This window comes from Azospirillum sp. SYSU D00513, assembly GCF_017356015.1.
Taxonomy (GTDB): Bacteria; Pseudomonadota; Alphaproteobacteria; order Azospirillales; family Azospirillaceae; genus Azospirillum.
Genome location: NZ_JAFIQV010000007.1, coordinates 1 through 54,966, shown reverse-complemented (window position 1 = coordinate 54,966; position 54,966 = coordinate 1). Strand labels below are relative to the sequence as shown.

General features: G+C 68.9%; 54 protein-coding genes (1 of these 54 only partly in view). 30 read left to right on the top strand and 24 right to left on the bottom strand.

What is annotated here, in order from left to right:
* Window positions 1-448: the 5' end (the start) of an ROK family protein gene (locus JUB11_RS07270; RefSeq protein WP_207457801.1), read on the bottom strand. 476 nt of this gene lie to the left of the window's left edge; the window shows 448 of its 924 coding nt (coding positions 1-448); its start codon is at window positions 446-448; its stop codon lies beyond the left edge, outside the window.
* 209 nt (window positions 449-657) lie between these two features.
* On the opposite strand from JUB11_RS07270, the gene JUB11_RS07265 reads away from it, so the two are divergent.
* The 7 genes from JUB11_RS07265 to JUB11_RS07235 all read left to right on the top strand — a co-directional run bounded on the left by JUB11_RS07265 (window position 658) and on the right by JUB11_RS07235 (window position 7,655).
* A complete protein-coding gene (locus JUB11_RS07265; RefSeq protein ID WP_207457800.1) occupies window positions 658-1,443 on the top strand; it encodes a hypothetical protein in 786 nt (261 codons plus the stop codon).
* Between the two features lie 587 nt (window positions 1,444-2,030).
* Window positions 2,031-2,936: a branched-chain amino acid ABC transporter permease LivH gene (locus tag JUB11_RS07260; RefSeq protein WP_207457798.1), complete on the top strand. Its 906-nt coding sequence runs from the start codon at window positions 2,031-2,033 to the stop codon at window positions 2,934-2,936.
* A gap of 4 nt (window positions 2,937-2,940) precedes the next feature.
* Window positions 2,941-4,437, top strand: coding sequence for a high-affinity branched-chain amino acid ABC transporter permease LivM (gene livM / locus JUB11_RS07255; protein WP_207457795.1), 1,497 nt, complete (start codon window positions 2,941-2,943; stop codon window positions 4,435-4,437).
* A gap of 23 nt (window positions 4,438-4,460) precedes the next feature.
* A complete protein-coding gene (locus JUB11_RS33350) occupies window positions 4,461-5,342 on the top strand; it encodes an ATP-binding cassette domain-containing protein (RefSeq protein WP_207457987.1) in 882 nt (293 codons plus the stop codon).
* A 3-nt stretch (window positions 5,343-5,345) separates the two neighbouring features.
* Window positions 5,346-6,056 (top strand): ABC transporter ATP-binding protein, encoded by a 711-nt coding sequence (locus JUB11_RS07245; protein ID WP_207457793.1) that lies wholly within the window; start codon window positions 5,346-5,348, stop codon window positions 6,054-6,056.
* Window positions 6,056-6,400, top strand: coding sequence for a DUF6867 family protein (locus JUB11_RS07240; RefSeq protein ID WP_207457791.1), 345 nt, complete (start codon window positions 6,056-6,058; stop codon window positions 6,398-6,400). The genes JUB11_RS07245 and JUB11_RS07240 overlap by 1 nt, the downstream gene beginning before the upstream one ends.
* 157 nt (window positions 6,401-6,557) lie before the next feature.
* Entirely contained in the window at window positions 6,558-7,655 is a 1,098-nt protein-coding gene (locus tag JUB11_RS07235) for a branched-chain amino acid ABC transporter substrate-binding protein (protein WP_207457789.1), read from the top strand.
* A 151-nt stretch (window positions 7,656-7,806) separates the two neighbouring features.
* On the opposite strand, the gene JUB11_RS07230 is transcribed toward JUB11_RS07235, so the two are convergent.
* The gene (locus JUB11_RS07230) at window positions 7,807-8,058 is read right to left on the bottom strand and encodes a hypothetical protein (RefSeq protein WP_247886907.1); all 252 of its coding nucleotides are present in this window, start codon (window positions 8,056-8,058) and stop codon (window positions 7,807-7,809) included.
* Between the two features lie 305 nt (window positions 8,059-8,363).
* Between JUB11_RS07230 and JUB11_RS07225 the strand changes: the two genes are divergently transcribed.
* From JUB11_RS07225 to JUB11_RS07210, 4 genes are all read left to right on the top strand, one after another.
* A complete protein-coding gene (locus JUB11_RS07225) occupies window positions 8,364-8,573 on the top strand; it encodes a hypothetical protein (RefSeq protein ID WP_207457786.1) in 210 nt (69 codons plus the stop codon).
* A gap of 7 nt (window positions 8,574-8,580) precedes the next feature.
* Entirely contained in the window at window positions 8,581-9,309 is a 729-nt protein-coding gene (locus JUB11_RS07220; protein WP_247886906.1) for a TIGR04283 family arsenosugar biosynthesis glycosyltransferase, read from the top strand.
* 25 nt (window positions 9,310-9,334) lie between these two features.
* Window positions 9,335-9,973 (top strand): TIGR04282 family arsenosugar biosynthesis glycosyltransferase, encoded by a 639-nt coding sequence (locus JUB11_RS07215; protein WP_207457784.1) that lies wholly within the window; start codon window positions 9,335-9,337, stop codon window positions 9,971-9,973.
* Window positions 9,974-10,068: 95 nt separating this feature from the next.
* Window positions 10,069-10,713, top strand: coding sequence for a response regulator transcription factor (locus tag JUB11_RS07210; RefSeq protein WP_207457782.1), 645 nt, complete (start codon window positions 10,069-10,071; stop codon window positions 10,711-10,713).
* Here JUB11_RS07210 and JUB11_RS07205 read toward each other — a convergent pair.
* On the bottom strand, window positions 10,636-12,189 hold the full coding sequence (locus tag JUB11_RS07205; protein WP_211112451.1) for an ATP-binding protein: 1,554 nt from the start codon (window positions 12,187-12,189) through the stop codon (window positions 10,636-10,638). The two genes, JUB11_RS07210 and JUB11_RS07205, sit on opposite strands and share 78 nt — an antisense overlap.
* A 187-nt stretch (window positions 12,190-12,376) precedes the next feature.
* On the opposite strand from JUB11_RS07205, the gene JUB11_RS07200 reads away from it, so the two are divergent.
* Together JUB11_RS07200 and JUB11_RS07195 are read left to right on the top strand one after the other, a co-directional pair.
* Window positions 12,377-12,814, top strand: a complete 438-nt coding sequence (locus JUB11_RS07200) for a DUF4383 domain-containing protein (RefSeq protein WP_207457780.1) — start codon at window positions 12,377-12,379, stop codon at window positions 12,812-12,814.
* Window positions 12,815-12,938: 124 nt separating this feature from the next.
* Window positions 12,939-16,424, top strand: a complete 3,486-nt coding sequence (locus tag JUB11_RS07195) for a DEAD/DEAH box helicase (RefSeq protein ID WP_207457778.1) — start codon at window positions 12,939-12,941, stop codon at window positions 16,422-16,424.
* Here the strand turns inward: JUB11_RS07195 and JUB11_RS07190 are convergent.
* From JUB11_RS07190 to JUB11_RS07180, 3 genes are all read right to left on the bottom strand, one after another.
* Window positions 16,379-17,056 carry an RNA pseudouridine synthase gene (locus JUB11_RS07190; RefSeq protein ID WP_207457776.1) on the bottom strand — a complete coding sequence of 226 codons (678 nt, stop codon included), beginning with the start codon at window positions 17,054-17,056 and terminating at the stop codon, window positions 16,379-16,381. The genes JUB11_RS07195 and JUB11_RS07190 overlap by 46 nt on opposite strands.
* 205 nt (window positions 17,057-17,261) lie before the next feature.
* Window positions 17,262-18,896 (bottom strand): fumarate hydratase, encoded by a 1,635-nt coding sequence (locus tag JUB11_RS07185; protein WP_207457774.1) that lies wholly within the window; start codon window positions 18,894-18,896, stop codon window positions 17,262-17,264.
* A 203-nt stretch (window positions 18,897-19,099) separates the two neighbouring features.
* The gene (locus JUB11_RS07180; protein ID WP_207457772.1) at window positions 19,100-19,330 is read right to left on the bottom strand and encodes a DUF1127 domain-containing protein; all 231 of its coding nucleotides are present in this window, start codon (window positions 19,328-19,330) and stop codon (window positions 19,100-19,102) included.
* 545 nt (window positions 19,331-19,875) lie between these two features.
* On the opposite strand from JUB11_RS07180, the gene recG reads away from it, so the two are divergent.
* Window positions 19,876-21,957, top strand: a complete 2,082-nt coding sequence (gene recG / locus JUB11_RS07175) for an ATP-dependent DNA helicase RecG (RefSeq protein ID WP_207457770.1) — start codon at window positions 19,876-19,878, stop codon at window positions 21,955-21,957.
* On the opposite strand, the gene JUB11_RS07170 is transcribed toward recG, so the two are convergent.
* A complete protein-coding gene (locus JUB11_RS07170) occupies window positions 21,909-22,631 on the bottom strand; it encodes a DUF502 domain-containing protein (protein WP_348771378.1) in 723 nt (240 codons plus the stop codon). The genes recG and JUB11_RS07170 overlap by 49 nt on opposite strands.
* A 185-nt stretch (window positions 22,632-22,816) precedes the next feature.
* Between JUB11_RS07170 and JUB11_RS07165 the strand changes: the two genes are divergently transcribed.
* Window positions 22,817-23,845 carry a 3-oxoacyl-[acyl-carrier-protein] synthase III C-terminal domain-containing protein gene (locus JUB11_RS07165; protein WP_247886905.1) on the top strand — a complete coding sequence of 343 codons (1,029 nt, stop codon included), beginning with the start codon at window positions 22,817-22,819 and terminating at the stop codon, window positions 23,843-23,845.
* A 51-nt stretch (window positions 23,846-23,896) separates the two neighbouring features.
* Window positions 23,897-24,430, top strand: coding sequence for an isoprenylcysteine carboxylmethyltransferase family protein (locus JUB11_RS07160; RefSeq protein WP_207457983.1), 534 nt, complete (start codon window positions 23,897-23,899; stop codon window positions 24,428-24,430).
* Here JUB11_RS07160 and JUB11_RS07155 read toward each other — a convergent pair.
* Window positions 24,402-24,785 carry a hypothetical protein gene (locus JUB11_RS07155; RefSeq protein WP_207457766.1) on the bottom strand — a complete coding sequence of 128 codons (384 nt, stop codon included), beginning with the start codon at window positions 24,783-24,785 and terminating at the stop codon, window positions 24,402-24,404. The two genes, JUB11_RS07160 and JUB11_RS07155, sit on opposite strands and share 29 nt — an antisense overlap.
* 146 nt (window positions 24,786-24,931) lie before the next feature.
* Between JUB11_RS07155 and JUB11_RS07150 the strand changes: the two genes are divergently transcribed.
* Window positions 24,932-25,654 (top strand): Crp/Fnr family transcriptional regulator, encoded by a 723-nt coding sequence (locus JUB11_RS07150; RefSeq protein ID WP_207457764.1) that lies wholly within the window; start codon window positions 24,932-24,934, stop codon window positions 25,652-25,654.
* 6 nt (window positions 25,655-25,660) lie between these two features.
* Here JUB11_RS07150 and prmB read toward each other — a convergent pair whose 3' ends face one another.
* Window positions 25,661-26,593: a 50S ribosomal protein L3 N(5)-glutamine methyltransferase gene (prmB, locus tag JUB11_RS07145; protein ID WP_207457762.1), complete on the bottom strand. Its 933-nt coding sequence runs from the start codon at window positions 26,591-26,593 to the stop codon at window positions 25,661-25,663.
* 222 nt (window positions 26,594-26,815) lie between these two features.
* On the opposite strand from prmB, the gene JUB11_RS07140 reads away from it, so the two are divergent.
* Entirely contained in the window at window positions 26,816-27,832 is a 1,017-nt protein-coding gene (locus JUB11_RS07140; RefSeq protein ID WP_207457760.1) for an MBL fold metallo-hydrolase, read from the top strand.
* 41 nt (window positions 27,833-27,873) lie between these two features.
* On the opposite strand, the gene JUB11_RS07135 is transcribed toward JUB11_RS07140, so the two are convergent.
* A complete protein-coding gene (locus tag JUB11_RS07135) occupies window positions 27,874-28,899 on the bottom strand; it encodes an NAD(P)-dependent alcohol dehydrogenase (protein WP_207457758.1) in 1,026 nt (341 codons plus the stop codon).
* Window positions 28,900-28,980: 81 nt separating this feature from the next.
* On the opposite strand from JUB11_RS07135, the gene JUB11_RS07130 reads away from it, so the two are divergent.
* A complete protein-coding gene (locus JUB11_RS07130) occupies window positions 28,981-29,949 on the top strand; it encodes a LysR family transcriptional regulator (protein ID WP_207457756.1) in 969 nt (322 codons plus the stop codon).
* A 13-nt stretch (window positions 29,950-29,962) separates the two neighbouring features.
* Here JUB11_RS07130 and JUB11_RS07125 read toward each other — a convergent pair whose 3' ends face one another.
* Window positions 29,963-31,747: a PAS domain S-box protein gene (locus tag JUB11_RS07125; protein WP_207457754.1), complete on the bottom strand. Its 1,785-nt coding sequence runs from the start codon at window positions 31,745-31,747 to the stop codon at window positions 29,963-29,965.
* 267 nt (window positions 31,748-32,014) lie between these two features.
* On the opposite strand from JUB11_RS07125, the gene JUB11_RS07120 reads away from it, so the two are divergent.
* The 6 genes from JUB11_RS07120 (at window position 32,015) to JUB11_RS07095 (ending at window position 40,453) form a co-directional block, all read left to right on the top strand.
* A complete protein-coding gene (locus JUB11_RS07120; protein ID WP_207457751.1) occupies window positions 32,015-32,971 on the top strand; it encodes a radical SAM protein in 957 nt (318 codons plus the stop codon).
* Window positions 32,972-33,089: 118 nt separating this feature from the next.
* Window positions 33,090-33,413, top strand: a complete 324-nt coding sequence (locus tag JUB11_RS07115; RefSeq protein WP_247886904.1) for a succinate dehydrogenase assembly factor 2 — start codon at window positions 33,090-33,092, stop codon at window positions 33,411-33,413.
* Between the two features lie 7 nt (window positions 33,414-33,420).
* The gene (gene mfd, locus JUB11_RS07110) at window positions 33,421-37,044 is read left to right on the top strand and encodes a transcription-repair coupling factor (protein WP_207457749.1); all 3,624 of its coding nucleotides are present in this window, start codon (window positions 33,421-33,423) and stop codon (window positions 37,042-37,044) included.
* Window positions 37,045-37,047: 3 nt separating this feature from the next.
* The gene (locus JUB11_RS07105; RefSeq protein WP_207457747.1) at window positions 37,048-38,001 is read left to right on the top strand and encodes an ACT domain-containing protein; all 954 of its coding nucleotides are present in this window, start codon (window positions 37,048-37,050) and stop codon (window positions 37,999-38,001) included.
* 366 nt (window positions 38,002-38,367) lie between these two features.
* The gene (locus tag JUB11_RS07100; RefSeq protein ID WP_207457745.1) at window positions 38,368-39,597 is read left to right on the top strand and encodes an FkbM family methyltransferase; all 1,230 of its coding nucleotides are present in this window, start codon (window positions 38,368-38,370) and stop codon (window positions 39,595-39,597) included.
* A 13-nt stretch (window positions 39,598-39,610) separates the two neighbouring features.
* Window positions 39,611-40,453 carry a DMT family transporter gene (locus JUB11_RS07095; RefSeq protein ID WP_247886903.1) on the top strand — a complete coding sequence of 281 codons (843 nt, stop codon included), beginning with the start codon at window positions 39,611-39,613 and terminating at the stop codon, window positions 40,451-40,453.
* Between the two features lie 22 nt (window positions 40,454-40,475).
* Here JUB11_RS07095 and JUB11_RS07090 read toward each other — a convergent pair whose 3' ends face one another.
* Window positions 40,476-40,814, bottom strand: coding sequence for an acyl carrier protein (locus JUB11_RS07090; protein WP_207457740.1), 339 nt, complete (start codon window positions 40,812-40,814; stop codon window positions 40,476-40,478).
* A gap of 136 nt (window positions 40,815-40,950) precedes the next feature.
* Window positions 40,951-42,870, bottom strand: coding sequence for an AI-2E family transporter (locus JUB11_RS07085; protein ID WP_207457738.1), 1,920 nt, complete (start codon window positions 42,868-42,870; stop codon window positions 40,951-40,953).
* A gap of 124 nt (window positions 42,871-42,994) precedes the next feature.
* Here JUB11_RS07085 and JUB11_RS07080 point away from each other — a divergent pair, with 124 nt between their 5' ends.
* The 3 genes from JUB11_RS07080 to JUB11_RS07070 are packed head-to-tail and all read left to right on the top strand — an operon-like array spanning window position 42,995 to window position 43,872.
* On the top strand, window positions 42,995-43,171 hold the full coding sequence (locus tag JUB11_RS07080) for a hypothetical protein (RefSeq protein WP_207457736.1): 177 nt from the start codon (window positions 42,995-42,997) through the stop codon (window positions 43,169-43,171).
* Window positions 43,172-43,192: 21 nt separating this feature from the next.
* Entirely contained in the window at window positions 43,193-43,531 is a 339-nt protein-coding gene (locus JUB11_RS07075) for a DUF6516 family protein (protein WP_207457734.1), read from the top strand.
* Window positions 43,528-43,872 carry a MarR family transcriptional regulator gene (locus JUB11_RS07070; RefSeq protein ID WP_207457733.1) on the top strand — a complete coding sequence of 115 codons (345 nt, stop codon included), beginning with the start codon at window positions 43,528-43,530 and terminating at the stop codon, window positions 43,870-43,872. The genes JUB11_RS07075 and JUB11_RS07070 overlap by 4 nt, the downstream gene beginning before the upstream one ends.
* 29 nt (window positions 43,873-43,901) lie before the next feature.
* Here JUB11_RS07070 and arfB read toward each other — a convergent pair whose 3' ends face one another.
* Window positions 43,902-44,321, bottom strand: a complete 420-nt coding sequence (gene arfB / locus JUB11_RS07065) for an alternative ribosome rescue aminoacyl-tRNA hydrolase ArfB (protein WP_207457731.1) — start codon at window positions 44,319-44,321, stop codon at window positions 43,902-43,904.
* Entirely contained in the window at window positions 44,318-44,980 is a 663-nt protein-coding gene (locus tag JUB11_RS07060) for a DsbA family oxidoreductase (protein ID WP_207457729.1), read from the bottom strand. The genes arfB and JUB11_RS07060 overlap by 4 nt, the downstream gene beginning before the upstream one ends.
* A gap of 149 nt (window positions 44,981-45,129) precedes the next feature.
* On the opposite strand from JUB11_RS07060, the gene JUB11_RS07055 reads away from it, so the two are divergent.
* Window positions 45,130-45,579, top strand: coding sequence for a hypothetical protein (locus tag JUB11_RS07055; RefSeq protein WP_207457727.1), 450 nt, complete (start codon window positions 45,130-45,132; stop codon window positions 45,577-45,579).
* A 16-nt stretch (window positions 45,580-45,595) separates the two neighbouring features.
* On the opposite strand, the gene JUB11_RS07050 is transcribed toward JUB11_RS07055, so the two are convergent.
* The 8 genes from JUB11_RS07050 to JUB11_RS07015 all read right to left on the bottom strand — a co-directional run bounded on the left by JUB11_RS07050 (window position 45,596) and on the right by JUB11_RS07015 (window position 51,257).
* Window positions 45,596-45,748: a hypothetical protein gene (locus JUB11_RS07050; RefSeq protein WP_207457725.1), complete on the bottom strand. Its 153-nt coding sequence runs from the start codon at window positions 45,746-45,748 to the stop codon at window positions 45,596-45,598.
* A 56-nt stretch (window positions 45,749-45,804) separates the two neighbouring features.
* Window positions 45,805-46,146: an HNH endonuclease gene (locus JUB11_RS07045; RefSeq protein WP_207457723.1), complete on the bottom strand. Its 342-nt coding sequence runs from the start codon at window positions 46,144-46,146 to the stop codon at window positions 45,805-45,807.
* 22 nt (window positions 46,147-46,168) lie between these two features.
* On the bottom strand, window positions 46,169-47,518 hold the full coding sequence (gene rimO / locus JUB11_RS07040) for a 30S ribosomal protein S12 methylthiotransferase RimO (protein ID WP_207457721.1): 1,350 nt from the start codon (window positions 47,516-47,518) through the stop codon (window positions 46,169-46,171).
* Between the two features lie 117 nt (window positions 47,519-47,635).
* On the bottom strand, window positions 47,636-47,941 hold the full coding sequence (locus JUB11_RS07035) for a ribbon-helix-helix domain-containing protein (protein WP_348771377.1): 306 nt from the start codon (window positions 47,939-47,941) through the stop codon (window positions 47,636-47,638).
* 196 nt (window positions 47,942-48,137) lie between these two features.
* Window positions 48,138-48,857, bottom strand: a complete 720-nt coding sequence (locus tag JUB11_RS07030) for a Crp/Fnr family transcriptional regulator (RefSeq protein WP_207457716.1) — start codon at window positions 48,855-48,857, stop codon at window positions 48,138-48,140.
* A gap of 97 nt (window positions 48,858-48,954) precedes the next feature.
* Window positions 48,955-49,698: a TfuA-like protein gene (locus tag JUB11_RS07025; RefSeq protein ID WP_207457714.1), complete on the bottom strand. Its 744-nt coding sequence runs from the start codon at window positions 49,696-49,698 to the stop codon at window positions 48,955-48,957.
* Window positions 49,695-50,951: a YcaO-like family protein gene (locus tag JUB11_RS07020; RefSeq protein ID WP_207457712.1), complete on the bottom strand. Its 1,257-nt coding sequence runs from the start codon at window positions 50,949-50,951 to the stop codon at window positions 49,695-49,697. The genes JUB11_RS07025 and JUB11_RS07020 overlap by 4 nt, the downstream gene beginning before the upstream one ends.
* A gap of 111 nt (window positions 50,952-51,062) precedes the next feature.
* The gene (locus JUB11_RS07015) at window positions 51,063-51,257 is read right to left on the bottom strand and encodes a hypothetical protein (RefSeq protein WP_207457710.1); all 195 of its coding nucleotides are present in this window, start codon (window positions 51,255-51,257) and stop codon (window positions 51,063-51,065) included.
* A 143-nt stretch (window positions 51,258-51,400) separates the two neighbouring features.
* Here JUB11_RS07015 and JUB11_RS07010 point away from each other — a divergent pair, with 143 nt between their 5' ends.
* Entirely contained in the window at window positions 51,401-51,712 is a 312-nt protein-coding gene (locus tag JUB11_RS07010) for a ribbon-helix-helix domain-containing protein (protein WP_207457708.1), read from the top strand.
* A gap of 5 nt (window positions 51,713-51,717) precedes the next feature.
* Here the strand turns inward: JUB11_RS07010 and JUB11_RS07005 are convergent, their stop codons facing one another.
* Window positions 51,718-54,792 carry an adenylate/guanylate cyclase domain-containing protein gene (locus JUB11_RS07005; RefSeq protein WP_207457706.1) on the bottom strand — a complete coding sequence of 1,025 codons (3,075 nt, stop codon included), beginning with the start codon at window positions 54,790-54,792 and terminating at the stop codon, window positions 51,718-51,720.
* Between the last annotated feature and the right edge of the window lie 174 nt (window positions 54,793-54,966).

Sequence of the window (54,966 nt, the reverse complement as noted above, 5' to 3'; positions counted from 1 at the left end):
GTCCTGAGAGCGGTCGTCCATGGACCACGATCCCGGCGCCGCAGCCCGTGCCGAGGATGGCGGCGAACACAACGCCGCACCCGGCTCCGGAGCCGTCCGCCGCCTCCGACACGGCGAGGCAGTTGGCGTCGTTCTCGACGCGCAAGGGACGGCCGAGCAGCGCTTCGAGGTCGCGGTCGAGCGGCTTGCCGTTCAGCCAGGTCGAGTTGGCGTTCTTCACCAGACCGGTCGCCGGGGAGACGATGCCGGGGATGCCGATCCCCACGCTGGCCGCGCGGCCGCCGGCGGCACCGTCCAGGAAACCCACCAGCTCCGCGATGGTCCTCAGCGTCGCCTCGTAATCGCCCTGCGGGCTGGGCACGCGGCGCCGTGCGGCCTCCCTGCCCTCGGGATCGAGCAGGATGCCCTCCGTCTTGGTGCCGCCCAGATCGATGCCGATGCGAAACATGGCCGCGGATACCTCCTTGGATGCCGAATTCCGGAGATGCCCTCGGCATCGGAGCGCCGCCGGTGGCATTGGAAAGTCACGCTCTGAGACAAATAACACGCCGCCGGGGATAGCAGTTGACCGGTCATGGCGATCTTGTAGAAGTGGGTCGAACGAGGGGGGCTGCCCCCATTTTCCTAATCGTAGCGCCAACGGACTCGGAGCCTAAGATGATGCGCCAGCGTGCCGCCGACCGCACGTCCACCCCTGTCCTGCGCCGCGCCGCCGCCGCGGTTCTGGCCGTCCTGATCGCGGGCGCCGCCCTGCCGGCTGCCGCCGCCGAGCCGGCCAAGGCGGCCGCCAAGCCCGCCAAGGCCGCCGCGAAGCCGGCCGCCGCGAAGGGCTCCGCCGCCTGCTACAGCCCCGAGGAGCATGCCGCCGAGCAGTTGCTGCGCATGCACACGGAGATGATGGTGGTCGGGCTGAAGTGCCAGACCCTCATGCCGGACCGGAAGCCCTTCAGCCTCTACCAGGACTTCACGATCAAGCACCGGGCGCTGGTGTCCAATTCCGAAGCGGCGATGATCGCGCACTTCAAGAAGCAGGGCGGCAACGCCACGCGCGCATTCGACACCTTCCGCACCGAGCTCGCGAACGAGAGCAGCCGCCGGGCCGCCGTCATCGGCGAGCAGCTCTTCTGCGGCACCTTCATCGACCGCTCCAAGGCGGCGACGCAGCTGACGCCGGAGGACCTGCGCACCCTGACCGGCGACGAGAAGAACGCCGGCCTGATGCACATCTCCACCAAGCCGCTCTGCGGCGTGCAGGTCGTCAGCTTCCCGGATCCGCCCGTGCAGGTCGCGCAGGCTCCGGCGGCCCGGACCACCGCGCCCGCCAAGGACGCCGCCAAGAAGGCCCCGGCGAAGAAAGAGCCGGCCGCCGCCAAGAAGCCGGCCGCCAAGCCGGCGGTGAAGAAGGCCGAGGCGCCGGCCGGCCAGAGCGTCGCGTCCCGCTGATCCTCCGGCACCTGCCGGAACGAAAAGGCCCCTTCCGAGCGATCGGAAGGGGCCTTTTCGATTCCGGGATCGCCGTCGCCCTCCCGTGGAATGGGCGGGCGGTGGACTCGGGATCGCTATGACCTTCGGCTAGAGCGGTCGTTCCCGCGGCGGGTGGATGCCCCTGCGCCGGCCGAGCCCACATGCCTGCCTGCTGGGCAAGTGCTCTTTTTCAGGCGCCAAAAACAAGGCAGGGGCCGAAGTTCAAGGGACAACGCCGCAAGGCCCGGATTTTCCCTGTCTTTCCCCTCGCATCTTGCGTATCGGAAAAGGGACTTTTTTGAACATTAAGGCTTCCCGACTCCGGGGATTGCGCAAGTTCTTTGCAATTTGATGACGGGGGCTCCCCGCCGGCCCCCGGCAGGATTTTACCCCCTTGCCCTGTCTAATACGGGTGGGCTAACGTCCCTCACCGATAACGAATGTCGGCTATCGACTTTTTGCATAGCCAGCAATCCCAGGGAGCGGCCTTCCACGTGTGCAGGGTAGCGAACGAGCCCGCCTTGGTCGCTTACGCCCATGAGAAGCGGTGAGGCGAGGCGGATAGAATGGAATATTTTCTTCAACAGTTGATCAACGGACTGTCGCTGGGCGCCATTTATGGCTTGATCGCCATTGGCTACACGATGGTCTACGGCATCATCGGCATGATCAACTTTGCCCATGGCGAGATCTACATGATCGGCGCCTTCGTGGCGATGATCACTTACCTGGCGGTCGGCGCGCTGGGCATCACCTGGGTGCCCCTGGCGCTCCTGCTGATGCTGGCCGCCTCGATGATGTTCACCAGCGTTTACGGCTGGACCGTCGAGCGGATCGCCTACCGGCCCCTGCGCAGCTCGCCGCGCCTGGCGCCGCTGATCTCGGCGATCGGCATGTCGATCTTCCTGCAGAACTACGTGCAGCTCGTGCAGGGTGCCCGCAGCAAGCCCTTGCAGCCGATCCTGCCCGGCAACCTGACCCTGCTGGACGGGGCGGTGTCGGTCAGCTACGTGCGTCTGGCCACCATCGTGATCACGCTGCTGCTGATGTACGGCTTCACGATGCTGATCTCGCGCACGGCGCTCGGCCGCGCCCAGCGCGCCTGCGAGCAGGACAAGACGATGGCCGGCCTGCTCGGCGTCAACGTCGATCGGGTCATCTCGCTGACCTTCGTGCTGGGGGCGGCGCTGGCCGCCGTGGCCGGCATGATGGTGATGCTGATCTACGGCGTGATCGATTTCTACATCGGCTTCCTGGCGGGGGTTAAGGCCTTCACCGCGGCGGTGCTCGGCGGCATCGGGTCCTTGCCCGGCGCCATGCTCGGCGGCGTGGTGATCGGCCTGATCGAGGCCTTCTGGGCTGGATACATCGGCAGCGAGTGGAAGGACGTCGCGACCTTCACGATCCTCGTGCTCGTGCTGATCTTCCGTCCCACCGGCCTGCTCGGCCGTCCGGAAATCGAGAAGGTGTGAGGCAATGACCACGATTTCCGCATCCACGCCGGCGGCGCGTCCGGTCGACTGGCCCGCCATCCTCCGGGAGGCGGCGCTCACCGCCTTCGTGGCGCTGCTTCTGACGGTCCCGCTGGTGGGCTTGCGCAGCGTCGACCAGCCGACCGGCCTCGGCCTGGACACCCGCTTCGACCAGGTCGCCGCGGTGACGCTGCTGGTCTTCCTCGGCCGGCTCGGGCTCGGCCTGATCCGCGAGGGGCGGGCGCTCGTCGTGCTGGTTCTCTCCCTCCTCGCCGCGGCGGCCGGCTTCTTCATCGAGCTGCCGAGCGAGGAGCTGCGCGTCCTGCTGATCGCGGGCGGCGCCGTGCTGGCGATCCGGGCGGCACTGACGCTGGTCACCAACCGCAGCACCCTGTCGCAGGCGGAGCGCGACAAGCGCATGGACCGCGTCGCGGCGAAGGTGCAGCACGCCTCGCGCTGGCTGGCCCCCATCGGCATCCTCTTCGCCGTGGCCTTCCCGATGATGCCCTTCGCCGACCGCCAGCTGATCGACATCGGCATCCTTCTGCTGACCTACATCATGCTTGGCTGGGGCCTGAACATCGTGGTCGGGCTGGCCGGCCTGCTCGACCTGGGATACGTCGCCTTCTACGCGGTGGGCGCCTACTCCTATGCGCTGCTCGCCCATTATTTCGGCTTCAGCTTCTGGCTCTGCCTGCCGCTGGCGGGCCTGCTGGCGGCCTTCTCGGGCGTGCTGCTCGGCTTCCCGGTGCTGCGGCTGCGTGGCGACTATTTCGCCATCGTGACGCTCGGCTTCGGCGAGATCATCCGCATCGTGCTGATCAACTGGTATGATTTCACCGGCGGCCCGAACGGCATCTCGGGCATCCCGCGCCCGACCTTCTTCGGCATCGCCGACTTCTCGCGCAACGGGGCGGACGGGCTGCCGTCCTTCGCCGAGATGTTCGGGCTGGAATTCAGCACGGTGCACCGGATCATCTTCCTCTACTACCTGATCCTGGTGCTGGCGCTGCTGGTCAGCCTGTTCACGCTGCGGGTGCGCAAGCTGGCGATCGGCCGCGCCTGGGAGGCCCTGCGCGAGGACGACATCGCCTGCGCCTCGCTCGGCATCAACCGGACGAACATGAAGCTGGCCGCCTTCGCCATCGCGGCGATGTTCGGCGGCTTCGCCGGCTCCTTCTTCGCCACCCGCCAGGGCTTCATCAGCCCGGAGAGCTTCACCTTCATCGAATCGGCGATCATCCTCGCCATCGTGGTGCTGGGCGGCATGGGCAGCCAGCTCGGCGTGGTGGTGGCGACCTTCCTGGTCATCGGCCTGCCGGAGTTCTTCCGCGAACTCGAGCAGTACCGCATGGTCGCCTTCGGCCTTGGCATGGTGCTCATCATGCTCTGGCGCCCCCGCGGCCTTCTGGCCCACCGCGACCCGACGATCCTGCTGCACGGGCGTGCCAAGGGAACGCAGACCGGCTCGACCCAGGCCGCGGGAGGGACCGCGCCGTGACGACCGCAGACATGACGAACCACATGACCAGCAACAACACGGCCGGCGCGCCGCTGCTCACCGTCGAGCACCTCACCATGCGCTTCGGCGGCCTCGTCGCGGTGAACGACGTGTCCTTCGAGGCCCGCGGCCGGGAGATCACCGCGGTGATCGGCCCGAACGGGGCCGGCAAGACCACGCTGTTCAACTGCATCACCGGCTTCTACTCGCCGACGGTCGGGCGGATGACGCTCCGCCATCCCGACGGGAAGAGCTTCCTGCTGGAGCAGATGCCGGGCTTCCGCATCTCGCAGAAGGCGGGCGTGGCGCGGACCTTCCAGAACATCCGCCTGTTCGGCGGCATGAGCGCGCTCGAGAACCTGATGGTCGCGCAGCACAACAAGCTGATGCGCGCCTCGGGCTTCGGGGTCGCCGGTCTGTTCGGCCTGCCGTCCTACAGCCGTGTGGAGAAGGAATCGGTCGAGCTGGCCAAATACTGGCTCGACCGCGTGCGCCTGACCGAGCTGGCGGACTGGCAGGCGTCGAACCTTCCCTACGGCGCCCAGCGCCGTCTGGAGATCGCGCGCGCCATGTGCACCGAGCCGGTCCTGCTCTGCCTGGACGAGCCGGCCGCCGGCCTCAATCCCCGCGAGTCCGCCGACTTGGCGGAGATCCTCACCTACATCCGCGACAAGCACGAGACGGGCGTGCTGCTGATCGAGCACGACATGAGCGTGGTCATGAAGATCTCCGACCATGTCGTCGTGCTGGATTACGGACGGAAGATCTCCGACGGCGATCCGGACTTCGTGAAGAACGACCCGGCCGTGATCCGCGCCTACCTCGGCGAGGAGGAGGACGAGGAGCTGCCGCCGGAGGTCGCCGCCGATCTCGGCGCGGAACTGCATGACGGAAAGGGGGCCTGAGCCATGTTGACGGTATCGGGCGTTCATACCTTCTACGGCGCCATCGAGGCCCTGAAGGGCGTCGACATCGAGATCGGCGAAGGCGAGATCGTGTCGCTGATCGGCGCGAACGGAGCCGGCAAGTCCACGCTGTTGATGACCATCTGCGGCAACCCGCGCGCGCGGGCCGGCCGGATCATCTTCGACGGCGAGGACATCACCCACCTGCCGACCCACCAGCTGGTCCGGCGCGGCATCGCGCAGAGCCCGGAGGGGCGGCGCATCTTCCCGCGCATGTCGGTGCTGGAAAACCTCCAGATGGGCGCCATCGCCTCGCCGCCGAAGGGCTTCGACCGCGACCTGGAAGAGGTCTTCACCCTGTTCCCCCGCCTGAAGGAGCGCATCAACCAGCGCGCCGGCACCATGTCGGGCGGCGAGCAGCAGATGCTCGCCATCGGCCGCGCGCTGATGAGCCAGCCGCGCCTGCTCCTCCTGGACGAGCCGTCGCTGGGGCTGGCGCCGCTCGTGGTGAAGCAGATCTTCCAGGCGATCAAGGACATCAACCGCGAGCGGAAGATGACCGTCTTCATGGTGGAGCAGAACGCATACCACGCGCTGAAGCTGGCCCACCGCGGCTACGTGATGGTCACCGGCCGGGTCACGATGAGCGGCACCGGGGCGGAGCTGCTGAGCAACCCGGAGGTGCGCGCCGCCTATCTCGAGGGAGGTCACTGATGGACGGGCTGCTCGGCGCGTCTCTGCCCGTCTTCATCGGGCTGACGCTGGTCGTCTTCGGCGGCGGCGCCTTCCTGACCGGCCAGACCCTGGCCCAGGGCTGGAAGCCGCAATGGATGGTGCTGCTCTACGCGATCCTCCTCGGGGTCGGGGACCGGTTCCTGGTCTTCGCGCTGTTCGGGGGCGATCTATTGTCGGTGTACGGCTTCCTCGTCCACACGGCGGTCCTGGGCGTGATCGCCCTTGCCGCCTACCGGATGAGTCTGGCGCGCCGCATGGTCAGGCAGTACCCTTGGCTCTACGAACGATCCGGTCCCTTCGGGTGGCGGAGCATCAAGGGGTAAGAAGGAACACGGCCGGCCCCGCGCCGGCCGGACAGGCGACGGTCCCGGCCTTACCGCCGGCCGGTGCCGCGAAAACAGGAAGGCTAACCTCCGCATTCCCGTGGGCGGGTCCCGTGGGGCTTCGAGCGATCACTTCATCTTGGGAGCGACTGACGTCATGAAGTTCAAGCTTTCCCTTCTGGCCGCTGCTGCGGCGACCGTACTTTCCACCTCCGCCTACGCCGACATCGTGATCGGCGTGGCCGGCCCGATGAGCGGTTCCGAGGCGAGCTTCGGCGAGCAGTTCCGGAAGGGCGCGGAACAGGCCGTCGCCGACATCAACGCCGCCGGCGGCATCCTGGGTGAAAAGCTGAAGCTCGAAGTGGGCGACGACGCCTGCGACCCGAAGCAGGCCGTCGCCGTGGCCAACGACCTCGCCCGCAAGGGTGCTAAGTTCGTCGCCGGCCACTACTGCTCCAGCTCCTCGATCCCGGCCTCGGCGGTCTACAACGAGGAGGGCGTCCTTCAGATCTCCCCCGGCTCGACGAACCCGAAGTTGACCGAGCAGGGCTTCGACACGGTCTTCCGCGTCTGCGGGCGTGACGACCAGCAGGGCATCGTGGCCGGCAAGTATCTGTCCGAGAACCACAAGTCCAAGGCCATCGCGATCCTGAACGACCAGACCGCCTACGGCAAGGGACTGGCCGACGAGACGCAGAAGGCGCTGAACGCCGCGGGCGTCAAGGAGAAGCTGTACGAGGTCTACACGAAGGGCGAGAAGGACTACTCCGCTCTCGTGTCCAAGCTGAAGCAGGCTGGCATCGAGGTCGTGTACATCGGCGGCTACCACACGGAAGCCGGCCTGATCGCGCGCCAGATGAAGGACCAGGGCATGTCGGCCCTGCTCGTGTCGGGCGACGCCCTGGTTTCGAACGAGTTCTGGTCCATCACCGGTGCTGCCGGCGAAGGCACCATGATGACCTTCGGTCCGGACCCGCGCAGCAAGCCGGAAGCCAAGACGATCGTCGAGAAGTTCCGCAAGACCGGCTACGAGCCCGAGGGCTACACCCTCTACACCTACGCCGCCGTGCAGATCTGGGCCGAGGCCGCCAAGAAGGCCGGCTCCACGGACCCGGAGAAGGTCGCCGCCGCCATGCGCCAGGGCCAGTACAGCTCGGTCATGGGCAACATCGGCTTCGACAAGAAGGGCGATGTGACCTCGCCGGCCTATGTCTGGTACAAGTGGAGCAACGGCCAGTACGCCGAAGTGAAGTGATCCGGTGCGGCCGGCCCTCCGGGGCCGGTGCATGGAAAGAAGCCCGGCGAGCGATCGCCGGGCTTCTTTTATGGGCCTGATCCGATATCGACCTGATCTGGCGTCGTGAGCCCAGCCCTTCGCCGAGGCTTCCATCCGCCGGGGGCTGCCGTCAGGGCGCCGTTGTCTTGGCCAGCGCGGTGGCGCCGACCGCGGCGGCCGCGGCCTGGGTCGGCAGGGGCGGAGCCCGTTCCGACACGAGGCGCTCGCACGTTCGCATCACGTCCCGCCAGAAGGCGGCGGCGCGAAGGTTGTTGGCGGCAGTCAGCTCCACGAGGCGAACGCGGCTGACACGGATGGCGGTCTCGCCCAGCTCTTCCACCAGGCGAGTCGCGAAGAGAAGCGCGTCGTAATCGGTCTTCATACCCTATTGAACGCCATTCGCGCTGCTTTGTTCCAGCGGGCCAAAAGGGAATGACGCACCGCAAAAGGCTGGTCCGGCGTAGGACCGTGCCGGACGCGGGGCCTATCCGTTCTGGAAATGTTGCGGCGCGGCTACAGTCGTCGCGCCGCGAACACGGTCACACAACGGACACTCGCCATGCCACTTCGGTTTCGTGTTTGAATGCGCCGATCGCGGAAGCGGGGATGTTCGCCGTAGATGGTGCCCCCGGGCCCGGCCCGCGTGATGGGCCGGGCATCCGTATGACCGGGTTTTGGAGAAGAGCCATGCGCAGGAAGCGCGAAGTCGTCGAAGGCCAGATGTATCGGAAGCTTGGGCCCGGCGGCGGCGTCTGGGAAGTGATCGCCGTCCGAAAGGACGGGATGGGAACGCAGCACGCCCAGATGCGGCGGACGGACGACCCCAAGACGCTTAAGACGCTCTCGGTGGCGGCGCTCCTGAACGCGCAGGAGTTCGAAACCGTCGCGGAAGCCTGAGAAGGCCATGGCCGCGCCGGGCGGCATGCCGGGTACCGGCCCGGCCGATGACGGCCTGGCCGGTGACGGCGGCGCGCTCGACATCGTCATTCCCAGCCTGAACGCTCGCGCGACGCTCGCTTCCACGCTGGCGGCGGTTGCCGGCACAGGGCAGGTGATCATCGCCGACGGCGGTTCATCCGACGGCACCGCCTCCCTGGCGCGCGCGTCCGGCGCGCTGGTCGTTGAGGCCGCCCGCGGCCGGGGGCAGCAGCTCGCGGTGGGCGCCGCCGCCGGATCGGCTCCCTGGATCCTGTTCCTGCATGCCGACACGCGCCCCCAGCCTGGCTGGCTCGGTGCCGTGGAACGGTTCCAAAGGGATCCGGCGAACCGCGCGCGCGCCGGATACTTCCGTCTCCGCTTCGACAGCGCCCGCCCGGAGGCCCGTCGGGTCGAACGCATGGCGGCGTGGCGCTGCCGCGCCCTGGGGCTTCCCTACGGCGACCAGGGCCTGCTGATCGCGCGTTCCTTCTATGAGGAGCTGGGCGGCCACCGGCCGCTTCCGCTGATGGAGGACGTGGACCTCGCGCGCCGGATCGGCGCAGGGCGGCTCGTGGCGCTCGACGCCGACGCGCTCACCTCGCCGGCCCGCTACGAGCGCGACGGCTGGTGGCTCCGCCCCGCGCGAAACCTCGCCCTCCTGTCCCTCTGGTATGCGGGCCTGCCGCCGCGCATCATCCGCCGCCTGTACGGATAGGGCCAAACGGATAAGAACGAAGAGCATGAACAAGCGGCGGACGGCGTCCCGGCACCTGATCGTCTTCGCGCGGCTCCCCCGGCTCGGGCGGGGCAAGCGCCGCCTCGCCGCTGGGGTCGGCGCGCTGGAGGCGTGGCGCTTCTACCGGACCGCGCTGGGCGAACTGCTCCGCCGGCTCGCGCGCGATCCCCGCTGGACGCTTTGGGTGGCCGTGACGCCCGACCGGGGAGCCGGCGAGGGGCGATGGCCGGCCGGATGCCGGCCGGTCGGGCAGGGGCAGGGCGACCTCGGTGCCCGCATGGCGCGCGCGCTGGCGCGTGCACCGCGTGGACCCGCCGTCATCGTGGGCAGCGACATTCCCGAGATCATGCCCGCCGACGTGGCCGCCGCCTTCCGCGCGCTCGGCCGCCATGACTTCGTCTTCGGTCCGGCGGGCGATGGCGGCTACTGGCTGGTCGGCGCGCGGCGGACGCGCGCCCTGCCGGCCGGCCTGTTCGAGGGCGTGCGCTGGTCGAGCGAGCACGCGCTGGCGGACACGCGGTCCACGCTGCCCCGGCGGCAATCGGCGGGGCAGATCGGCATGCTGGAGGATGTGGACGACGCGGCCGCCTTGCGGCGCTGGCGCGAACGGAGCCGGGTGACGCGGCACCGTGGGCGCGGTTGAAACTATTTCATCGGCCCGCTCATCAAAGGTGGCATACCAAGCCTGGAAAGCGTAATAGTTTCAATGGGGATAGCTTTCACGACCAACGACGCGCCATGCAGGTTCTCATCGCCGACGACCACTCCATCGTACGCAGTGGCCTCACCCATCTCGTCACCGAAATGAATGAGGCGGCGACCGTCCTGACGGCGACCAGTTACGGCCAGATCGGCGAGTTGCTGGACGCCGGCACGGCGCTCGACCTGATCGTCATGGATCTGCGCATGCCGGGCCTTTCCGGGTTGAACGATCTGGAGGCGCTGGTCCGGCGAGTGGCGCCGGTGCCGGTCGCCGTCTTCTCGATGGTGGATTCGCCCGAGGAGATGCGTGCCGTCCTGGCGCGCGGTGTGCGGGCCTTCATCCCCAAATCGACCGACGATGTCCTGATCGTGAACATCCTGCGGCTGGTGATGGCGGGCGGTTCCTATGTGCCGCCGGTCCTCGGCATGGCGGGCGCCGCCGCCCCGGCACCGGCGCCGCTGCCCGCCCATTCGCTGTTCGACGGCCTGACGCGGCGCCAGCTCGACGTGCTGGACCTGCTCGCCAAGGGGCTGTCGAATCAGGAGATCGGGGAGAGGCTGGGGCTGAACCTGTCCACGGTGAAGACGCACGTCACCGGCGTCCTAAAGGCGCTGGGGGTCGGCAGCCGCACCCAGGCGGTCCTGCTGGTCAAGGACGCGGACCGCGACCGTCTCGTCTGAGCGCCGCGCGCGGCTCGCGCGCGGCACCAGCACGCCGAAGACCGAGCCGCGCCCTTCCGCCGACTTCAGGACGAGCGGGTGGCCGAGCAGCCGGGCCAGCCGGTCCACGATGGCGAGGCCGAGCCCGATGCCCTGGCTGCGGTCCCGGTCGGGCCGGTCGAGCTGCACGAACTCCTCGAAGATCCGGCGGACATCGTCCGGCGCGATGCCCTGGCCGCTGTCATGGATCTCGACCGACAGCGCGCCGCCGCGCAGGCGGCAGCCGACCAGGACGCGGCCCCGTTCGGTGTAGCGCACGGCGTTGGCCAGCAGGTTGCGCAGAATGCGCTCCAGCAGCGCCGGGTCGGTCACCACGGCCCGCGAGGTCGCGACCATGCGAAGCTCCAGCCCCTTCGCTTCGGCCTGGGGCCGGAATTCCGACGCGAGCTGTTCGAGCAGGGGCGCCAGCGGGACCTCGACGGGGGCCGGCTCGACCACGCCCGATTCCAGGCGAGAGATCTCCAGGATCTGGTCCAGCAGGCCGCGCATCGACCGTTGCGCCAGCCGCAGGTCGCGCAGCAGCAGGCGCCCGCGCGCGGTGTCCACCTGCCGGTCCAGCATGCCCGTGAACATCCCGATGGCTTCCAGCGGCTGCTTCAGGTCATGGCCGGCATGGGCCAGGAAGCGCGATTTCGCCCGGTGGGCCTGCTCCGCCGCAGTCTTGGCCCCCTGCAGTTCGGCGGTGCGGGCGCGGACCTGCGCTTCCAGCGTTCCGTTCGCCTCCTCAAGGGCCGCCGTCATGCGCCCGATCTCGCCAAACTGCTCTTCCACATGGCGGACCATCGGGCGGAAGATCAGCAGCACCTCGGCGAGCAGGGTCAGCATGGTCAGCGCCAGCGCCGTCACGCCGAGCGCGCGCAGCATGGCGATTCCCTCCTCGCCGGTCTCCTGGTAGCGGGCGACCATCAGGTCCAGCCGGTCGAGCAGGGAACCCAGCGCCTGATCGGCCACGAGGCGCGCCTCCGGCATGTCCGGCGGCAGCGGCTTCCCGGCGGCGTCGAGGATGACGCGCAACGCGGCGATGAAGCGCAGAACCTCCTCGTTCAGCGGCTCCGGCCCTTCGAAATAGAGGTTCCGCACGGCGAGCCCCAGGCCCGGTTCCCCGCCGGTGCCGGTCAGGCGGCGGTGCGTCCGCTCGAAGGTCTCCACGGCCAAGGCCAGCTCCGCCCGGTACCCACGGCGTTCCTCATCCGTGCGCGCATGGTGCATGCGCTCCACGAGCAGGGCCGAGCGCTGCGACAGCATGCGCTGACGACCGGACATGTTGACGACATCCAGCATGTCGGCGTGCTGATTCATGACCTGTTCCGTCATGAAGAAGCCCACCAGCGTGCAGAAGGCGATGATGACCAGCGCCAGGCTGTAGCGCGCCGTCATCCAGCGCGCCGTCATCCCCCGGCCCTTCACCCCGCCGGTCCTCTTCCGAATGCCGTCCATGCGCCGCCCCGTGCCCCGCCGCCGGCGCGCTTCAGGCCCGGTCCCATGTTCTTGACCACAGCTCGGGCGCTGCCGCAAGGGGGCGGGTCCGGGTTGACGGGTGCTTTCTCATCCCATCGGGGAACGCCCGATGCGCGCAGCGTGTTTAAGAGGCAATTCGATCAGAAACCAGTCTTTGGAGGATCTCATGTGGTGGCGTAACGTGACGCTCGTCTATGCCGTGGTCTTCACGGCGGTCGGCCTTGCCGGCTTCATCCCGGCGCTGCTTTCCCCGCCGGCCGATCCGGCCGGGCTGGCGGTGGACAGCTTCCACGGTCATCTTCTGGGCCTGTTCCCGGTGAACGTGCTGCACAACCTCGTCCATCTGCTCTTCGGCCTCTGGGCCTTCTTCGCCTATTTCTCCGGCCGGCTCGCCTCGCGCGGCTACCTGAAGAGCGTCGCCTGGATCTACGCGGCCTTCATGGTCATGGGTCTGATCCCCGGCCTCGACACGATGTTCGGCCTCGTCCCGCTGCACGGCAACGACATCTGGCTGCACGCCCTCCTGGCCATCGTGGCCGGTTATGTCGGCTACTTCGTGCATGAGCGCGACGCCGACCGTGTCCACACCCGCACCCACGCCTGATACCGCTGGAGAGGACCGGACAGCGAATGACATCTTCCATTCTTCTCGTGCCTTACCTGTCCGGATGTGACGAAGGGGGCGCCCGGCAACCGGGCGCCCTTTTTGCTGGCCGGGAGTGGCTTGCATGACGCCTCCCGCCGGCTTGTTGGAAAAGGACCTCCTGGAAAAGGGCCGCCGCGACCTGTTCGGCGTCCCCGAAGGCTATGACGCCTGGGTGCTGGCCGGGCTTGCCGAGGCGGCGGGGCCACGCGGCCTGCTCCACGTCGCGGAGGACGCCCGCCGCCTGGAGCGGCTGTCGCGAAACCTGCGCACCGTGGCCCCCCACATCGAAATCCTGCGTTTCCCGGCCTGGGACACGCTTCCCTACGACCGAGCCTCCCCCTCGGCGCGGGTGTCGGCCCTGCGGCTGGAGGCGATGGCCCACCTCGCCGAGCCCGCAGCCGGACCGCGCATCCTGGTGACGAGCGCCGGCGGCCTGCTGCGCCGGCTGACACCCTGGGAAACACTGTCCGGCGCGGCCTTCCGCCTGTCCGCCGGTGACGCCGTGGACCGCGAGGCCTTGCATGGCTGGCTCTATCACAACGGTTACGTGCCCGCCGCGGAAGCGCGCGAGCCCGGCGATATGGTCTGGAGCGACGACGGGGTGAGCCTCGTGGCGCCCGGCCTCGACGGGACCCTCACGCTGGATTTTCCGGGCGGCAACCTGTCCCGCATCGGACTGGACGGGAGGGAGCTGCCGCGGGCGGCGCTGCTGCCCCTGTCGGAGGTGGTGCTGACCGAAGCCACCATGGGGCGCTTCAGGAACGCCTATCTCGGCGGCGATGCCGAGGCCGAGCGGGATCCGATCTACCAGGCCGTCGCGGCCGGGCGCCGCCTCGCCGGGATCGAGCATTGGCTGCCCTTCTTCGCGGGCGAGACCGACACGCTGTTCGACCGCATGCCGGACGCGCTGGTGACGATGGACGAGGAGGCCGTCACCACGCGCGACTCCCGTCTGGAGCAGGCGCGACTCGCCTTCGAGGCGCGGCGTCGGCAGGTGGCTGTCTCGTCAAAGGCCGGGCTTCCCGTCCACCGCCCGGCGCCGGTCGAGGACGTGTTCCTGGACGTCGATGACTGGGAGGAAGGTCTTGAGGGGCGCGCCGTCATCACGTTGCGCCCCGGAGAGGGCACCGGCGAGGGCGCGCTCGACGCCGGCGGCCGGCGCCTGAACCTTGCCGGAGAGGATGAGGAGGAGCGCATCGCCTCGGCGCGCGGGCAGGGACGCCGCCTGTTCGTGGCGGTGGACGAGCCGGCGCAGCGCCGGGGCATGGTGCGCCACCTGCGCCAGGAGGGCGTGGCTGCCGATATGGCCGACAGCGTCGCGGTCGACGGCGCCGCGCCGGGCATCGGAATCGCCGTGATCGTCCTCGACATCGACGCCGGCTTCACTGGCCCTGACGGTTCTGGCTTCGCCGTCGTGACGCCTCCGGAACTGCTGGGCGAACAGTCGTCGCGCCAGCGCCGGCGGCGGTCCCGGCGGCTTGTGGACGACCTTGCCGCCGAGGCCGCGGAGCTGGCGCCCGGCAGCACCGTCGTCCATCTCGAACACGGCATCGGCCTGTCGGAAGGGTTGGAGAGGATCGACGCGACCGGGGTGCCGCACGACTGCCTGCGCATCGTCTACCGCGACGACGCCAAGAGCTTCGTTCCGGTCGAGAACCTGGACATGCTCTGGCCCTTCGGTGCCACCGACGGGGCCGTGCCGCTTGACCGGCTGGGAAGCGCCGTCTGGACGCAGCGCCGCGACCGGGTGGCCGATTCCTTGCGCGTCGCGGCGGAAACGCTGGTGCGCACGCAAGCCGAGCGCGCGCTGGCCCGCGTCGAGCCGATCCGGCCTGAGCGGCGCGCCTTCCGGAGCTTCGTCAGCCGCTTCCCGCACGAGGAGACGCCCGACCAGCAGGCCGCCATCGACGCGGTGCTGGACGACATCGCCTCCGGCCAGCCGATGGACCGGCTGATTTGCGCCGACGTCGGTTTTGGCAAGACGGAGATCGCGTTGCGCGCGGCCTTCGCGGTCGCCATGGCCGGCCGGCAGGTCGCGGTCGTCGCCCCGACCACCCCCTTGAGCCGCCAGCACGCCGCCGATTTCCGGGAGCGCTTCGCGGGCTTCCCCGTGCGGGTGGAGGAACTGTCCCGTTCCGTCTCTCCGGCGGACGCGCGGGCGGTCAAGGCGGGGCTGAAGAGCGGGGAAATCCGCATCGTCGTCGGTACCCACGCCCTGCTCAGCGCCAGTGTCGAGTTCGATGATCTCGGCCTGCTGATCGTGGACGAGGAACAGCGGCTCGGCGTGAAGCAGAAGGAACGGCTGCGTGCGATCTCCGCCGACACCCATGTGCTGACGATGACCGCGACCCCGATCCCCCGCACCCTCCAGCTCGCCACGGCGGGCCTGCGCGACCTGTCGATCATCGCGACGCCGCCGCTCCGCCGCCGCCCGGTGCGCACCGAATTCCTGGAGTTCGACCCGATCCGCGTGGCCGAGGCCCTGCGGGCGGAGCGGGCGCGCGGTGGGCAATGCTTCTATGTCTGCCCGCGCGTGGAGGATCTGGCAGAGGTCCGCGCCCGGCTGGAGGCGCTGGTGCCCGATTTCCGGATCATTGAGGCGCACGGCAAGATGAAGGCGGAGGCGATGGAGGACGCCATGTCCGCCTTCTCCGAAGGGGCGGGCGACCTGCTGCTCGCCACCAACATCATCGAGACCGGGCTGAACATCCCCAACGCCAACACGCTGGTGGTCCATCGCACCGACCGTTTCGGGCTGGCGCAGCTCCACCAGCTTCGCGGGCGGGTGGGGCGCGCGGCGGTGCAGGGGCGCTGCTGGCTGACGGTCGAGCCCGACCAGGAACTGTCGGAGGCGTCGCGCCAGCGGCTGGAGGTGCTGACCCGGCTCGACCAGCCGGGGGCGGGCTTCGAGCTGTCGGCGCGCGACCTCGGCCTGCGCGGGGCGGGCGACCTGCTGGGGGAAGAGCAGTCCGGCCATATGCGGGAGGTCGGGGCGGAGCTGTTCCAGGAGCTGCTGCGGCAGGCGGTGGAGGCGGCGCGGGCCGGACGGCCGATGCCCGCCATGGTTCACACGCGCGTGAACCTGGGGCAGGCGGTGATGATCCCGGAGAGTTTCATCCGCGACGCCAATCTGCGGCTGGCCGTCTACCGCCACCTCGCCACGCTGAACGACGCGGAGGAGCGGGCGAACTTCGCCGCCGCCCTCGGCGACCGTTTTGGGCCGCTGCCTCCGGAGATGGAGGGGTTCCTCGACCTCGGCACGCTGAAATGCCTGTCGCGGGAGGCGGGGCTGGCCACGCTGGACATCGGTCCGAACGGCGCGCTCTTCGCCTTCCTGGAGGATGGCGGTCCGGACGGGGCGCTGCTCGAAAGGCTGGCGGCGAAGAGGCCGGACGTGAAGCTCCGTCCCGACGGGCGGCTCGTGCTCGTGGCTGGCGACCGCCCGCCGGAAGCCTTCCGCAGCGCGATCCGGCGCCTGCTGCGCGATCTGGTCAGGCTGAAGAAGGAGCCAGCGGGAGCGGGTCAGACGCCGTCGAAACCGCAGGCGGAGAGTGCCGCCAGCATGTGATCCGGCACCGGGGCGGTGGCGCCCACCGCCTCGCGCGCCGGGTAGAGCGGCAGCGAGATGGCGCGGGAATGCAGATGAAGCGGCTTTCCCGCCGGGCCACCATATTGCGGATCGCCCAGCAGCGGGCAGCCCAGCGACGCGCAATGGACGCGGATCTGGTGCGTGCGCCCGGTGTGCGGATTCAGCTCCAGCCAGGTCATGCCGTTGCCGCGTCCGCGCACGCGGTAAGTGGTTAGCGCCGTCTGCCCGGTGGGATCGGTGACGATGCGCCAGCCGCCGCTCTTATTGGAGACCTTCAGCAGGGGCAGCTCGATCCGCCCCTCTTCTTCCGGAGGGGAGCCGGCGACCACGGCCCAGTAGGTCTTGTCCACGCGCCCCTCCTGGAACAGCTTGCCCAGCTTGCGCAGCGCCTTGGCGTGCCGCCCCAGGATCAGGCAGCCCGACGTGTCCCGGTCCAGCCGGTGCGCCAGCCCCGGCGGCTTCGGGAAGCCGTAGCGCAGGGCGTCGAAATGCCGCTCAAGATTCGGCCCGCCCCCCGGCCCCGCATGGACCGGCAGCCCCGCCGGTTTGTCGATGATGAGCATCAGCCCGTCACGGTAGAGGATGCGGGCCTGGATCTGTTCGGGGGTCATGGAGGTGCTTCTGGTAAGGCGCTAAAAACCCTCTCCCCGCCGGGGAGAGGAAGGGGCCCAAGCCGTCAGGCTTGGGAAGGTGAGGGCCGGCGTCCCTTGGGACGCCGCAAATGGCCTTCAAGGCCATTTGCCTGAGTTTGCACCCGCACCCTAACCCTCTCCCGGGACGGGAGAGGGGAAAAACAAATGCTTCCTCGAAAAGACATCAGCCCAGCTTCAGTTCCTGGAAGAAGTCGTTGCCCTTGTCGTCCACGACGATGAAGGCCGGGAAGTTCTCGACCTCGATGCGCCAGATGGCTTCCATGCCGAGTTCCGGATACTCGATGCATTCCACCTTCTTGATGCAGTTCTCGGCGAGGTTGGCGGCCGCACCGCCGATGGAGCCGAGATAGAAGCCGCCGTGCTTCTTGCAGGCCTCGGTCACCTCGCGGGAGCGGTTGCCCTTGGCGAGCATGACCATGGAGCCGCCGGCGGCCTGGAACTGGTCCACGAAGCTGTCCATGCGCCCGGCGGTCGTCGGGCCGAAGGAGCCCGAGGCGTAGCCTTCCGGCGTCTTGGCCGGGCCGGCATAGTAGATCGGGTGGTTCTTGAAGTATTCGGGCAGCCCCTCACCGGCGTCGAGCCGCGCGCGCAGCTTGGCGTGGGCGAGGTCACGCGCCACGATCAGCGGGCCGCTGAGCGACAGGCGGGTGCGGATCGGGTACTGGCTCAGGGTGGCGAGGATCTCGTTCATCGGCCGGTTCAGGTCGATGTTCACCACCTCGTCGGACAGGTTCTCGCCCGTGATCTCCGGCAGGTACTTGGCGGGCTCGGTCTCCAGCTGCTCCAGGAAGATGCCCTCGCGGGTGATCTTGCCCACCGCCTGGCGGTCGGCCGAGCAGGACACGCCGATGCCGATCGGCATGGAGGCACCATGGCGGGGCAGGCGGATGACGCGGACGTCATGGCAGAAATACTTGCCGCCGAACTGCGCGCCGATGCCCATGTACTGGGTCAGCTTGTGGATTTCCGCTTCCATCTCCAGGTCGCGGAAGGCGTGGGCGCCCTCGGAGCCCTGCGTCGGCAGCCCGTCCAGGTAGCGGGCAGAGGCCAGCTTGACCGTCTTCAGGTTCTGCTCGGCGCTGAGGCCGCCGATGACCACCGCCAGATGGTAGGGCGGGCAGGCGGCGGTGCCGAGATAGCGGATCTTGTCTTCCAGGAACTTCAGCAGCCGGTCCGGCGCCAGCACCGACGGAGTCGCCTGGTGCAGGAAGGTCTTGTTGGCCGACCCGCCGCCCTTCGCCATGAACAGGAACTTGTAGGCGTCCTCGCCCTCCTCGAAGATGTCGATCTGGGCGGGGAGGTTGTTCCGGGTGTTCTTCTCCTCGTACATGGAGATCGGCGCGAGCTGGCTGTAGCGCAGGTTGCGCTTCAGGTAGGCGTCGCGGGCGCCCTCGGACAGGGCGGCCTCGTCGGCGCCCTTGGTCCAGACGCGCCGGCCTTTCTTGCCCATGATGATGGCGGTGCCGGTGTCCTGGCACATCGGCAGCGTGCCGGCGGCGGCGATGTTGGCGTTCTTCAGCAGGTCGAGCGCCACGAAGCGGTCGTTCGGCGTCGCTTCCGGATCGTCGAGGATCTTGCGCAGCTGGGCGAGGTGGCCCGGGCGCAGCAGGTGGTTGATGTCCATGAAGGCCGCCTCGGCCAGGAGGCGCAGCGCCTCCGGATCGACCTTCAGGACCTCCTCGCCGTCGAACTCCACGACCGACACATGGTCGGAGGACAGCTTGCGGTAGGGCGTCGTGTCCTTCGCCAGGGGGAACAGGCTGTTGTAGCCGCTGGCGAGGCTAAGATCGTCGGGCATCGGGGCTTCCTTCGTGTCGCGTCCAGTCGTGTCGCGTATCGCGTTCGTTCTGGCCGCCCGAGGCTTCCCGCCGGCGCCGCGATTCCTTTCGAAGGCGGCGCGCGGGTCGGGAAAAGGGCGGCGTTTCCGGCCAACCTTATACACCCGCCGCGCGCCTGCACAATGCCCGCTCAATCAAGGCGGGCGGGGGTGCCGGCGGCGTGTCAGGCCGCGTCGCTGGACCGGAGATTCCGGTTCGCCAGCCTGGGGATGTCGCCGCGGCTGATGCCGATGTCCGCCAGTTCGCGGTCGGTCATGCCGTAGAGTTCGTCCTTCGCGTGGCTCAGCTCGATCCGCTCGCGCAGATAGTTGAGGAGGCGAGCAATCAGTGACGGTTTGTTCTGGTTGCTGGCCTTCAGCGTGACGAACGTTTGGTCCATGGAGGAGTAGGACATGGTCTTGTCTTTCTGGTCTTCCTGATCTCTTGGACGAATATTTGCTCCTTCGCGTGCGCGGAATCAACGGAAGCCGCAATGCCCGGCCAGTAAGGGAGGATTGCGTTTGCGCCATGAATGCGCGCGCATTTGTCGCTGGACGCGACGCCTTGGCGGGCCAGCGTGTGCAATCCCCTCCCGCCCATGACTTCATGAACGGAATTTCATCATCCCGACACGAAACGGACAGGCGGGTGGCGCTACCGTCCTTCTCGTGACGGCGCCGATTTCGCTGATGGACGCTGTTGCAAGGCCGGCGGCCCTCCCCCCGCCGCCGGCACCTTCGCGGTGCGGCCCTTCCCCCCCGGCCGTGCCGCCATCGTGAAGGGATGCAGGGCGACGGACCGGCTGGTTTCCCCCCGCCTTTTCCAGCCGGTCCTCCTGCATCCCCTCATGTCCTTGTCATTGCTTCCGTCACGGCCGTGGTTGCGCTCTTGACGGAAGGGCTGTCGAACGGCTTTGAATCGGCTTATAGGATTTCACTCCGCCGTAACCGAGACGCCCCGTTGCGCCCAGCCATCCTCTTCCCCCTGTACAAGCCGGTGACCGCGCTTCCGGGCCTCGGGCCCCGGCTCGGCAAGTTGGCCGAGAAGCTCGCGGGTCCCTGCGTGGTGGACCTGCTTTGGCATCTGCCGTCCGGCGTCATCGACCGGCGTTTCTCGCCGAAGATCGCGGAGGCGCCGGACGGGCGCGTCGCGACGCTGACGGTCCGCATCGACTCGCACGCCCCGCCGGTCAACCCGCGCCACCCCTATAAGGTGCGCTGCACCGACGCGACCGGCGTGCTGGAACTGGTCTATTTCCATGTGAAGGGCGACTACCTCGCCAAGCAGATGCCGGTCGGCAAGACCATGGTGGTGTCCGGCAAGGTCGAGTGGTTCCACGACACACTGCGCATGCCGCACCCCGACGCGGTCGTCGCGGTGGAGGACCGGGACGAGATCGAGACGGTGGAGCCCGTCTATCCCATGACCGCCGGGCTGCCGGCCAAGACCCTGCGCAAGGCGGTGCGCAAGGCGCTGGACGACGTGCCGGAACTGGCGGAATGGCAGGACCCCGCTTGGCTCGCCCGCAAGGACTGGCCGACCTGGCACGAATCGATCCGCCGCGCCCACACGCCCCAGGATGAGGCGGAGCTGTCCGCCCTGTCGCCCTGGCGCTCGCGGCTCGCCTTCGACGAGCTGCTGTCGAACCAGCTGGCGCTGGCGCTCGTGCGGCTGAACCAGCGCAAGCTGGCCGGCCGCTCCATCGTCGGGCACGGCGGCCTGCGCCGCAAGGTGCTGGACGCGCTGCCCTTCGCCCTGACCAGCTCCCAGGCTGCCTCGCTGGAGGAGATCTACGCCGACATGGCGGCGGACCGGCGCATGCTGCGCCTCCTCCAGGGCGACGTCGGCAGCGGCAAGACGGTGGTGGCGCTGCTCGCCATGCTGAACGCGGTGGAGGCGGGCTGCCAGGCGGCGCTGATGGCGCCGACGGAGATCCTGGCCCGCCAGCACGCGGAAAGCCTCGCCCCGCTCTGCAAGGCGGCGGGCGTCAACATCGCGTTGCTGACGGGGCGCGACAAGGGTCGTGCGCGGCAGGCGGTGCTGGACCGGCTGGCGTCCGGCGAGCTGCACCTGCTGGTCGGCACCCACGCCCTGTTCCAGGAGGACGTGACCTTCAAGGACCTGGCGCTCGCCGTCATCGACGAGCAGCACCGCTTCGGCGTGCACCAGCGGCTTCAGCTCTCCGCCAAGGGCCGGGCTGTGGACGTGCTGGTGATGACGGCGACACCCATTCCCCGCACGCTCACCCTGACCGCCTATGGCGACATGGACGTGTCGCGCCTGACCGAGAAGCCGCCGGGGCGCAAGCCGATCCGCACCGTGACCATCGCGCTCGACCGGCTGGAGGAGGTCGTCACCGGCATCCACCGCAAGGTGCAGGAGGGTGAGCGCGTCTATTGGGTCTGCCCGCTGGTCGAGGAGTCCGAGCAGATCGACCTCGCCGCCGTGACGGAGCGGCATGCCTTCCTGAAGGCGACCTTCGGCGAGCGCATCGGGCTGGTGCACGGCAAGATGCGCGGCCCCGACAAGGACGCCGTCATGGCGGCCTTCGCGGAAGGAAGACTGGACGTGCTGGTCGCCACCACGGTGATCGAGGTCGGCGTGAACGTGCCGGAGGCGACGGTGATGGTGATCGAGCAGGCCGAGCGCTTCGGCCTCGCCCAGCTCCACCAACTGCGCGGCCGGGTCGGGCGCGGGGACAAGCCGTCGTCGTGCCTGCTGCTCTACGATCCGCAGCTGACCGAGACGGCGCGGGCGCGGCTGAAGACCATGCGCGACACGGAGGACGGCTTCGTCATCGCGGAGGAGGACCTGCGGCTGCGCGGGGCGGGCGAGGTGCTGGGCACGCGCCAGTCCGGCCTGCCGGAATTCCGCCTCGCCGACCTTGCCGTGCATGGCGAACTGCTCGCCGCCGCGCGCGACGACGCCAGCCTGATCGTCAACCGCGACCCCGACCTCGCCACCCCGCGCGGCCAAGCCCTGCGCACGCTGCTCTACTTGTTCGAGCGGGACGCCGCCGCGAAGACGCTGCGGTCGGGCTGAACCACGGTCGCCGTGGCCGGCGGCGCCACGATGCCGCCGGACACCACGAGCTTCAGCCCGTCCTCCACCGTCATGTCGAGCGTCACGACCTCCCGCCGGGGGGCTATGACGAGATAGCCGGCGGTCGGCGGCGCGCAGGGGATGAAGACATGGACCATCTCCTCCGCCGAGACCTTCTGCATCTCCGGGTGGGCGTTGCCGGTGATGAAGCCCATCGACCAGACGCCGAGCCGCGGGTACTGGATCATCACCACCTCGCGGAAGGCGTTGGACTTCTTGGCCAGCACCGTTTCCATGATCTGCTTCACGGCACCGTAGACGCTGCGGACCACCGGCATCCGCCCGACCAGCCCTTCGCCGAGGCTGAAGACCAGCCGCCCGACGTAGCCGGCGGCGAAGGCGCCGATCAGCGTCAGGGCCAGGATGACGGTCAGCACCCCGATGCCGGGCAGCGAGATCGGCAGGTAGTTTTCCGGGTTGTAGGCCGCGGGAATCAGCGGACGGATGGTGCCGTCGATCAGCGAGATGAACCACCAGGCCAGATAGACCGTCACGGCGATGGGGGCGGTCACCAGCACGCCGGCCAGGAAATAGGCGCGCAGCCGCGCCATCAGCCCGACACCCTTGCGCCGGGCCGTCCGCGGCGCGTCGCTACCTTGTTCGCTACCGTCCACCGCGCCACCCTGGAAAAAGCCGAGCCCATCAGCGGGCAAGTGCACCCATTGTGATACGGCGGGGCCGCCGGCTCAACCGGCTTGCGCGGTGCCGGCCCAAGCTAGGCTGTTCGGCCGATCACCAACGTCCGGTGGACTGGCCGCGCGCAGCCCTCACATTGGAAGGAATGAGGACGGACCCGAGATTGCTGTCGGTCGCGACGGCGCTGCCACCCCACCGGCTCGACCAGGAGGCGACGCTCGCCGCCGCGCGCGCGGTCTTCGGGCCGCGGATGCGCGACTTCGACCGGCTGGCGCCCGTCTTCGCGAACACGGGCATCGAAACGCGCCGCGCCGTGCGCCCCATCGACTGGTACCGGGAGCCACGCGGCTGGGCGGAGCGCGCCGCCGTCTTCAATGACGCCGCGCTGGCGCTGCTGGAGGAAGCGGCGGGGGAGGCGCTCGACCGCGCGGGCGTGGCGCCGGGCGAGGTGGACGCCATCGTCTGCGTGACCACCACCGGCATCGCGACGCCGAGCCTGGAGGCGCTGCTGATCGACCGCATGGGCTTCCGCCCCGACGTGGTGCGGCTTCCGGTGTTCGGGTTGGGCTGCGCCGGCGGGGTGCTCGGCCTGTTGCGCGCCGGCATGATGGCGCGGGCCATGCCCGGCCGGACGGTGCTCTTCCTCGTGGTGGAACTCTGCACGCTCGCCCATCGGCCGGAGGAGGCGACGCCCACCAACGTGGTGGCGAGCGCACTGTTCGCGGATGGCGCGGCGGCGGCGCTGCTGCGGCTGGACGGAGAGGGCGGCCCGACGTTGGGCGCCGGGGCCGAACACACCTGGCCCGGCACGCGCGACGTCATGGGCTGGCGGATCGAGGACGCGGGATTCGGCGTCGTCTTCAGCCAGGACATTCCCGAGCTGATCCGCACCCGGCTCGCCCAGGTGCTGGATGATTTCCTGCGGCGGGAGGGCATGGCCCGCGCGGAGCTGGCCGGGCTGGTCTGTCACACCGGCGGCGCCAAGGTGCTGCACGCGCTGACGGACGTGCTGGCACCGGTGTCGGAGGGAATGGAGGATGCCTGGGCCGTGCTGCGCGACTGCGGCAACATGTCCGCCGCCAGCGTCCTGTTCGTGCTGGAGCGGCGGATGCTGGCCGGGGCCAAGGGGCGGCAGCTCATGCTGGCGCTCGGTCCGGGCTTCACCGCCGGCCTGGCGCTGGTCGATCTATGAGCCCGAAAGCCACGGATTTGGAGTGCGGATCATGAGAGCGGAGCCGTGAGCATGGGATGGCCGCAGATCATCCTGCTGCTGGTGGCGGCGCAGAGGCTGGGGGAACTTGTGTTGGCCCGGCGGAACACGGCCCGGCTCATGGCCGAGGGGGCGCGGGAGGCCGGGGCGGCGCATTACCCGTTTTTCGTGCTGCTGCACGCGGCCTGGCTCGCGACGCTCTTCGTGGCGACGCCGGCCGATGCCGCCGTCAACGGCTGGCTGCTCGGGCTTTTCGTGATGCTGCAGGCGGGCCGGCTCTGGGTGATCGCGACGCTCGGGCGATTTTGGACCACGCGGGTCATCACCCTGCCGGGGGCGCCGCTGGTGCGCGGCGGTCCCTTCCGCTGGGTGCGGCACCCCAATTACCTGGTGGTCGCAGGCGAACTCGCGGTGCTGCCGCTGGTCTTCGGGGAGGTCTGGGTGGCGCTGGCCTTTTCCATCCTGAACATCCCGCTGACGCTCCACCGCATCCGGGTGGAGGAGGCGGCGCTGAGCGGCCGCCCCGGAACGGACCGTGTCAGCCCAGCAGGAAACAGAGCAGCGTGACGCCGGTGGCGATGGCCGCCCCATCCACATGGTTGGGGAAGGCGCGCCAGAACTCTTCCTTGCTGACGGGCTCCGGCTCGTCCAGCTCGTCCAGCCACAGGCCGGCGGCCAGGCCACCGTTGGTGCGCTCCGCGATGGCGCCGGACAGGTGGGCCATGCCGACCGCCAAATAGCAGAACTTCACGAATTCCAGCATGAAGGGCAGGGCGCCGCCGGCCTCCGCGACCGGGTCGGAGACGCCGCCCGTCGCGGCCACCGCCGTCGCCATGGCGACCGCCGCCGCGAAGGGGATGGCAACCACCGACAGCAGGCGCTGAGCATCGACGCGCTGGGCGTTGGGAATGTGAATGGCCATCTGCGGGTCCCCTCTTCCGTGTGAGGGCTCCTTTTCCGCTTTTTACGGTTAACGGGAGGTTAGCGCTGTCCCACAGAGTGGCCGCCTTCCACTTTTGCGCAGAAAAAGCTAGCATCTACCACTTTCGACAGGTGGTGGGTCTCTCCATGCCCGATGGCTCGGCCGCGGCGTTTGCGCAAGACGGGGCACTGGACGGAATTGCCCTGCTGGCGCCGCTGTCGGCCTCGGAGCGGGCGGCGCTGGCCCGCCGCTGCCGCTGGCGGCGTTTCCGCGCGGGCGAGCAGATCATCGACCACCAGGGCGACACCGCAGAGGTCTGCTTCATCGTGGCGGGACGGGTCCGGGTGGTCACCCATTCCGCCTCCGGCCGGGAGATCAGTTTCGACGATATCGAGGCGGGCGGTTTCCTGGGCGAGATGTCGGCCATCGACGGGCAGCCGCGCTCGGCGTCCGTCGTGGCGCTGACCGAGGGGACGGTGGCCGCCTTCCTGGCGCCCAAGCCATTCCTGGAGTTGGTGGCGGGCCATCCGGACCTCGCGGTCACGGTCATGCGCCGCCTGTGCCGGATCGCGCGGATCACCACGGACCGCATCGTCGAGATGAGCACGCTGGGGGCCAACAACCGGGTCCATGCCGAACTGCTGCGGCTGGCGCGCCGTGCCCGGCGGGAGGGGCCGGCGGCGGTGATCGCCCCGATCCCCACCCACGCGGACATCGCGAGCCGTGTCGGCACCACCCGCGAAACGGTAGCCCGCGTGCTGGGCGAGCTGTCCCGCGACGGGCTTGTGGAACGCCGTCCCGGCGCGCTGGCCGTCCTCGACCTCGCCCGGCTGGAGGCTCTGGTCGAGGAGGTCCGTTCCGGAAGCTGAGCCGGGTTAAAGCTTCGCGGCCTTGAGTTGGTCGCGCGTCAGCCAGAACACCTCGCCGAAGCTGTTGGCCGTCTGCAGCCACAGGAAGTCGAGCTTGGAATAATCCTCTTCCAGGATTTCCCGGCCCGTTCCGAACTCGCACAGGATGCCGCCTTCGTCCGTCAGGTGCTTGGAAGCCTCCTTCAGGATGCGGCGGACGATGTCCATCCCGTCCTCCCCGGCGGCGAGCGCCATCGCCGGCTCCTGCTGGTATTCGGCGGGCAGGGCGTTCATCGCCTCGGCGTCCACATAGGGCGGGTTGGTCAGGATCACGTCGTACTTGCGGCCCTTCAGCGGGGCGAACAGGTCGCCTTGGAACAGGGTGATGCGGTCCTCCAGCCCGTGGTCGGCGACATTGCGCTTCGCCACCTCGAGAGCATCGGGCGACAGGTCCACCGCGTCGATCTGCGCCTCCGGGAAGACCTGGGCGGCCAGGATGGCGAGGCAGCCCGAACCGGTGCAGAGATCCAGCACCCGCTCGACCGAGGGCGGATCCTCCACGATCGCGAACTCCTCGCCACCGAAATAATCGGAAAAGAGCAATTCCCCGATGTAGGAGCGCGGCACGATCACGCGCTCGTCCACGTAGAAGGGGAAGCCCTGGATGTAGGCCTTGTTCGTCAGATAGGAGGCCGGCTTGCGCGTGGTCACGCGCTTTTCCAGGATCTCCGCCACGCCGCGCCGCTCCGCCGTGGTCAGCCGCGCGTCGAGATAGGGTTCGAGCTGGTCGATGGGCAGGTGCAGCGTTTCCAGCACCAGGAAGACCGCTTCGTCGAAGGCCGTGGTCGTGCCGTGCCCATAGGACAGGCCGGCCGCGTTGAAGCGGCTCACCCCGTAGCGGATGAAATCGCGGACGGTCAGCAGTTCGGCGGCGGCGATGTCGTGAGGCGCGTCGGTCACGGGCGGTCCTGCGGAGGTTTGGGTCGGGACGGCTATCTAACAGGAGTGCCCCGCGCCGGACAAGCCGGAGCCGGGCCGTTCTAGGCCCTCGGCGCTCCGCCATAGCCCTGGCGTTCTATATGACCGTGCGCCGGCTTGTGGGTACCACGGGCGCTCCACAGCTTCTGACCCCACGGCCGTACAGGCTACCGCCATACCAAGGGTTCAGGAGGACGCCTTCCCATGACCACGCGCCGCCGGATGCTGATGGGTGCCGCCGCGCTCGCCGCCCTGCCGATCCTCCCCTGGCGGGTGCCGGCCGCCGCCGCCCAGGCCATGAAGGACGAGCAGCGCCGGACCGACCCGGCACTGCTGAACCGCGCGCCCCTCATCCAGACGGAACGGGCTGCGGAGATCGCGCCCGGCGTGACCGTCATCCCCGATCCCCGGATCAACCTCGTCCCCAACATCGGCATCGTCGCCGGGCGGGACGCGGTGCTGGTCGTGGACACGGGCATCGGGGTGGAGAACGGCCGGCGGGTGCTGGAGACGGCGCGCCGGATCGCCGCCGGGCGACCGCTGATGCTGACGCTCACCCATTTCCACCCGGAGCACGGCTACGGCGCGCAGGTCTTCAAGGGGCAGGCGAGGATCCTCTACAACCGGCCCCAGGCCGAGGAGCTGAGGGCCAAGGGACCGGCCTACCTCGCCATGTTCCGCGGCTTCGGCCCGGACGTCGCCAAGGCGCTGGAGGGCGTGGAGATCGTCGAGCCCGACGAGACCTACGAGGGCGAGCGGCGGATCGACCTCGGAGGGCGCACGGTGATGCTGAGCGACATGGCCGCCCACACGCGCGGCGACCAGATCGTGCATCTGCCGGACGAGCGCATCGTCTTCACCGGCGACCTCGCCGAGAACGGCTTTTTCCCGATCTTCCCGGACGAGGACGCCAAGGGGCAGCGCTGGATCGAGGTGCTGAAGCGGATCGAGGCGCTGGACCCGAAGCAGGTTGTCGCCGGCCACGGCGCCGTCGCCGGGCCGGAGGTGCTGCGGGCCGTCCGCGCTTATCTGGAGGACGTCCAGGGCGAGGTCCGCAGGCTCGCCGCGTCCGGCGCCCCGGTGGAGGAGGTGGACCGCCGGCTCACGCCGCTGCTGAAACAGCGCTACGCCGGCTGGGACAACGACATGTGGGTCCCCTTCGCCGTCCGCGTCTTCCACGCGGAGGCGACCGGCACGCCGCTGAAGCTGCCCTCCTTCTGAGAAAGCGCCCCCGGCTTCCCAACAACGGGGGCGTACCGGGGTCAGCGCCCGTCATCCAGCGATATGGCGATCTTGCCGAAGTGGCCGCCGCGCGCCAGCGTCGCGTAGGCGCCGGCCGCGTCCTCGAACCCGTGGACGCGGTCGATCACCGGGCGGAGCCCTGCGGACGCCACCGCCCCGACCGCCTCCCGCAGGTCTGCCACCGATCCGGTGTTGCTGCCCACGACCTTCAGCATCTTCAGAATGATCGGGAAGAGCGACGTCTGCAGCCCGTCGCCGCTGAGGAAGCCGACGGTGAAGACCGTGCCCTCGATGGCGGCGGCGTTGAGCGAGCGCGCGAAGGTCTGGGCGCCGCCGGTTTCCACCACGAGGTCGGCGCCGGCCCCGCCGGTCAGCTCCAGCACCCGCGCGTCCCAGTCCGGGATGGCCCTGTAATTGATGGTTTCGTCCGCGCCGAGCGCCTTCGCCCGCTCCAGCTTCGCGTCGGAGGAGGAGGTGATGATCACCCGCGCGCCGGACGCCTTGGCGAACTGCAGGGCGAACAGGCTGACGCCGCCGGTGCCGAGCAGCAGGACCGTGCTCCCCGGCCGGACCGCACCCGTCCGCACCGCCCGCCAGGCGGTCGTTGCCGCGATCGGCAGGGTGGCCGCCTCGGTGAAGGACAGATGCTCGGGCACCGGCACGAGGCTGGCGGCGGGCACGGCCACGAGATCGGCGAGCGAACCCGGCATGGTGATGCCGCGCATCCGGCGGCCGGTGACCGGCGGCAGGGAATCGGCGGACCAGTCCGGCAGGAAATGCGGGATGACGCGGTCCCCGGTCTTCAGCCCGGTGACGCCGGGGCCGGTTTCCAGCACCTCTCCGGCGCCGTCGGTGACGGGGATGAGCGGCAGCGGCGCGGGGAAGGCGCCGGTCGCCACGGCCAGATCGACATAGTTGAGGCTCGCGGCCCGCAGGCGGACGAGCACCTCGCCGGCGGCGGGACGCGGCGGCGGGGCATCGACAAGGCGCAGGGTGTCCAGGCGGACCGCATCGGGGCGGGTGGCTTCGAGGTGATAGGCGCGCATCGGGAAAGATCCTTGAGATGGGTCGGTCGATGAACGCAAGGCTATCCCCTTAGTGCTGGGCCTTTAATCCGGGTCCTTCACATGATATTCCTGCAAACCATGCACGAATTGAGCGATCAGGGCCTGGAGGAGGTCGCCGCCTTCCTGGCGGTTCTGGACACCGGCGGCTTCGCGCCGGCGGCGCGGGTTCTTGGGCGCGACGCCTCGGTTCTGTCGCGCCGGGTTTCGTCGCTGGAGCGGAGGTTGGGCGTCCGGCTGCTGGAGCGCACGACGCGGCGGGTCGGGCCGACGGAGGCCGGACGCCGTTTCGCCGACCGGGCGCGGATGGCCCTAACGCTGCTGGCCGACGCCGAGCGGGAGGCCGCCGACGCGGGTGCCGCTCCCCGTGGCACGCTGCGTCTGGCCCTGCCGGAAGCCTTCGGCCAGCTGTGGGTGGCGCCGATCCTGCCGGACTTCCTCACCGACTTCCCAAGTGTGCGGATCGAGGCCTTCTTCAGCGACCGTTTCGTCGATCTGGTGGGCGAGGGGATCGACCTCGCGATCCGCATCGGCCGCCTCGCCGACAGCTCACTTGTGGCGCGCAAGCTGGGGGCGGAGCGGCGGCTGGTCTGCGCTGCTCCGTCCTACCTCGCGGCACGGGGCACGCCGCTGGCGCCGGCCGATCTCGCGGCGCATGACGGCCTGCTCTACGCCCTGTTCGACTCGCCTTCGGAATGGCACTTCCTGCGGGAGGGAGAGCGTGCGCGGGTGCGGCTGTCCGGCCCCCTGCTGACCGACAACGTCGAATGCCTCGTGCACGCCGCCGTGGCGGGCAAGGGCGTCATCCTCTGTTCGGAATGGCTGGTTGGGCGGGAACTGGCCGCCGGGCGGCTGGTGCCGCTGCTGGAGGACTGGTCGGTCGGCAGCGAGGCGAGCGGCGAGGCCGCCATCCATCTGGTCCGCCCGTCCGCCCGCTTCACCGCCGGCAAGACCCGCGCCTTCGCCGACTGGATCGCCGCAAGGCTGTCGCCGCCGCCCTGGGAGGCGCCGCGCCCGGTGCCCGCCGGCTAAGCGGCTCCCGCCGTCAGGGCAGTTCCACGTCGATGCTGCAGGTTGCCCCGGTGGGCGGGTAGTCCAGCCGCACGCTGGCGCGCAGCTCATGGGCGAGGCCGCGGGTGACGAGGCGGGTGCCGAAGCCCTTCCGCCGGGGTTGCTCGACGGGTGGGCCGCCCTCCTCGGTCCAGCGCAGGGCGAGCTTGCCCTCATCGACGGTCCAGCGGATCGTGACCCGCCCTCCGGCCCTGGTCAGGGCGCCGTATTTCGCCGCGTTCGTGCACAGCTCGTGCAGCGCCAGCGCGAGCGACAGGGCCATCTTCGGGGTGAGGCGCAGGCCCGGCCCCTCGATCAGGAAACGCTGGCCCGTCTGATCCTGCATCGGTGCGACCGCCTGCCGGACGATGTCGCGCAGGTCGGCCCCTTCCCAGTTCTCGCGCGACAGGACGTTGTGCGCCTCGGACAGGGCGAGCAGCCGCCCCTCGAACCAGCGGCGGGACTCGCCCGTCTCCTCCCCGAAGGTCTGGTAGGCGATGGACTGCACCGTGGCGAGCGTGTTCTTCACGCGGTGGTTCAGCTCGTTGATCATGAGCTGCTGGCGCTCTTCCGCCTGCTTGCGCTCGGAGATGTCCACCAGCATGTTCACCGCCCCGGAGAGGCGGCCGGCGCCGTCCCGCAAGGGGGTGGGGTAGGCGAGGATGGGCACGCGGCTGCCGTCGGGCCGTTCCAGCATGGCCTCCCGGTTGCGGAGCGGGCGGTTCTCCGCCACGGCCTCCGCCATGGGCGAACGGCCGTGCGGCAGGGGCTCGCCATTCTCCGTGAGCAGCCGGTGCGACCCGCACCAGCGCGCCGTCTCCGCGTCGGGGACGCCGCCCCAGAGCTGGATGGCGGCCTGGTTGAAGAAGGTGATGCGCCCGTCCGGATCGGTCGTGTAGACGGCGGCGGGAAGCGCTTCCAGCAGCGCGCGCAAGTCGCGCTCGCTGTCGCGGAGCCGGTTTTCATAATCCCGGCGCTCCGACACGTCGCGCGTGACCGCCAGATGGGCGACGCGCCGGTTCGGCATGCGCAGGGGAACCGCGTGGGTTTCCATGTGGTGCCGCTGGCCGTCCAGTGCCGTGATGTCGAATTCCCAGCTTATGCGCTCGCCACCGCAGACGCGCGCGTGGCGTTCCTTCCATGCGTCCCGGTGTTCCGGGACGATCAGGTCGAAGGCGCAGGCGCCGATCACCGTATCGACGCGCTCCGCCCCGATCATGCGCAGCCCGGCGGGGTTCATGTAGAGCAGCGCCCCGTCCGGGGCCACGATCTTCACGCATTCCGGCGTGGTGTCGACGATGGCGCGCAGAAGCTCCTGCGTTTCGCGCGCCTGCGCCTCGGCCATCTTGCGGGCCGTGATGTCCTGGAAGCAGTTGACGGCGCCGGTCACCGCACCCGTCCCGTCGCGGATCGGGTCGATGTTGACCAGGACCCAGAGCGCGGTCCCGTCCGGCCGCTCCATCCGCAATTCCAGGTTCCGCGCCGGCTTCCCTTCCCTCAGGGCCGTCATCATCGGAACCTCGCCGGGGGACAGGGGGCGGCCGTCCGGCCCGCAGATCCGGTGCGACGCGTAGAAACGCCCGACGAACTCGGCATCACGCGGGGCACGCCCCCAAAGCTCGACGGCCTTCCGGTTGTAGCGCAGGATCATGCCGTCGCGGTCGCAGACATAGACGGCGGCCGGAAGCAGTTCGAGAATGCTGTCGTCGATCAGCGGCGCGAAGCCGGCGGCGCGCGCCGTGGCAACGGTTGTTCCGGCAGCAGAATGAAGTGTCTGCAATGGTGTCTCCATCCTGCCCCGGCAAACGCCGGCATCCCAAGCGGCGCCATCCTAGCAAAGCCTTCCCCGTGCGGGTATTCGGCCTTCGGAGTATTTGGATCGTAGGAAGTATTCACCGGCAGAGGCACGCGCCTATGACATTCGCTTAGACCGGTACTTAGGTTTGTTTTGACGGCCCGACGGCGGTGGAAGACGGCCGGCCCGTCCTCTATCTTGCTGCCAGGACGTGACCGCACCCTCACACAGCCCGGAAGGACCAGGCCCGCAATGACGACCCTGAAATTCCTGGATCCCGACTGGACCGCCAAGGGCGACCGGCGCGCCAGCGTGGCCTTGCGCCGGCTGGAGACGCTGTGGTTCAACACCGGCTCGCTCTGCAACATCACCTGCGCCAACTGCTACATCGAATCCAGTCCCCGGAACGACCGGCTGGCCTATCTGGAACCGGCGGAGATGGCGCCCTTCCTCGACGAGATCGAGGCGATGGGGCTCGGCACATCGGAGATCGGCTTCACCGGCGGGGAGCCCTTCCTGAACCGCTCCATGCCGGTGCTGGCGGCCATGGCGCTGGAGCGCGGCTTCTCGGTCCTGATCCTCACCAACGCCATGCGCCCGATGCAGCGCCCGCGCGTGGAGGAAGCGCTGCTGGCGCTGAAGGCGCTGCACGGGGAGCGGCTGCGGCTGCGCGTCAGTCTGGACCATTTCACGGCGGAGCTGCACGACCGCGAGCGCGGCGAGGGAAGCTTCGCCAAGGCGGCCGAGGGGCTGGCCTGGCTGTCGGCGGAGGGTTTCGCCCTGTCGGTCGCCGGGCGGACGCGCTGGGGTGAGGCGGAGGCGGAGGGGCGCGCCGGCTACGCGCGGCTGTTCGCGGAATTGGGCGTGGCGCTGGACGCCCGGAGTCACCACGATCTCGTGCTCTTCCCGGAGATGGACGAGACGGTGGAGGTGCCGGAGATCACCACCGCCTGCTGGGGCATCCTGAAGCTCAGCCCCGACGCGATGATGTGCGCGTCCAGCCGCATGGTGGTGAAGCGCAAGGGGGCTGACCGCCCGGCGGTGCTGCCCTGCACCCTGCTGCCCTATGACGCGCGCTTCGAGATGGGCGCCACCCTCGGTGAGTCCATGAAGGCCGACGGCGGCCAGTTCGCGGCGGGTGCGGTGAAGCTGAACCACCACAATTGCGCGAAGTTCTGCGTGCTGGGCGGCGGAAGCTGTTCGGGGTGAGTGTTCCGGTGCCGAAAGGGCCGGGCAGGGTGGTTGCGCGGCCCCGCCCTTATGTGCAGGATGGCCGCTCTTTGTTCCTCCCCCGTCGCCGTCCCGGCGCGGGGCTTTTGGTGTCGAGATGATGGCGCAGGACAGTATGGCGGCGCAGGACAGCATGGCGCAGGACAGCAGCGAATCCCTTGAGAACCGGCGCAAGCAGTTGCGTTTCCGCTCGTGGCACCGCGGCATGCGGGAGATGGACCTGCTGATGGGCAGCTTCGCCGACGCGCATGTGCCGGGCTTCGATGCCGCCCAGCTCGACCGCTACGAGGCGCTCCTGGAATTGAGCGACCCCGATCTCTATAACTGGATGACCAGCCGCGAACCCGTGCCGGCCGAGCATGACACCGACGTCATGCGGCTGTTGACGCAGTTCCGCTTCACCCCCCGACAGGGTTCCTGAGGGTCTCTTGGTCAAGTTCGATCTGCAAGCGGGCCGCAGCGCCCGGCTCCTCGTCGGCGGTGCGCCGCAGGGGCACGACGCCCGCGTCATCGCCGACCTCGCCGAGCGCGCGGGTGCCGCGGGGCTCCTTCACGTGGCGCTGGACGACACGCGCGCGGCCCAACTCGCCGAGGCGCTGTCCTTCTTCGCGCCGGCGCTGGAGGTCGTGCAGTTCCCGGCCTGGGACTGCCTGCCCTACGACCGCGTGTCGCCCAACGGCGGCATCGTGGCCCGCCGGGTCGATGCGCTGACCGCGCTGATCGGCAAGCAGCGGGCGGACTCCAAGACGCCGGGCAAGCCCTTCGTCATCCTGACCACCGTCAACGCGGTGGTGCAGAAGGTGCCGCCGCGCGCCAGCTTCGCCAACGCCGTCTTCACGGCGAAGCTGCGCGACCGGATCGACGTTGAAAAGCTCCAGCGCTATCTGACCGACAACGGCTACTCCCGCGCCCAGACGGTGCGCGAGCCGGGCGAGTTCGCCGTGCGCGGCGGCATCATCGATATGTTCCCGCCGGGCACGGAGGAGCCCCTGCGGCTCGACCTGTTCGGCGACGAGCTGGAGGGCGTGCGCGCCTTCGACCCCATGAGCCAGCGCACCACCGAGAAGCGCGACGGCTTCGCGCTGAAGCCGGTGTCCGAGGTTTTCCTGGACGAGGCGAGCGTGGCGCGCTTCCGGTCGGGCTACCGGGAGCTGTTCGGCGCGGTCACCAACAACGACGACCCGCTTTACGAGGCGATCAGCGCCGGCCGCAAGTATGGCGGCATGGAGCATTGGCTGCCGCTCTTCCACGAGGGCATGGAAACGCTGCTGGACTATGCGCCCAGGGCCATCGTCTCGCTCGACCACCAAGCGACCGAGTCGCGGGATTCGCGCATCGCCCAGGTGGTGGACTTCCACGCCTCGCGCGAAGGCATGATGACCATCGAGAAGCGGGCGGGAGCGCCGGTCTACAAGCCGGTGCCGGTCTCCTCCATGTTCCTGGATGCCGAAACCTGGGACCGGCTGATGGGTGCGCGCGCCGTGGCGCAGCTCCATCCCTTCGCGACCCCGCCGGGCGTCATGGGCACGGTGGACGCCGGCGGGCGGCGCGGCCATGATTTCGCGGAGGAGCGCGCGCGCCCCGACGTCAACGTGTTCGAGGCGGTGCGCGATCACATCCGGGCGCTACGCGCCGACGGGCGCCGCGTGATGGTGGCCGGATATTCCGCCGGCTCGCGCGACCGGCTGGCGACCGTGCTGGCCGACCACGGCATCGAGGGGCTGGAGCCCGCCGAGACCATCGAGGAGGTGCGCCGCTTCGACCGGGGGATCACCGGCATGGTGGTGCTGGGGCTGGAGCATGGCTTCACCTCCCCCGACATGGCGGTGATCACCGAGCAGGACATCCTGGGGGACCGGCTGGTGCGGCCGGCCAAGAAGAAGCGCAAGGCCGCCAACTTCATCGCCGAGCACACCTCCCTGACGACCGGCGACCTCGTGGTCCACATGGACCACGGCATCGGCCGCTACGACGGGCTGGAGACGCTGGAGGTGTCGGGCGCCCCGCACGACTGCCTGCGGCTGATCTACGAGGGCGGAGACAAGCTCTACGTCCCCGTCGAGAACATCGAGATGCTGACCCGCTACGGGTCGGAGGACGCTGCGGCTCAGCTCGACAAGCTGGGCGGGGCCGGCTGGCAGGGGCGCAAGGCGCGCGTCAAGAAGCGGCTGAAGGACATGGCCGAGGCGCTTCTGAAGATCGCCGCCGAGCGCGAGCTGAAAAGGGCCGAGCCGATCACCACGCCCGAGGGCATCTATCAGGAATTCGCCGCCCGCTTCCCCTATCCGGAAACGGACGACCAGCTGAAGGCGATCGAGGAGGTCTTCACCGACCTCGGCTCCGGCAAGCCGATGGACCGGCTGGTCTGCGGCGACGTCGGCTTCGGCAAGACCGAGGTGGCCTTGCGCGCCGCCTTCCTGGTGGCGATGAGCGGCCAGCAGGTCGCGGTCGTGGTGCCGACGACGCTGCTGGCGCGCCAGCATTTCAAGACCTTCACCACGCGCTTCAAGGGGCTGCCGCTGCGCATCGTGCAGCTCTCCCGCATGGTGACGGCGAAGGAGCAGACCAAGGTCAAGCAGGAGCTGACGGAGGGCACAGCCGACATCGTCATCGGCACCCACGCGCTGCTGGGCAAGGGCGTGCAGTTCAAGCGGCTCGGCATGGTCATCGTGGACGAGGAGCAGCATTTCGGCGTCAAGCAGAAGGAAAAGCTGAAGGAGCTGCGCGCCGACGTCCATGTGCTGACGCTGACCGCCACCCCCATTCCCCGCACGCTGCAGATGGCGCTGTCCGGCGTGCGTGAGCTGTCGCTGATCGCCACCCCGCCGGTGGACCGTCTGGCCGTGCGCACCTTCGTGCTGCCCTACGACCCGGTGGTGGTGCGCGAGGCGATCCTGCGCGAGCATTACCGCGGCGGCCAGACCTTCTACGTCTGCCCGCGCGTCGAGGACCTGCCCAAGGTGGCCGAGCGCGTGCGCGAGCTGGTGCCGGAGGTGAAGGTCATCACCGCCCACGGCCAGATGCCGGCGACCGAGCTGGAAGACGTCATGACCGCCTTCGACGAAGGCAAGTTCGAGGTGCTGCTGGCGACCAACATCATCGAGAGTGGCATCGACATCCCCAGCGCCAACACGCTGATCGTCCACCGCGCCGACATGTTCGGCCTGGCGCAGCTCTACCAGATCCGCGGGCGCGTGGGCCGGTCCAAGCTGCGCGGCTACGCCTATCTCACCTACGCGCCGAACAAGCCGCTGTCGGGCACGGCGCAGCAGCGGCTGCACGTGATCGAGACCCTGGACAGCCTCGGCGCCGGTTTCCAGCTCGCCAGCCACGACATGGACATCCGCGGTGCGGGCAACCTGCTGGGCGAGGAGCAGTCCGGCCATGTGAAGGAGGTCGGCGTCGAGCTGTACCAGCACATGCTGGAGGAGGCCGTCGCCAACGCCCGTGCCGGCATGGACGGCAAGGTGCCGGACGGCGTGTCGCAGGACTGGACGCCGCAGATCAACCTCGGCACGCCGGTGCTGATCCCGGAGGAGTATGTCCCCGACCTGACGGTGCGCCTCTCCCTCTACCGCCGCATCGCCGAGCTGGTGGACCGCGCCGAGGTGGACGGCTTCGCCGCCGAGCTGATCGACCGTTTCGGCAAGCTCCCGAACGAGGTCGAGAATCTGTTGGACGTCGTCACCATCAAGCAGCTCTGCCGCCAGGCGGGGGTGGAGCGGGTGGATGCCGGGCCGAAGGGGGCCGTGCTGACCTTCCACGGCAACACCTTCGCCGAGCCAGCGAAGCTGCTGACCTACATCGCCCAGGGCTTCGGATTGTTGAAGCTGCGTCCCGACCACAAGCTGGTCTACAGCCGCAGCTGGGACGAGCCGCCGCAGCGTGTGCGCGGCGTGAACCGGCTGATGCAGGATCTGGCGCAGATGGCGACGGGCGGCGCCATTCCGAAGGGTGAGGCGCCGCCTCCGCCCCCTCCACCCCCGCCGCCGCGCCCGTCGCCGCTGAAGGCGGGTTCGCGCTTCGGCCGGCACCTGCCGGGGCGGCGCTGAGCCATGGCCCGTAAAAGGGGAGGGGACCTCGCCGCGCTGCTGGCGCTGGGCGACCCGCGGAGCTTTGCCGACCTGCCGTCGGTTGCCGAGGCCGTCGCCGCCGATCCGGCCCGGCTGCCCGATCTCGTCGGCTGCCTGTTCGACGCCAACCCGGACGTGCGCATGCGCGCCGCCGACGCGCTGGACCGTCTGTCGCGCATCGGGGCCGGGCTGCTTGATCCCTTCGTCGAGCAGTTCCTGACCGAGGCGGCGGCCATCGAGCAGGCGGAGGTCCGCTGGCACCTCGCACAGACCCTGCCGCGCCTGACCCTCGACCCGGAGCAGCGCCGCCGCGCCGCCGCGCTGCTGGAGGCCTGGTTCGCGGCGCCGGGCAGCCGAATCGTCCAGTCCTCGGCCCTCCAGGCCATGGTGGACCTCGCGGAGAAGAACCCGGAGCTGCGCGAGGCCTCGGCCGACATGCTCGGCCGCGCCATGCGCTCCCGCGTGCCCTCGCTGGCGGCCCGCGCCCGGCGCATCCTGAAGCCCTTCGAGGTGGACGAGGCGACGCTGAAGACGGCAATGGTCCAGGAGCGGGCCGGCCTGACCCTGTCGGTCCTGCCCGACCGTCTGGCCGTCGCGCGTCTGGACCCGGCGCAAGGGCTGCCATCCTGGATCGATTGGACCGACCCGCTGGTCAGCGCCACCCGCACCGGCGAGGAACTGTCCGTCCTATGCCGCGAGGAGCGTGTCCCGGACGAGGTGAAGGCCGAACGCGGCTGGCGCGCCTTCAAGGTGGAAGGGCCGCTGGACTTCTCCCTCTTCGGCATCCTAGCCCGCATCGCCGTGCCACTGGCCCAGGCACGCATCCCCATCTTCGCGATGAGCACCTACGACACGGACTACATCCTGGTCCGCGCCGAAGACCTGGACCGCGCCGCCGAGGTGCTGACGAAGAGCTGCACGGTGGTGCGGCGGTAAGGAATGCCGCTGCCACCACCTTATACGATTTTCATGAAGTCCTGACCTGTGGTCAGGACTTCCGCGCCACGGGGCGCGGGGCCGCAGTCGCGGCCCTATACCGGGTTCGGAGGTCGGAATTTTCCGAACCCGGTATTGCTCCTGCGCCTGTTCCTGAATTCCGCACTCATCACCGGCTGTCCAGGCTATAACTCTCGTCGTAGACGCCGGCGGCCACGCCGGCAAGGACAGCGACCCCGCGGGAGAGGACGCATGAAGTGCGCCGTGATCATTCCGGTCGGACCGGGCCATGAGGCTCTGGCCCGTGAAGCCAAGGCGTCCGTCGAGAAGGCCTTCGGAACGGATCAGGGACCCTTCACCGACATCATGATCCTCGAACTGCCCGACAGCGCGGGAGAGCATGGCCGTTCGAAGCGCCGCAACGACGGCATCGACTATGCCGTCGCCCACGGCGCGGAGTGGATCTTCTTTCTCGATGCCGACGACCTGATGGCGCCCGGCTGCTTCGCGGCCGTTTCGCCGCATGTAGGCGAATGCGACGCGATTTTCGGCATGATCGCCGAAGCGCAGTACGGCAGCGATCGGACGACGCTTCGGGAGAAACAGCTGGGGCCAACCTCCTCCATCCAGGACATCCTGTTCACCGACCCGTTTCTGACCATCCAGATGGGCCATTTCGTGCGGTCCAGGATCGCCCAGGGCATCCGCTTCGATGTCTCGATGAACACGGGGGAGGATTTCAAATACTACCTTGATCTTTGGTATGCGAACCGCTGCCGCAAGATTGGCGAGGTCCTGTTCGTCAACCGGCGCGGTGCCCACTCGACAGGGCCGCGTTCGGCCAACGGAGGGGAATGGCGCAAGGCCGTTTACGCCGTCTTTGAAGATTTCTGCCGGCGGAACGGGCTGCTTGCGACCTTTGCCGCCGAGGGCCGGGAAGTCCGGTTCGCGATCGGCAACCCCCTGGACCTCATTCACCGCCATTTCCTCGCCGGCCGCTTCTTCGAAGAGGTGGAACTCGCGTACTTGCGTGACATCGTCCCGCCCGGCTCGGTGATCCTGGAGGTCGGCGCCAATGTCGGGAACCACGCGGTCTATTACGGGCTCTTCATGGAGCCCAAGAAGATCATCGTCATCGAACCGAATCCCTTCGCGATCGAGTTGCTGAAACAGAATGCGGAACTCAACGGCATCACGACGATCGATACCCGGCATCTCGGCTATGGGGTAGGGGACCGGGCAGGGCGTTTCGCCCTTCATGTCGAAGGCGCGAACATCGGCGCGGCGCGGCTGATCCCGGCGGAAACCGGGGGGATCGACGTCGTTCCCATCGACAGCATCGTCGAGGAGCGTGTGGACTTCATCAAGCTGGACGTCGAATGGATGGAATTGGAGGCCCTTCGCGGCGCGCAGAACACCCTGCGCCGGGACCGGCCGATCCTGTTCATCGAGGTGATGAACGCCAACCTGCAGGCGTTCGATGACTGGGTCCGTCAGAACGGTTACACGGTCATCAAGGAATTCCCCTACGTCAACGCGCGCAACTTCGTGGCCGTGCCGTCGGACTCGCCGCTGGCGGCCGAAGGCCGCGCCTGACGGCGAAAGCTCGTTGCCCTACGAGGCCCTGATCGCCGTGCTGCTGGGCGCGGTGCTGCACGCGAGCTGGAACGCGGCCATCAAGTCCGGACGGAACAAGCTGTTCGACACGGTGCTCGTGTCCGGCGGATCCGCCCTGATCTCCGCGGCCGCGATCCCCTTCCTGCCGATTCCTGCGGCGGACAGCCTTCCGTATCTCGCATGCTCGGCGGCGCTTCAGGTTTTCTACTGCCTGCTCCTGGCCGCCGCCTACCGCACCGGCGACATGAGTCACGCCTATCCGCTGATGCGGGGAACGGCGCCGCTGATCGTCGCCGTGGCGAGCGGCGGGTTGCTGGGCGAAACGCTGTCCGCCGCCGGGTGGGCAGGCACTTTGCTGATCTGCGGGGGCGTCCTGACGCTGGCGTTGGCCCGGCGGGGTGGCGGGGCACCTGCCGCCTCGACGGGCTTCGCGCTCGTGAACGCGGTGCTCATCGCCGGCTACACCGTCATCGACGGCAAGGGCGTGCGCCTGTCCGGCGCGCCGGTGGCCTATGTGCTGTGGCTGAATCTGTGCTCCGGCCTCGCGCTGGCCGCCTGGGCCTTGTGGCGGCATCCGCGCAGCCTCTCCCGCCATGCCGCCTCGCGCTGGCGCGTCGGACTGGGCGGTGGTTTCTGCACGCTCGCTTCATACGGCCTGGCGCTCTGGGCGATGACCCTTGCCCCCATCGCGACGGTCGCGGCGTTGCGCGAGACGTCCATCCTGTTCGGGATGGCGCTGGCGGCCCTGGTGATCAAGGAACGGGTCGGCCCCGCGCGCCTGGCGTCGGGTGTCGTCATCGCGCTCGGGGCCGCGACCTTGCGGCTGGCCGGTTAGACGGCGCGCGGCCGGTCGGCCATCACGCCGGGATCGCGTTCATCGACCGGCACTTGGCCTCGAAACCGTCGGAGATGAACTCCGGGCGCTTGTAGTAGCCCTTCATCCAGCTCGACAGGAGGCACAGCTCCTCCAGTTTCACCAGCTCGTCCAGCGTGCCGGGCGGAAAACGGATGCTGAAGCTGTCGGCGACATAGTCCAGCACCTGCTCGACCTGTTCGATGGAAAGGCCGACGTCGGTCTCCAGGATCGCGTTGCGCGTCAGGATGGCCTCGTCCACGCCGTATTCGTCACGGATCAGCTTCACGATCCAGCGGAACATGTGCATCCAGTTGGTGATGCCCTCAATGGACTTGCTCATGGCACGGCCCTGCGGGCAATGCGGCTGCGTCGTGGGGCCTTGCCCATTGCGCCAGCGAGGAGGGTGCCGGACATCGCGTTCAAGCCAAGTTGTTGGGCCTTGCAACCTTCGCCTGTTACGCGAGTTCCGTCAAGTGTCAGGCGCGCTTGGCTTCCTCTTCCTGATCGTCCGAAGCCCGCTCCTCGGGGAGAATACCCAGGCTACGCAGTTCGGCCAGGGCACCGCACAGGTTGGTGGCGACGCGGTCGGCGGCCGTCTCGGCGGTGGCCTGGGCCGGGGCGTCGGCGGCCGGATCGGCGCTCCAAAGCCCCAGCAGGATGGGCGTGCGCGGGCCGAAATGCAGGCGCAGCCGGCGGACCATGCGGCGGGCGTGAGGCAGGGCGGAGGGGTTCAGGTAGGACAGCACGACGGCGGCGACGCCCTCCGTTTCCAGGTTTCCGATCTGGCGCGGCGACACCGTTTCGCAGGACAGCACCGTGGGGCTGGCGCCGCTCCGGCGCAGCAATTCGCCCAGCAGCCCGGCGGCGGCCTCGTCCAGGTTGTTGCGGGCGCCAACGCAGAGGATGCGCGGGCGCTTCTCCTCCGGACCAGCTTCGGCCGGGCGGCCCAGATCGGACAAGTCGGCCGTCACGGCCAGCATGCCGTCGGCCACGGTCTTGCGGCTTTCCGGCGTCAGGGTGCCGCGGCTGCGGTCCTGTTCGGCGAGCGACAGGGCCGACAGGAGCACGGCGTCGAACTGGGCCGGCAGCTCCGCGCCATCCTCGACCGCGTGCTCGACGATGCCCGCGGCCTCGATGGGGTCATTGGAGAGCAGGCGCTGGTACACCTTGGCCTCGTCGGGGAGGACCGGGCGGTCACCCAGCATCACCTCAAGGAAATGGAGCTGCGGCACATGGCGGCCGAGCACCACGAGGCAGACCGTAAGCGGTGTGGCGAGCAGGAGCCCGACCGGCCCCCACAGCGTCGTCCAGAACACCGCGGCCAGGATGATCGCGACGGAGGACAGGCCCGTGGCCGACCCGTAGAGCCAGGGCTCCGCGACGTTGTTGGAGAACAGCTCGACCACCACGAACAGGGCGATGGCCAGGATCGGCATCGACCAGCCGGGGGCGACCGCGAAGGAGAGCAGGATCGGGAAGGTCGCCGCGATGGCCGGGCCGGCGAAGGGAATGAAGCGCAGCACGGTCGCCAGCAGCCCCCAGAGGATCGGGTTCGGCACCCCGATCAGCCAGAGCCCCAGCGTGATGGGGATGCCGTAGGTGACGTTGACCACCACCTGCATCAGCAGGTAGCGGCTGACCCGCTCGGCGGCATCGTTCATCGCCTCCGTCGTGCGGCTGAGGTCGTTGGACCCGGCCAGCCGGATCAGCCGGTCCCGCAGGTCCTCCCGCTGGAACAGGATGAAGATGGTGAAGATCAGCACCATGCCGGCGGTCGCGATGGGCGCCAGCACGGGGCCGAGCACGTCGCGCAGCACCTCCAGCGGCTTCGCGGCCGGATCCTCGATGCGGACGGTCATCGGCTCGGGTTCGGGCGGCTCCGCCGGGCCGCTCACCGGCGGCGGCGCCATCGGGGTGCCGGGTGCCGGCATGTTCGGCTGCGGGTTCGGCGTTTCCAGTTCCTGGCGCAGATCGCGGAACATCTCCGTCATCTGATGGATAACGCCGTCGCTGGTGGCGCCGGTGGCCCCCTGCTGGACCGAACGGATCTTCGCGCGGATGTTGCGCTCGTATGTGGGAAGGTTGCTGGCGAGATCGGCGATCTGGCTGCCGACCACCGTGCCGAAGCCGGCAATCACCACGAAGACCAGCGCCACCACCGCGACCACCGATGGCGCCCGGCCGAGGCGCCAGCGTTCCAGCCGGCTGACGATGGGCGACAGGACGAAGCTGAGCAGCACCGCCAGCGCCAGCGGCACCAGCAGGTCGCTGCCGACATAGAGCGTCACCAGAACGAGGGCGGCGATCAGGATCGTCGTCTGCGGTGAGGCGGACGGGGCCGCGGGGCGGACCCTGATGGGGCGGGCCTGTAATCTGGACACCGTGTCCTGTGCCATGGATGGAACCTCCCCGGGGCGTGCCCATGCTGAACGCGGGCGGGAGTTGGGGGTTCCGGCGGCACCTACGGGCTCCTTATCGCGTTATGCAGCGCGACGCGAGCGAAACCGGAGGGGACCCGCCATGCCGATCCTGCTGATCATCCTTCTCGCCATTCTGATCGCCCAGTTCGGCTTCTGGGACACGCTCCAGGGCGTGTTCGGCGCGCTGGGCATGATCATCCTGATGCTGGCGGTCCTGGCCGGGGCCGCCTTCGTCGCCGCGAAGGTCTTCTTCCGCCGGCTGCGCGGGCGGTTCTGAGCTTACTCTCCCTGAAAAGCGATGGCCTTGACGCCATATGGCCTAAATGCCAAAATTTCGGTTGTGAAGAATACGGCTACGCTCCTGATCAGCACGAAGGACCTGCTGGACGATGGCAGCATCATCCAGATTCGGGTGTGGTCCGTACCGGTGCCGGTTCGAGCGTCATCTCATTTATACAAATATAGCCTCTTCTATGGTCGCAATGGTCAGCGCTTGGTCGGGTATGACAACGAGGCTGGAAAAGGTGATCATAAGCATGTGCGAGGAGTGGAACTTCCTGTGACTTACAACGGCTTGTCCGACTTGCTTGACCAGTTTCAAGCCGATGTCGCGGCATTGCGGAAGGAGGAGACATGACGACTCTGGAAATCCATGTCGGCGTCGATTTTGGGAAATCTATTGACCGTGTGAAAGACGCGTTGCGGCGTCATGAAGCCGGGAAAACGGTTTCGGAGTCCCACATCAGCTTCGAAAGCTGGGATCTCATGACCAAAACCCTGACCGGAAAGCGGTTTGAGATCCTTCGGCATCTCCATCGAAATCCAGAGGCAAGCATCCGCAGCTTGGCAAAGGCCCTTGGGCGGGATTATTCCAACGTCCATGCCGATGTCGCTGCACTGGTCCAAGCCGGTCTGATCGATGACCGGGATGGTCTGCGCAGCGACTACGATGCGATTGAGCTGAAGATGGCTCTCTGATTCGCCGTTTTTTTTTCCGACGCAGGCCCCTAATCCTGTGAGGGACCCCGGCGCCCCTGCTTGACCTCAGACCGCTTCGCCTTGCCCTCCAGCCGCCGCTGTTGCGACCCGTAGGTCGGCTTCGTCGGGCGGCGCGGTTTCGGCGGGACCGAGGCGTCGCGGATGAGGTCGATCAGCCGTTCCCGCACGTCCTCGCGGTTGCGGAGCTGGCTGCGGTAGCTTTCGCCGACGAGGATCAGGACGCCGTCCGAGGTCATGCGGGAGCCGGCCAGACGGGCGAGGCGCGCTTTCACGTCCGGCGGGATGTTCGGCGAGGCGGCCACGTCGAAGCGCAGTTGCACCGCCGTTTCCGTCTTGTTGACGTGCTGCCCGCCGGGGCCGGAGGCGCGGGTGAAGGATTCCTCCAGCTCGCTTTCGTCCAGCGATATGCGCGGCGTGACCCGGATCATGGGGCGTAATCCGCCACCGGGCTGGCCGCTTCCTGTTCGTCCAGCGCGAGGTCGAGCAGGGGGAGGAAGCTGGCCGGTTCCTGCGCGCCGGAGAGCGCGTAGCGGCGGTTGAAGACGTAGCAGGGCACCGCCTGGAGGCCGAACTGCCGGGCGAGCCCGTCCGCCGCCTGGATCGAGGCGGTTTCCGCGTCGCTGTCCAGCAGGCGGCGGACCTCCTCGCCGTCCAGCCCCAGCGCGCCGGCCTTCTCCACCAGCACGTCGCGGTCGCCGATGTCCAGGCCCTGCGCGAAATAGGCGTGGAACAGGATATCGGCCATGGCGCTGTCGAGGCCCCGGCGTCCGGCGATCCGGATCAGCCGGTGCGCGTCCAGCGTGTTGGGCATGCGGCGGATGAGGTCGAGCGCCATCGGAATGCCGTCGCGCTGCGCCGTTTCCTCCGCCATCAGGTGCAGTTGCCGGGCGCGCTCCACCCCGCCGAACTTCGCGACCAGATAGGCGCCGCGGTCCATGCCCCGGCGCTGCATGTCGGGGTTCAGCTGAAACGGCTGCCAGCGCACCGTCGGGTTGACGCGCGGGCGCTCCGCCAGGGCACGCGCCAACCGGTGCTTGCCGATGTAGCACCAGGGGCAGGTCAGGTCGGCGAAGGTTTCGATCAGCATGCCGCCACTATTCCCCAACTGCGCGAGGGCCGCAACCAGCCCCGAACCGTCCTTCGGCGCGCCACCGGTCCGCAACGTTTTCTTAACCCAAAAGGGCGAAGCATGGACCCTGGTGTGGCATGGTTCGATCAGGGGCGGGAGCGCCGGGCATGAGCGGTTCCTACGTGGACAACAAGGTGCGCGAGGCGCTGGTCGCCTCCAAGGGCAGCCGGGCTGCCGCGCAAAAAATCCTGATGGCCTGGGCCGCCGAGGATCCGCAGCTCATGCTGGGCATCGCGCAGCCTTTCCTGAAGGCCATCGCGGCGGCGGCGGTGGAGCGCGGCATCCGCCGCGCCGGCGGGGGAGGCGGATCGCCATCCCGCCCACAGCAGGGGGCGCCACGCGCGGGCGGTGCGCTCAGCAAGGACGCGCTCGCCCGCGTCCTCAGCCAGATGGGGCAGGAGCCCCCAATGGCAGGCGGGACGGCCGGCGGGACCGCCGGTGGCCGGGCAGCACCCACGCCCGTGCGCACGGCGGCGGTGAGGGATGGCGGCGGGGCCGGTCATGAGAAGTCGATGATGGCCATCGCCAAGGCCTTCGCCGCCAAGAAGATCGGCTGAGGCGCCGGCTCCGGCGCTACTTCTTCGGCTCCACGTTTTCCGCACCCGCGCGGGTGCCGCCGAAGCGGTCCGCACCCTTGGCGTCCGGGGCGTCGGGCTTCTTGTGATTGCCGGTGTTCTGCTGGTCGTCGGTGTGCTTGATGGTTTCTTCGGTGTGCGGCTGCTTCATGGCGGCCTCCTGGTTGGGGTGTCCACCAACCAACCGCTCAAACCCCCGCCTGCTCCTCAGCGGCGCAGATCCGCGATGGCGCGCGCGACCACGATCCATTCATCCTCGTCCGGGTCGGCATCATAAAGCGCCCGGATCGGCGGCCAGATGCCCAGCCGGCTGCGGCGGCGCTGCTCGATGAAGCGCTCCAGCTCTTCCCAGCTCGGGAGGCGGTCCAACTTGTCCTGGTTGCAGCGGCGGTGCGTCAGCACGATGTTCGACGGCTCGTCCGCACCGCCGTAGGCCTGCGGGATGACGTGGTCGAAGGTGGCCTTGGCCCCGATGGGCTGGCCGCAATAGAAGCAGCGCCCGCCCTGAAGCACGTCCATCACCTGGCTGTCTTCGGGCGTCATGGGCATGGCGCTGCTCTCGGCGGGAGGGTCAGTCCTGGCGCTCGATGGAGCCCCAGAGGTCGTACTCGTCGGCGTGCTCGATGGTGACGTCCACGAGGTCGCCCGGCTTCACGTTCGTCTCGCCGTTCAGGAAGACGTTGCCGTCGATCTCCGGCGCGTCGGCGTAGGAGCGGCCGATGGCGCCGTCCTCGTCCACCTCGTCAATCAGGACGCCCAGCGTGTAGCCGACCTTCTCCTTGAGACGCGCGGCGCTGATGGCCTTCTGCGTCTCCATGAAGCGGTCCCAGCGCTCCTGCTTGACCTCTTCCGGCACGGCGCCGGGCAGGTCGTTCGCGGGGGCGCCCTGCACCGGCTCGTACTTGAAGCAGCCGACGCGGTCGAGCTGGGCTTCCTTGAGCCAGTCCAGCATGAACTGGAACTCTTCTTCCGTCTCGCCGGGGAAGCCGGTGATGAAGGTCGAGCGCAGGGCCAGGTGCGGGCACTCCGCGCGCCATTTCTGGATGCGCTGGAGCTGCTTCTCCTGGGATGCCGGGCGGCGCATGGCCTTCAGGACGGTGGGGGAGGCGTGCTGGAACGGGATGTCGAGGTAGGGGAGGATGCGCCCCTCCGCCATCAGCGGGATCACCTCGTCCACATGCGGGTAGGGGTAGACGTAGTGAAGCCGCACCCAGACGTCGAGGTTCGCCAGCTCCTTGCAGAGGTCGTAGAAGCGGGCGCGGACCTTGCGGCCGTACCAGTCCTCTTCCGCGTATTTGCGGTCGACGCCGTAGGCGCTGGTGTCCTGCGAGATGACCAGCAGCTCCTTCACCCCGGCGACGGCCAGCTTCTCGGCCTCGCGCAGGACCGAGACCACCGGACGGCTGACGAGGTCGCCGCGGATGCTCGGGATGATGCAGAAGGTGCAGCGGTTGTTGCAGCCTTCGGAAATCTTCAAGTAGGCGTAATGGCGCGGCGTCAGCCGCAGCCCTTCGGGCGGAACGAGGTCGATGAAGGGGTCGTGCTTGGGCGGGACCGCCTCGTGCACCGCGTTCACCACCTGCTCGTACTGGTGCGGGCCGGTGACGGCCAGCACGTCGGGGTGGGCCTGCCGGATCACGTCGGATTCCAGGCCCATGCAGCCGGTGACGATGACCTTGCCGTTTTCCTTGATCGCCTCGCCGATGGCGTCCAGCGATTCCTTCTTCGCGCTGTCAAGGAAGCCGCAGGTGTTGACGAGCACGACGTCCGCGCCGTCGTAGGACGGCGAGATTTCGTACCCCTCCGCGCGCAGACGGGTGAGAATGCGCTCGGAATCCACGAGCGCCTTAGGGCAGCCGAGGCTGACGATGCCGACCTTGGGGCCAGCCTTCGAGCCGATCTTGGAAAGGGATGTGGTCATGGCGCGGATATATAGGCTCTTTGCCCCGGAACGTCAGCCAAAATGAACTATCCCGGTCGGATAGGTGCCCTGTCCGCGCCGCATTCCCGGCATCGCGACCCGGTGCCCTGGCGGCTGTCAGTTCCCGCCTTCGAACGGGGTGCGCGTGAAGGGCATGCCGCGCCCATGGCCGGCACGGTCGTGCCCGTTCTCGGTCGCGGCCTGCCGGAAATAGCCGACGATGAAGACGCGCATCGCCTTGGGCAGGGCCAGGGCCGCCGGTTCCGCCGTGATGCGCTGCCGCCGGACCTGTTCGTCGAGGCGGCGCTTCAGCTCGGCGCACAGCTCATCGACCGAAAGCTCCTCGCGGCGGCAGATGTCCTCCACGGCTTCCCAATAGGAGGGTTCGAGGCGGATCTGAATTGGTCCGCCAGCGAGGCTCACCGTGCGGGACTCCAACGGACTGACGCCAGCCACCTGTTTCCCGCCCCGTGTTTCCAACTGCTCTGCAGCCATGACCGCCAACCCTTTTCCACGGCACGTCGTTTATTGAATGCCCGATCATTATAACAGAACTGTAAAAAAAGTCGTGAAAACATTGTGACCGTTACGGGGCTGTAAGATGGCGTTCGAAACTTGCCTACTGTGGACCCCGTTCGGCGTCGCCGGCCATGTCCTTCAGGCGTTCCATCCCGGTGATCACCAGGAAGCCCCGCGTGTAGGTGACCGCCCCGGACTGGCGCAACGCCTTCAGGGACTTGTTCACCATCTCGCGCGTGACGCCCAGCATCGCGGCCAGCGCCTCCTGGGAGGTCGGCTCGCCGATGCGCACGCCCGCCGGTCCGGGAACGCCGTGCCGTTCCGCCAGAATCAGCAGGCGCCGGGCAAGGCGGCGCGGCACGTCATGGAAGACGGCATCCTCGATGTTCTCCGAAACCCAGCGCAGCCGTTCGCACAGGACCCCCATCATGCGCACGCACAGCCGAGGGTGCCGTTCCAGGAAGGGCAGGAAGTCGGCGCGGTCGATGCGGAACAGCTCGGACGGACGCAGCGCCGCGGCGCCGGCCGTGCGCTCCTTTCCATCGATCAGCGCGATCTCGCCCAGCACGTCGCCGGGATCGAGGACGTTCAGGAGCATCGCCTTTCCGTCCGCCGATGAGGCGCGGATCCCGATCTGGCCCTTCAGTATGGCGAAGAGGCAATCGCCGGGATCGCCCTTGCTGAAAACCGTCTGACCGATGTCGAAGCGGACCAGCCGGCCGAGCGCCAGCAGTTCCCGCATCTCGGCATCGTCCAGCTCACCGAGAAGGCGGTTCCGCTGGAGGACCGCCGCCACCTCATCCAGGATACCCTTGCTCATCCGCTCCGCACGCCCGCTCCGTCATCCGCCCTACCCGGGTATGATAGGGGTTCGCGGGAGCAGCGACGAAGGAATTCGACGGGGTGATGGCTTCCGGTCAGGCCCGGATCGTGCCGGACATCGCCGCCGCCCTGTCCCAGAGCGTGGTGCGTTCGAAGTGGAAGCGGGGCTCGAAAGCCGGCGCCCCCTCGGCGACGAAGCGCCGCATCCGGCGCAGCATGAGCAGGGCGTCGTCCCTCTTCTGGTCAAAGCGACCCTCGGGAAGCCAGGCCCTGAAGGCCGCCAGCTCCTCCGCCGGCAGCCCCGTCTCGCCGCCGTGCCGCAGCATGCGTCCGTAGCCGCGCTCCCGGTAGGAAAGCTCCTTGGCGATGGACTGGAGCCGTTCCGCGGTCGCGGCCGGCAGGACGCCGGCGGCCGCCGCGTCGGCCAACGTGCGGCGGATGTTCACCATCGCCTCCGACAGGCAGGGATAGCCGAGTTCGGCCGGCCCGTGGATCACCGCCACCTCGTCATCGTCCTCCAGCCGCCCGTCGCGGAAGGCCTCGAAGATGGCGCCGACCCCGACCATGCCGAAGGGGTGCAGTTCCGCGGCGCGCAGCGCGCCCATGCTCGACGCGCCGAAGACGGGGATGCCCTCCTTCAGCGCGAAGAGGATCTCCTTGTGCCAGACGGAGGGAACATCCTCGAAGAAGCCGTCGATGATGCCGATGGCCTTCGGCTTGCGGGCGCAGAGCCGCGCGATGTCGCCCTGCGCCACCGGCGGCAGATAGACGGCGTCGAACGCCCGCGCGGCCTCGGCGGCGGGCAGGGTCGGGCCGAGGAAGACGAAGACATCGCTCATGGCCGGCTCTCCAGAAGGGTGCAGGCGCGCGCGCCGTACAGGTAGTCGGGCGTGTCGTCCAGCCCCTCCAGACCAGGAACGACGAGCCGCACCACGGGAATTCCGAATTCGGGCTTGGTCAGGTCCACGGCGACCGCCTCCTCGATGCCCGCGGCGCGCAGCCGGGCAAGCTGGTGGGCCAGGTCCTCCTCGATGGTGGCGCCCGTGAAGGTCGGGCAGGCCGTGAAGCCGCGCGGGCCGGCATCCCGCGTGACGAGAGCCCTCCATCGGGCGTGATGGGCGGGATCGAGATGGCGGGCATATTCCTCGCGCGGCATGTCGTCGCGCGCGCCGGCGATGAAGGTGAGGCGGCTCTGCGCGGCCTCGGTCAAGGCCCGCGACAGGGCGACCTCGCGCGCCGCGTGGCAGCCCATGCCCGTCGCCGGGCGGATGCCGTGCACCGGAGCGTCCTCAAGGGACACGGCACGGACCAGGAAGGCGGGAAGCCCAAGGTCGCTCGTGATCTCCCAGATGCCGACGCCGACGCCAGCGGCCTCGAACCGGTCGAGGAGCGCGCGGCAGACCGGGTCGGACACCGTCGCCTGATCGACCCGGGTCGCGTCCTGCTCCCCTTGTCCGCGCAGCCGCCAGAGCGTGGCCGCGTCGCGCTCCACCAATTCGGTGAGCGCGTGCGAGATGGCCTCCAGCCGGTGATTCCCCGAGGCGAGCCCGTTGGACCCGGACAGGAAACAGCCATGGCCGGGTGGCTGGGGAGCGCTGAAATTCAGATGCACCGTTTCGAACGGGACCCACTTGGCTCCGCCGTTCAGCAGGTCCTCGCCCTCGATCCAGAGGATCGGAACATTCGGATCATAGGCGCTGGTGGACAGCCTCGGCAGGCGTGTCACGTCGGCCACCGGATGCGTCCAGCGCATCTCCTCGTGGCTCGCGTATTTCAGCGGCAGCGCGATGCGCTCGGCATGGTAGGCCTCGATCGACTCCATGACGCCCGAGGCCTTGGCCGCGGCGAGCGTCACGCCCTTGCCCTGCGACACCGAGATGGAGCGGGCGTTCGGGCGGGTGACCATGACCACCGGAATGCCCACCGTGTCGAGACCGGTGACGTTGGCCACGCGCGTGATGCCCATGACGGGCAGGAAGGGCGTGACCCGTTCCAGGGTCCGTTCGGGCGGGACGATGCGGTGGGTTCCGGCGGTGTGAAGCTTGAGCGCCTCGGCCGGAACGGCCCGGACATCGACGTGATCGAACGGCATCGCGGCTCACTCGCTCTGACTCGTACTGGAAGGATGCTGGTGCCGATGGCCGGCCGCGCCGTGCGGGAGCTTTCCGCCGGCGCGGCCGTGCCAAGACAGGTCGGGCGGGGGTCAGGTGCCCGGCGTGATCGACATGCGGCCGGCCTCATGGTCGGCGGCGTCGTAGCCGGCGATGTCCCCGGCCCGCTGTGGGGCGCGGCGCATGCCGGCGCTTTCCGCCACTTCGTTGATGCCCTGGGCGGACACGGCGTAGAGGCGGCCATCGGCGCCGCGGATCATCGAGGTGTGGGAGATCGTCGTGTTCATCGTCATGCCCCTGCGTGTTGGCGATGGCCGACTATCGTCCCAAGAACCCCGTTCCCGCCGTGAAGAACTTCACAGCCCGGTTGCGGCCCGCGCGCTTAGATGTGCGGAGTGGAAACGGCGGATCCGCGAGAGGGATCATGGGAATGCATTTGCGGAAGATGCCGCGCCGTCTTGGCGGTGACTTGTTCGATCTGCTGCCCGAGGAGGCGTTGGACGTCTCCGCGCGCCGGATCCTGGTCGGGGGGCGCAGCGAACTGGTGTGGGTCGAGACCCCGATCTGGAACGAACTGGAACTGATCGCTCACCGCAAGCGCATGTCGGTTGAGGATCTGTGCACGGAGATCGCCGACGAATCGTCCTACGGCGTGCCGCTCGCGAGCGGCATCCGCCTTTACGTGCTCGAATATTACCGCAGTGCCGCGATGCCGGCCGAGAAGCCCCGCCTCCTGTCCTGAAGGACTCAGCGCGCCGTGGCGGACAGGCGGGTGGCGGAGCGGTTGGAAAGCTCCTTGCCGCATTGCTCGGCGAGCGCCGTCATGGAAAGGCGTTGGGCCAGGCTTTGCGCCCTTCGCAGGAAAAGCCGCCCTTCGCCGCCGGAACCTCCAAGCGCGATGGATGCCCGCCCCATGATGCCGAGGGCGCGGGCCTGATAGACCAGCTGCGCCGTTCCTTCCGCGAGTTCCAGCACCTCCGAGGCGGCCGTCAGCGCCTCGTCCGGCCGTCCACGGGCGAGAAGCGCGTCGGCGTGCCAGATCCGGACCTGCGGCAGGCTGACGCGCGGGTGCAGTCCGCCTCTGCCGGAACCGTTGTCCCGGAAGACCTCCAGGCTCCGTTCGAAACACCTCAAACCGCCTTCGGAGTCGCCGGCCGCGACGGTGGCGCGGCCAAGCCCGCCCAGCAGGAAGGGTTTCCAAAGGCTGGACCGAATGGCCCCGCACAGCGCCAGCGCCTCGCCGAACACGGGAAGGGCCGGTTCGGGTTGGCCCGCGATCAGGTAGGCCCAGCCCAGATGCGCCCGAGCGAAGACCTTGGAAAAGCTGTGCCCGGACTGATCGGCTCCGTCCATGGCAATGGAGAGAGCGTCCATGGCCTCGGGCATTCTGCCGAGTTCCGCGAGGCTCCGGCCGATCACGCTGTGCGCGTGGACCGAGGCCATGGTGGCGAGACCGTAGCGGCGCAAGGCACGGTCCCCGGCGATGTGGACCGCTCCCTGCCGAAGCGCGTCGAGCGCATCGGCGAAAAGCCCCTTGTCCGCCAGTATTCCGCCGAGGCGCAGCAGGAGCTGGACGCGCGTTTCGTGATCGTCCCGCCGGTCGAGCGCGGATAGCCCTTCCCGGCAGAGCCGGACGCCGTCGTCCAGCTCGGCGAAGGCCCAGAGGAAGGAGGCGAGCATGGAGGACGAGCGGGCATACCGCACAGGATCGCCGCATTCTCCAGCGAGGTCGCGCGCCCGGTCGAGATGCGCCCGGACATCGGTCGAGCCGCGGGGCAGCAAGGCCCGAGGCAATGCGATGGACAGGTCGATCCGGCGCAGCAGGTTGCGGCGCGTCGGCTCCAGCCGCTCGACGGCGTTTAGGGCACGGCCATAATTCGCTTCCGCGTCCAGCAGGCGCGACCGGCTTTCCGCCCACTGCCCGGCGCGCCGCCCGTAGAGATAGGCCGCCTGCCAGTCTTCGGCCAGAAAGGCGTGGTGCGCCATCAGATCGGTGCGGCTCGGCAGGTCATGCTCCCGCCGCTCGCACAGGGCCGCCAGGACTCGGACATGCAGGGCTTTCCGCTCGCGCCGCGTGATGGTGGCGTAGGCGACATCCCGGATCAAAGCGTGCCGGAACCCGTATTCCAGGTTCGGAAGAAGCCGGATCCGCGTGATGAAGCCCGACCGTTCCAGCCGGTCGAGCGTCGCCCCCAGCGTTTCCGCCGTGGCCCGCATAAGCCGCCCCAGAAGCTCCGCGTCGAAGGCCGGGCCGATCACGGCGGCGGTCAGCAGCGCCCGCCGAGCCTCCCTGTCGAGGGAGTCGATGCGGGCCGCCAGCAGCGCGTGGACCGATGCCGGCAGTTCCGGCAGGGCCAGGGGATCCGCGAGCCGCCACTCGCCCGGCGTTCCGGCCAGGGCTCCGCTCGCCGCGAGGGCACGCAGAGATTCTTCCAGATAGAGCGGCATGCCCTGGCTCTGTGCCGTCAGCCTTTCCTTCAGCGGCACCAGCGACGGGTGGGAGCCCAGCCACGCATCGAGGAATCGGCGGCTGTGCGGAAGGTCCAGCGGTTCAATGGCGAGCCGGGGAATGTTCGCCGCCGGTTTCCAGCCGCCCGCCGTTTCCGGACGGGTGGTCGCGAGCAGCATGACCCGCGACCCGGCCAAGCGCTCGGCCAAGGTGTTCAGGAGCTTCACCGTGAGGGGACCAGCCCAGTGCGCATCCTCCACGAGCAGCAGGAGAGGCCGTGCGCCGGACAGCCCGTGCAGGGCGGCGGCCAAGCCTTCGACCGCGAAGCCGAGCCGCTGTTCCGGATCAAGCCCCTTCCAAAGGGGATCGGTGGGCTCGACCTCGAACAGGTTCTCCAGGGCGGCGGCCGCAAGATTCCCGCTCGTCCGCCGTGCCGCGGCCACGACCGCCCCATGCCCCAGGGAGCCTCCGCCATCCGCCGGCAGCGAGGCGAGGGAGAGGGCGGCAGCCTCCAGCTCCTCCGGATCGCCGAGCCCCCGGATCGGCGTCTGCGGCCATTGCACGAGGCCGAAACCGGTGGCGAGCGGGGAGCGCAGCAATTCTCCGGCGAGGCGCGACTTGCCGACGCCGGCCTCGCCGGCGAGGAGGATTGCGGAGCCCTTGCTATCCGCGGCGTTCCACAGCCCGGCGGTCAGCAGGGCGAGTTCCCGTTCACGCCCGATGAAGGGCAGGGGCGTGGTGCCCGTCAGGTCCGCCGCCGTGCGCCGCGCCGCGCGCGCCGCTTCCAGCAGGAAGACAGGCGTCGCCGGTCCGGAGGCGCCGAGCTGGTGGGAGCCCGCGGGACGGACGGTCACGCCGACGGGGATGAGGTCCAGGGTTTCCCCGGTGACGAGGGCGCTGCCCGGCTCGGCCTTCTGCTGGAGCTTCGCGGCACGATGCACGCATTCGCCGGTCGCGCGGTAGTCGGCCCAGAGATCATTGGCTTCGAGCTGGGCCAGCACCTCGCCCGACGCGATGCCGACGCGCAGGCGGACCGGCGTGCGGCCGGTTCCGCCGGGACCACCATCGGCAAGCATGTCCCTGGCGGCGAGGCAGGCCCGCAACGCGTGGTCTTCCAGCGCGGAAGGCGCGCCGAAAATGGCCATCAACCCGTCGCCGAGCATCTGCGACACCGTCCCGCCGTAGCGGGTGACGCATTCGGCCAACCGCTTCAGGACCGGGTGGAGAGCCTCGTCGGCGTCCTCCGGATCGAGCCCCGCCACCAGCGAGGAGGAATCGACGATGTCCGCGAACAGGACGGTGGCCAGCTTGCGCTCCGCCCCGTTCCGGCTGATGCCGGATGAACCGCCTGCCGCCGGGAGCGACTCCATCATGCCCGTGCCCGCAATCCGCTCATCCGGTTCTTCGCTCCGACTTTGCCGTTGCGTGCATATTAGAGCCTGTTTGATTAGGCTTCTGGCTTGTAATCTCGGCCATAGGCGCGGAGTGCTCGATCGAAAGCAGCGATTTCTACGGCATCTTCGGCCGCGCTTTCATCCTGCTCCAGA

Excerpts from the sequence above, each read along its gene's own strand:
- JUB11_RS07005 (WP_207457706.1), bottom strand. The coding sequence starts at position 54,792 with ATGATGGAGTCGCTCCCGGCGGCAGGCGGTTCATCCGGCATCAGCCGG.
- rimO (WP_207457721.1), bottom strand. The coding sequence starts at position 47,518 with ATGACCACATCCCTTTCCAAGATCGGCTCGAAGGCTGGCCCCAAGGTC.
- JUB11_RS07090 (WP_207457740.1), bottom strand. The coding sequence starts at position 40,814 with ATGAGCAAGTCCATTGAGGGCATCACCAACTGGATGCACATGTTCCGC.
- arfB (WP_207457731.1), bottom strand. The coding sequence starts at position 44,321 with ATGATCCGGGTCACGCCGCGCATATCGCTGGACGAAAGCGAGCTGGAG.
- JUB11_RS07115 (WP_247886904.1), top strand. The coding sequence starts at position 33,090 with ATGATGGCGCAGGACAGTATGGCGGCGCAGGACAGCATGGCGCAGGAC.
- JUB11_RS07215 (WP_207457784.1), top strand. The coding sequence starts at position 9,335 with ATGAACAAGCGGCGGACGGCGTCCCGGCACCTGATCGTCTTCGCGCGG.
- livM (WP_207457795.1), top strand. The coding sequence starts at position 2,941 with ATGACCACGATTTCCGCATCCACGCCGGCGGCGCGTCCGGTCGACTGG.
- JUB11_RS07245 (WP_207457793.1), top strand. The coding sequence starts at position 5,346 with ATGTTGACGGTATCGGGCGTTCATACCTTCTACGGCGCCATCGAGGCC.
- JUB11_RS07050 (WP_207457725.1), bottom strand. The coding sequence starts at position 45,748 with ATGAAGCAGCCGCACACCGAAGAAACCATCAAGCACACCGACGACCAG.
- JUB11_RS07085 (WP_207457738.1), bottom strand. The coding sequence starts at position 42,870 with ATGGCACAGGACACGGTGTCCAGATTACAGGCCCGCCCCATCAGGGTC.
- JUB11_RS07055 (WP_207457727.1), top strand. The coding sequence starts at position 45,130 with ATGAGCGGTTCCTACGTGGACAACAAGGTGCGCGAGGCGCTGGTCGCC.
- JUB11_RS07010 (WP_207457708.1), top strand. The coding sequence starts at position 51,401 with ATGCATTTGCGGAAGATGCCGCGCCGTCTTGGCGGTGACTTGTTCGAT.
- JUB11_RS07075 (WP_207457734.1), top strand. The coding sequence starts at position 43,193 with ATGGCCTTGACGCCATATGGCCTAAATGCCAAAATTTCGGTTGTGAAG.
- JUB11_RS33350 (WP_207457987.1), top strand. The coding sequence starts at position 4,461 with ATGACCAGCAACAACACGGCCGGCGCGCCGCTGCTCACCGTCGAGCAC.
- JUB11_RS07225 (WP_207457786.1), top strand. The coding sequence starts at position 8,364 with ATGCGCAGGAAGCGCGAAGTCGTCGAAGGCCAGATGTATCGGAAGCTT.
- JUB11_RS07025 (WP_207457714.1), bottom strand. The coding sequence starts at position 49,698 with ATGAGCGATGTCTTCGTCTTCCTCGGCCCGACCCTGCCCGCCGCCGAG.
- JUB11_RS07045 (WP_207457723.1), bottom strand. The coding sequence starts at position 46,146 with ATGCCCATGACGCCCGAAGACAGCCAGGTGATGGACGTGCTTCAGGGC.
- JUB11_RS07200 (WP_207457780.1), top strand. The coding sequence starts at position 12,377 with ATGTGGTGGCGTAACGTGACGCTCGTCTATGCCGTGGTCTTCACGGCG.
- JUB11_RS07060 (WP_207457729.1), bottom strand. The coding sequence starts at position 44,980 with ATGCTGATCGAAACCTTCGCCGACCTGACCTGCCCCTGGTGCTACATC.
- JUB11_RS07235 (WP_207457789.1), top strand. The coding sequence starts at position 6,558 with ATGAAGTTCAAGCTTTCCCTTCTGGCCGCTGCTGCGGCGACCGTACTT.
- JUB11_RS07080 (WP_207457736.1), top strand. The coding sequence starts at position 42,995 with ATGCCGATCCTGCTGATCATCCTTCTCGCCATTCTGATCGCCCAGTTC.
- JUB11_RS07180 (WP_207457772.1), bottom strand. The coding sequence starts at position 19,330 with ATGTCCTACTCCTCCATGGACCAAACGTTCGTCACGCTGAAGGCCAGC.
- JUB11_RS07230 (WP_247886907.1), bottom strand. The coding sequence starts at position 8,058 with ATGAAGACCGATTACGACGCGCTTCTCTTCGCGACTCGCCTGGTGGAA.
- JUB11_RS07135 (WP_207457758.1), bottom strand. The coding sequence starts at position 28,899 with ATGCGCGCCTATCACCTCGAAGCCACCCGCCCCGATGCGGTCCGCCTG.
- JUB11_RS07185 (WP_207457774.1), bottom strand. The coding sequence starts at position 18,896 with ATGCCCGACGATCTTAGCCTCGCCAGCGGCTACAACAGCCTGTTCCCC.
- JUB11_RS07240 (WP_207457791.1), top strand. The coding sequence starts at position 6,056 with ATGGACGGGCTGCTCGGCGCGTCTCTGCCCGTCTTCATCGGGCTGACG.
- JUB11_RS07155 (WP_207457766.1), bottom strand. The coding sequence starts at position 24,785 with ATGGCCATTCACATTCCCAACGCCCAGCGCGTCGATGCTCAGCGCCTG.
- JUB11_RS07130 (WP_207457756.1), top strand. The coding sequence starts at position 28,981 with ATGATATTCCTGCAAACCATGCACGAATTGAGCGATCAGGGCCTGGAG.
- JUB11_RS07120 (WP_207457751.1), top strand. The coding sequence starts at position 32,015 with ATGACGACCCTGAAATTCCTGGATCCCGACTGGACCGCCAAGGGCGAC.
- JUB11_RS07160 (WP_207457983.1), top strand. The coding sequence starts at position 23,897 with ATGGGATGGCCGCAGATCATCCTGCTGCTGGTGGCGGCGCAGAGGCTG.
- JUB11_RS07150 (WP_207457764.1), top strand. The coding sequence starts at position 24,932 with ATGCCCGATGGCTCGGCCGCGGCGTTTGCGCAAGACGGGGCACTGGAC.
- JUB11_RS07030 (WP_207457716.1), bottom strand. The coding sequence starts at position 48,857 with ATGAGCAAGGGTATCCTGGATGAGGTGGCGGCGGTCCTCCAGCGGAAC.
- JUB11_RS07190 (WP_207457776.1), bottom strand. The coding sequence starts at position 17,056 with ATGACCCCCGAACAGATCCAGGCCCGCATCCTCTACCGTGACGGGCTG.
- JUB11_RS07260 (WP_207457798.1), top strand. The coding sequence starts at position 2,031 with ATGGAATATTTTCTTCAACAGTTGATCAACGGACTGTCGCTGGGCGCC.
- JUB11_RS07205 (WP_211112451.1), bottom strand. The coding sequence starts at position 12,189 with ATGGACGGCATTCGGAAGAGGACCGGCGGGGTGAAGGGCCGGGGGATG.
- JUB11_RS07140 (WP_207457760.1), top strand. The coding sequence starts at position 26,816 with ATGACCACGCGCCGCCGGATGCTGATGGGTGCCGCCGCGCTCGCCGCC.
- JUB11_RS07015 (WP_207457710.1), bottom strand. The coding sequence starts at position 51,257 with ATGAACACGACGATCTCCCACACCTCGATGATCCGCGGCGCCGATGGC.
- JUB11_RS07020 (WP_207457712.1), bottom strand. The coding sequence starts at position 50,951 with ATGCCGTTCGATCACGTCGATGTCCGGGCCGTTCCGGCCGAGGCGCTC.
- JUB11_RS07100 (WP_207457745.1), top strand. The coding sequence starts at position 38,368 with ATGATCCTCGAACTGCCCGACAGCGCGGGAGAGCATGGCCGTTCGAAG.
- JUB11_RS07220 (WP_247886906.1), top strand. The coding sequence starts at position 8,581 with ATGGCCGCGCCGGGCGGCATGCCGGGTACCGGCCCGGCCGATGACGGC.
- JUB11_RS07105 (WP_207457747.1), top strand. The coding sequence starts at position 37,048 with ATGGCCCGTAAAAGGGGAGGGGACCTCGCCGCGCTGCTGGCGCTGGGC.
- JUB11_RS07195 (WP_207457778.1), top strand. The coding sequence starts at position 12,939 with ATGACGCCTCCCGCCGGCTTGTTGGAAAAGGACCTCCTGGAAAAGGGC.
- JUB11_RS07265 (WP_207457800.1), top strand. The coding sequence starts at position 658 with ATGATGCGCCAGCGTGCCGCCGACCGCACGTCCACCCCTGTCCTGCGC.
- JUB11_RS07210 (WP_207457782.1), top strand. The coding sequence starts at position 10,069 with ATGCAGGTTCTCATCGCCGACGACCACTCCATCGTACGCAGTGGCCTC.
- JUB11_RS07070 (WP_207457733.1), top strand. The coding sequence starts at position 43,528 with ATGACGACTCTGGAAATCCATGTCGGCGTCGATTTTGGGAAATCTATT.